Genomic DNA, 50,774 nt, shown 5'->3' on the forward strand with positions numbered 1-50,774 from the left:
CATCATCATGATGATTATGTTCGTCGGGCGGGTCGGGCCCTTGGCAATCGGGTTCTTCCTCGCCACGCGCAGCGTTCCAAAGGTGAAATATCCGGCGGGGCAGATTTATTTGGGGTGAGGAAAGGAATTTGTCGGCCCGCCTCTGCGGCTTTCGGAGCTTCCGTGACAAGGCAGAGGTTCGGTTTCGACCCGTCTTGACCGATGCTCCGATGTGCTAGCGTGAATGTAATTTCTACGTGTCGGCTATGCCTAATGTAGGGCGTTTGGATATGGATCACACCACAATCGTCGAGCTTGTCGAAAATGTCGCGTGGCTCGCCCTCACCAGGGAACCGAGCAAAGCGCGTGCCACCGGTCCCCGTGCCCCAACTCGGCACCGCTACCGAAAAGCCTTTTGCGCGGTCTTTGAGGGCGTCAATATCGATTCCATCGCGGTACAATTTCTCGCCCAAAGCGTCGTAGTCATTTTTCAGGTCTGTGTAGCGCGTCGCGTTCTGGGCCTCGATGATGGTGGTATTGATCATGATTTTCTCCGATAAAAACCGCGCGCCCGGCCCTCTTTTCAAAGCGGGCGCGCAGATTGGACCGTGGGGTGATGTCTTTGCCCTCGCTCAGCGGGTAAAGGCCTGCACGTTGCCAGCGTCGACGTTTACGATGTTGCCGGTCGATTTTGCCGATTGTTCCGAAGCGAAGAAATAAGCCGCTTCCGCGATGTCTTCGGGTAGAACTGAACGTTTGAGCATGGAGCGCTGACGATACATTTCCCCAAGCCTCACGCCGGATATGCTCCGGTTTCGGTAAGGGCGGGATCGCGGAGCATTGCGGCAGGACTGGCTCGGCGAATGTCCGGCTGCAACCTATTGTATTGAAAGTCCTACCGCATGTCGCGTTTCGACACGAAGCTTCGGTCAGCGCTGAAAGTCTATCCTCTCAGCCGATCGACCGCGGCGCAGGGGCCGGCATCTAAAGAACTTCGGCTGCGTCCATTCGCGGGCGCAGCTTCTCCGTCCCCCTCCTGGGACCGGATCAGAGTTGGGTTGGGTTCGGCACGTCGCCGTAGACGGCCATGGGGTCGAATGTCTTGTCATCCTCGACAAAGACCAGCGGCGCGCCGGCATCTGCCCCATGCGGGACGCTGCGGTAAAAGCAGGAGCGGTAGCCGACATGGCAGGATGCGCCTGAGCCAGTGACGGCGACACGCAGCCACAGCGCATCCTGATCGTCGTCGATCCGCGCTTCGACCAACTTCTGAACCAGACCGGAGGTCGCGCCCTTGTGCCACAAGACCTGCCGCGCCCGGCTGAAGTAACGCGCCTCTCCGGTCTCTATGGTCAGGCGGAAAGCCTCGGCGTTCATCCAGCCCAGCATCAGGACCTCCCCCGTGGCGGCATCGGTGGTGATGCAGGGCATCAAGCCATCCGACCCGAACTTGGGTGCAAGATCAGTGCTTTCCTCGACCTGCTCCACGGAGCGGCGGGAGTCAAAGTTCAATGCGGGCATCTTGGTCCTTTCGAGTCCCTTGCGTGAAGGTATGTTATATCATAACAAGCCGTGACGAAAAGCAGATATCTCACGGAAAGGAGACCCCATGACGGCCGAGGATACACGCGTTCCCGTCACCTTGTTGCCGGGGTTTCTGGGCTCGGGAAAGACGACGCAGATTGACAGACAGGACAGAAGGACACCCCATGCAAATCACCCAAGACGAAATCGATCAGGCACTGAAAACCTGGGGCGAAGGCAAGATCGCCATCTCAAAGGCGTTCGAGCAGGGCGGGATCGAAGCCGCGCGCAAGGTCGCCTCGGCCAATATCGACAGCTACTACGGTTTTGACCTCGGCCCGGTTCTGTTCAAACCAACCATGGCCAGCGGCGCGCAGACCTTCCGTCCGACCAAGGCCGGGGCCCTCGCCTATTTCTGCGGCCATTCCGAGGAATACCCGCTCGACAACGGCTTTGCGATCATGGGCTGGGTCGCGTCCGAGAGCATCACCTCGGCCAGCTTCATCCAAGGCGATGTCGCGATGTGGATGGGCTGGGTCTCGCTGACCAACAAGGACGGCACCGTCACCACGGTCGACAAGAGCTTTGGCTACAAGAAGGACGCGACAGGCACCCTGCGCATCGTCCTGCACCATTCCTCATTGCCCTATCAGCCGTCGGAGGCAGGTTCATGATCCTCGACACCATTCCACCGCTGCAACGCTGCACCAGCCCCGCGGGCCTGTCATCTATCCGTGACCCCGGCACCGCCGCGACAGTCTGGGAGCGCACACCGCTGCCGGGTTTCCAGGCCTGGATCGACGCCCTGCCGCCCAGCCAGCTGCCCCGCGCGCGCGTCATCCTGCGGCCCGAGGCGGTCTGCGACGCGCTGATCGAGATCGCGGATTTTCACAAGATGCCGGACTGCCCGGAGCGCAACATATTGATCGAAGACGCCGCGGCGCTGGCGCTGATCTTCGGCGACCTGATGCGCTGCGACCATGTTCAACTCCGTCTCGACGTTGTCGACACCAATGCCTGCAGCAAGTTCCACATCGACGCGGTAACCGCGCGGCTGGTCTGCACCTATCGCGGGACCGGCACGCAATACGGCATCTCCGAAAGGGGCAAGGAGCCCGCCGAGATCCTCACTGTGCCGACAGGCTCTCCGATCTTCCTGCGCGGAACGCGCTGGCCGGAAAGCCCGCCGGTGGGCCTGCTGCACCGCTCGCCTCCGATCGCGGGGACCGGGGAGACGCGTCTGCTGCTAGTGCTGGACCCGGTCACCGACCCCGAGCAGGATGACGACGCGGTCTATATCCACTGATCGTGACGGTCCGTTTGGGACGGTAGTTGTGCAGCGACTTCAGGCCGCCGTCCCTCCCCATCCTCAGCGGACGCCGCAAACCGGGTTGCAGTCAGTCCTTCGCACACCCAATGTGATGATATAACATATCACTTAACTAATGGAGACCCCCATGCCAGCCAGCGATAAACGCCTGCCTGTCACCGTCCTGTCGGGCTTTCTCGGCGCCGGGAAGACCACGCTTCTTAACGACGTTCTCAACAATCGCGAGGGGCGCCGCGTCGCCGTGATCGTCAACGACATGTCGGAGGTGAACATCGATGCCGATCTCGTGCGCGACGGCGGTGCCGACCTGAGCCAGACCGAAGAAAAGCTTGTCGAGATGACCAACGGCTGCATCTGCTGCACCCTGCGCGACGACCTGCTGGACGAAGTGCGTCGCCTCGCCGAAGAGGGGCGCTTCGATTACCTGCTGATCGAAAGCACCGGCATATCCGAGCCGCTGCCCGTGGCCGCGACCTTCGATTTCCGCGACGAAAACGGCGAGAGCCTATCAGACGCCGCGCGCCTCGACACGATGGTCACCGTGGTCGATACGGTGAACCTGCTGAACGATTATTCCAGCCATGACTTCCTGCGGGACCGCGGCGAGAGCCTGGGCGATGCGGACGACCGCACGTTGGTCGATCTACTGGTCGACCAGATCGAATTTGCCGATGTCGTGGTGCTAAACAAGGTCTCCGACGCCGGGCCTGAGAAGCTCGACGCCGCGCGCAAAATCATCACCTCGCTGAACCCCGATGCGCAGATCATCGAAGCGGACCAAAGCAAGGTTCCGGCCGACCGTATCATGGGCACCGGCCTGTTCGACTTTGACAAGGCGCATCTGCACCCGATGTGGGCCAAAGAGCTTTATGGCTTCGCCGACCATGTACCGGAAACCGAGGAATACGGCGTGTCCTCCTTCGTCTACCGCGCGCGGCGTCCGTTCCACCCACAAAAGATCCATGATGTCCTCACCGGCGATCTGCCGGGCGTCATCCGCGCGAAGGGTCATTTCTGGATTGCGACACGTCCGGACTGGCTGGCGGAGTTCTCGCTCGCTGGCGCACTTAGCAACGTCAAACCAATGGGCAACTGGTGGGCGACGGTGTCGCGCGAACGCTGGCCCGATCACCCGCAGGCCCGCGCCTATCTCGCGCAGCACTGGCAAGAGCCTTACGGCGACCGCCGGCAGGAGTTGGTGTTCATCGGCGCAGGCATGGACAAGACGGCGATCACAGCCGCCCTCGATGCCGCCCTTGTCGGCGACGAGAGCAACTTTGTCCCTCACCAATGGGAAGATCTGCCCGACCCCTTCCCCGGCTGGCGCCGCGCCCCTGAGGCTGCTTGACGACATCGGCGGAATAATCAGGGCCGGGAGCGTATCCCAGCTCTAAGGCGAGGTGTTGTTCAGCGACGCCTCGCAAGCGCCGACAGCGCAAAGAGGATCGCCACAAGGCAGACGATTGTGGGCCCGGTGGGCGTATCTAGCCGTCAGGCTGCCATCCATACGCTCGACCATCCGCACGCGATGCGCCGATGCCACGCAACGGGCGAGCTCAGCCTTAAAGAAGGCTGAGACATCTGCCGTGGGCAAGTCGATATGAAGGACGTTGTCGAGCATTCGGTCCACGTGTGCGGTCAGTCGCACGCATAACCTAGTCGCTGCCGAGTGATCCGTCGTCCCCAAGGAGACCATCAGTGGCAAATGGTATGTGGAAAACTTCGGGATCCGCCGGCGGACGTAGAATCGCCCGCGTCTGGTGCAGAGGTAGGGAATAGTGACCATGACGACCGCCTTTCGAGTCGGCCATCGCTCGGGACGGCGTGGCGGACTACCCGCGCGGTCTGTGCGACCTCATGTGTAAACGCCAGTGTAACCTGCTCTTCAGCCCTACGGAGCTGATAAGGCCAAGCTTCTGAAAAACTGAATGTTTTCTGAGGTGTTGGCTGGGATGGTAGGATTCGAACCTACGGTACACTGTACCAAAAACAGTTGCCTTACCACTTGGCTACATCCCAACACAGGGCGCTAACTAAAGTTCTCTGGCCCGGGGTGCAAGACCCGTTTTAAAGAAATTAGCCTATTCTTCGGCTGCATCAACAGAGAGCAGGTCTTTGCTGGGCAATTCGGCACGTTCCTGCGCGACGATGCGGGTCAATTCCCGCTCGGTTTGGGGCTCGACGGGCTGAACAGCGGCGGGATTCGTGGGTGCGGCTGCCGTTTGGGGCGAATCGATGGGTCCGTCCGAAGGCGATTCGCTTTGAGAGATCAGCTGATAGGCTGGTGGCCCCGCGGTGAGGCCCGCCGCATCGAAAGCTGAGAGGGTCAGGCGAATCGCTTCGCTGCGGGCGGCGAGCAGATCGGTGCTTTCTTGATTGATCCAACCGGCGAATTGCATGTTGATCCAGTGATCGGCGACCTCGTCCACCCAAGCGGCGGCTTCGGGGCTGGACAGAACGAAGGGCAAACCGTTCAGCACCTCCAGCGCCAAATCACGGGCGCGGGCCAGATCGGCGTCGCTGGCGACCGAGAGGGTAAAGGTGAACCGCCGCTCGGCGTTGCGTGAATAGTTGATAATCCGGCTTTTAAAAACGGTGGCATTGGGGATGCGCAGGTGGTTGCCGTCAAAGGTCAGCAGGATCGTGGCGCGGCTCGTCAGGCGGATCACCTTGCCGGTGTCGCCGTCGATCTCGACCGTGTCGTTGGGGCGAAAGGGCTGGCGGATCGACAGCATGATGGAGGCGATGAAATTCTCGACCGTGTCGCGCACCGCGAAACCGATGGCGAGGCCGACGATGCCCGCCGCGCCAAGGATGCCCGAGAGCAGCGCCGTGGCGCCGAGGATATCCAGCGCCACCACCAGTGCGGCGATGACAAAGGCCAGCCGGATGATCTGGCGGTAAATGTCAGCGATGAACGCGTTGGGGGCGAGCCGATCCCACGGGTTGCGCAGCCGCGCCAGCGCGAGGCCGGCGACGACGATCAGGCCAAAGACCCCAAGCGCCACCAAGGCCAGCGGCAGGAAGGCCAGGGCCTGCGCCATCCGGTCGCGGAAGCGTTCTACGGCGGGGTTGAGCCGCTCGGTCACATCGGTGCTTTCGCGCACCTCGTTGCGGATCGCCACCACCCCTTCGACACGGCCCGCCAAATCGTTCAGCCGCGCGGCGCTGGCGGTGTCGAGCGTGGTGCCGGTCAGCGTGACGATGCCGGAGGCGACAGAGACGCGGACCTTCTCGAACCCCTCAAGCTCGCGCAGGATGGCGCGGATGCGTTTGGCGATAGCGGCGTCCGCCGTGGCATCGCCTTCGACGGCGATGGTGCCCTCGGGCTGGTCGCTGGTCTGCGCGAAGGCCGGGGCGAGCGGCAGCGCAAAGGTCAGCAGCAGACACAGGAATAGGCGGGGCAGGGCGGCGGTGAGACGCATGGGGGAACTCCGTCAGCGGGAAGGGCCACCGCCCCACGGGTGGGCGGCAGCTTGGCCAATTAGCGCGTTACCCCTGACAATCGAGCAGCACCGCCCCGCTGCGCTGTCCGGCCTCGACCAACTCATGGGCGCGGGCGGCCTCAGAAAGCGGCAAGACCGTGTCGACGGGGCAGCGCAGGGCGCCGTCCTCCAACGCGTGGTGCAACCGGTTGATTGCCTGTTCGCGCGGGCCTGCGGGCAGCAGGTAGATCAAGATGATGTCGATGGTGACCGCTTTGAACAGCAGCGGATAAAAGGGCAGCACCGGCGACATTTCCGCCGCCGAGCCATAGGCGGCGATGCGGCCATTGGGGGCGATGACCTCGGTGTCGGTGGTGATGTTCAGGCCGAACTCCGTCTCGACGATGGTGTCGACCGGCTTGCCGCCATTGGCATCGAGCACGGCGGCGGCGAGATCGGGGTCGGCGTAGTTGAACACGGCATCGGCGCCTGCATCGCGGACCAGATCGCTGTCGCGCGGGCTACAGGTGGCGATCACCTTGGCCCCGCCCCATTTGGCCAGTTGCACGGCAAGATAGCCCACCGTGCCTGCCCCGCCTTGGATCAGCACCGTTTCCCCGGCCACCCCGCCGCCGCCAAAGACGGCGTGGCAGGCGGTCAGCCCCGGAATGCCAAGCTGCGCGCCGACCTCGGACGAGACGCCATCGGGCAGGGGCACGGCTTGATGTGCGGGCAGGGTGATCTGCTGCGCCGCCGTCCCAAAGCCGCGTTGCCACTGGCCGTTCCAGATCCAGACCTTCTGGCCCACGCGGGCAGAATCGACGCCCGCGCCCACGGCGATGATCTCGCCCGCGCCGTCGCTATGAGGGATGACCTGCGGGAAGGGCGGTTTGCTGACGCCGGGGCGGGTGCCTGCGCGGGCCTTCACGTCCGATGGGTTCACGCCCGAATGGCTGAGCGCGACGCAGACCTCTCCGGCTTGCGGGGCGGGGCTGTCGACCTCCGACAGGCGCAGCACGTCGGCGGCGGCTCCGAATTGGTCATAGGTGATGGCTTGCATGGCGCTCTCTCCGGCTTGAATTTTGCGGGCAGAGTGGCGCATGCGTCGGGATCATGCAATTGCGGTGGCGAGGGCGGGCGCTACTCGCGCAGTTCCTTGGGGCCGACGCCCCAGAGCCGCACCTTGGGCGCCCAGCCTGTAAAACCGCCCGAGCGCAGCTCGCACCATTCCAGCGTGCATTCGCCCAGACGGGCCACGACGCCGAGCTCAAGCCGCGCCACAACGGCGGCTTTGGGGTCGGGATTGATGCGCAGTTGCAGCATGTCCTGTTCGACCAGCACCGTGCGGGTGCCCGACAAAAGCGAGTAATGCACCCAGCCGCCCATACCGTCGCGATCTTCGACCCGGCGCCAGTGGCCATGTTCGGCGGTGATCCTGAGCGGCAGGTCGCGGCGTTTGTAAACCCAGTCGATCCGGTGCGACAGGGACGGGCCGCGGCGCACATTGCCTTCGGAGGCTTTCATCGAAACGAAACGGGGCAGGGGCAGGTTCGTGACCTGACCACGCGCCTCTTCTGCAACGCCGGAGGTCGGCTGTGCCAAAAGCAGCGCGCCCACCATCAGGGCGCTGCGAAAGAAAGCGGTTATCATGGAATTGCCTGCTATGCGGTTCACTGCTGTGGGTCGGTGCTGTGCAAATCTGCGGGTTATTGTTGCTCTTTTTCGGGCGCGAGTTCTTGTGCCTCGTCGCTGCATGAGACACCATGCCCGCGAAACGAGGCGACGCCAAGACCGGGAGAGCAGGCATGTCAAAGAAGCGGTTGAGTGTTGTAGTGACGCGACGGTTGCCAGAGGCCGTGGAAACACGGCTGTCAGAGCTGTTTGACGTGACCCTACGCGAAGATGACAAGCCCATGACCCGCGAGGAATTGGGCGCGGCGATGCGTCAGGCCGATGTGCTGGTGCCCACGATCACAGATGAGATCGACGCGCCGCTGATCACGCAGGCGGGCGAGCGGTTGAAGCTGATCGCCAACTACGGGGCCGGGGTCGATCACATCGATGTGGCCACCGCGCGCCAGCGCGGCGTGCTGGTGTCGAACACCCCCGGCGTGCTGACCGACGATACCGCCGATATGACCATGGCGCTGATCCTTGCCGTGACCCGCCGCATGCCCGAGGGCATGGCGGTGATGCAATCGGGCAATTGGGACGGCTGGGCGCCCACGGCACTCTTGGGGGGCCGCGTTGGCGGGCGCCGTCTGGGCATTCTGGGCATGGGCCGCATCGGTCAAGCCGTGGCGCGCCGGGCGCGGGCCTTTGGCATGCAGGTGCATTACCACAACCGCAAACGCCTGCGCGAAGAGATCGAGGGCGAGCTAGAGGCCACCTATTGGGAGAGCCTTGATCAGATGGTCAGCCGGATGGACGTGATCAGCATCAACTGCCCCCATACCCCCAGCACCTTCCATCTGATGAACGCCCGCCGCTTGGGACTGATGAAGCCCGACGCGGTGATCGTGAACACCTCCCGCGGGGAGGTGATCGACGAGAACGCGCTGACGCGGATGCTGCGCTCGGGCGATATCAAGGGCGCGGGGCTGGACGTCTATGAACATGGCCGCGAGATCAATCCGCGCCTGCGCGAGTTGAAGAACGTCGTGCTGCTGCCGCATATGGGCTCCGCCACATTGGAAGGGCGGATCGAGATGGGCGAGAAAGTCCTGATCAATATCAAGACCTTCGATGATGGCCACCGCCCGCCGGATCAGGTTGTGCCCTCCATGCTCTGACCCACGGACGGCTGCGGCAACGCGGACCTTTCGTGTGATTAATTTACAAAGATGCCGCCGCAAGATTTTGCGGCGTGAGGATGCTATTGGGAGATAGAACGTGACGAAAATCGCAGATTTGCCGCGAAATGAGGTGGGGATCGCCGCCGCGCTGGATGTGTTGCAACAAGCCTTCGGGGACAATCTGCTGACCGGCCAAGCCATTCGCGAACAGCACGGCCACACCACCACATGGATCGACACGCAGGCGCCCGACGCGGTGGTCATGGCGCGTTCGACCGAAGAGGTGGCGCAGGCGGTGCATATCTGCGCCGCCCATCGGGTGCCGGTGATCCCCTTCGGGACGGGCACCTCTCTCGAAGGGCATGTGAACGCCCCGGCGGGCGGGATTTGCATCGATGTCATGCAGATGGACCGCGTGCTTGAGGTCAATGCGGGCGATTTGGATTGCCGGGTGCAGCCTGGCGTGACCCGCGAAGCGCTCAACACCCATCTGCGCGATCAGGGGCTGTTCTTTCCGATCGACCCCGGCGCCAATGCGTCGCTCGGGGGGATGACCGCGACGCGGGCCAGCGGCACCAATGCGGTGCGCTATGGAACGATGAAGGACAACGTTCTGAGCCTTGAGGTGGTTCTGGCTGATGGCCGGGTGATCCGCACCGGCGGGCGGGCGCGGAAATCTTCGGCGGGCTACGATCTGACGCGGCTTTTCGTGGGCTCGGAAGGGACGCTTGGGATCATCACCGAGATCACCCTGCGCCTGCAAGGCATCCCCGAGGCGATGTCCTCGGCCCGCTGTTCTTTTCCGGCGGTGCAAGCTGCCTGCGAGACCGTGATGGCGGTCATCCAATACGGCCTGCCGGTGGCGCGGATCGAGCTTTTGGACGCCGATGTGGTTAAGGCCGTGAACGCCTATTCCAAGTTGACCCTGCCCGAAACGCCGCTTTTGCTGCTGGAATTCCACGGCTCCGAAGCCGGGGTGGTGGAACAGGCCGAGACCTTTGGCATGCTCTCGGAAGAGTTCGGCGGCAGCGGCTATGCGGCGACGACGACCCCCGAAGAGCGCAGCAAGCTATGGCAGGCCCGCCATGACGGCTATTGGGCGGTGCTGGCGCTGAGACCGGGCTGCAAGGCGGTGGCCACGGATGTCTGCGTGCCGATCTCGCGCCTCGCCGATGCCGTGGTGGCGGCCCAAGCGCGGGCGGAAGAGTTGCAGTTGATCGCCCCCATCGTGGGCCATGCAGGGGACGGGAATTTTCACGCGTCTTTGTTGATCGACATGGAGGACCCCGAAGAAGTCGCGCGCGGCGAGGCATTCGTCAGCTGGTTGGCGGAACTGGCGATTTCGATGGACGGGACCTGCACCGGCGAACATGGGATCGGGCAGGGCAAGCGGCCCTATCTGCGCAAGGAATTGGGGGCCGCGGTGGATGTGATGGCGACCCTAAAGACGGCGCTGGATCCGCAGAATATTTTGAACCCGGGGAAGATTTTGCCGGGGTGAGTTGGGTGTTTCGCCCTGATGTTGTGCGGCGGGAGGGGGCGTGCAGGGTATTTGGGAAAGGATGAAGGTGGGGGCGGTGTGGTCTGCCTAGATGTTGTGCGGCAGGAGAGGTGGTGCAGGGTATTTGAGAAAGGATGAAGGTGAGGGGGCCCGCTGGGGCTGAGGTGGCGCTTTGGGGGAGCGGGTGAGGTCGGTTTTTGGCGATGTTGGGTCGGCTGCTGCCTGCGGGGCGTGGTGCTGCTGCGTACAACGGGAGTGGGCCTAGCGCAGGGGGATTGGCAGATGAAAACGCAAGTCAAAGCATTGGTTGTCGGGGGCGGCGCGGTTGGCACGTCGATTGCCTATCATCTGGCGAAGGCCGGTTGGGATGATGTGATGCTCTTGGAGCGGGACGAGTTGACCTCTGGCTCGACTTGGCATGCGGCGGGGCTTTTGCCTTTGTTCAACATGTCTTATGCGACGACTCATATTCATCAGTATTCGGTCGAGTTTTATAAGAGGCTGGAGGCGGAGACGGGGTTGAACGCGGGCTTTGCCGTGGTGGGCAATCTGCGTATGGCCCAGACGGATGCGCGGATGGATGAGTATATGCTCTATGCTTCCACCGCCGAGACCTGTGGTGTGCCCTATCAATGGCTTACCCCCGATGAGATCAAGGCGAAGTGGCCGCTGATCGAGACATCGGATTTGAAGGGGGCGCTTTATCATCAGACTGATGGCTATATTAACCCCGCCGATGTGACCATGGCGATGGCCAAGGGCGCGCGGCAGCGTGGTGTGGCGATCGAGCGCAAGTGGCAGGCGGATGGGTTCCATTGGAATGGAACGCATTGGGAAGTGACCTGCACCAAGATGGTCGAGAAGGGCGGCAACCTTGTGCCGTCGGACGAGCAGATCGTCATTACGGCGGAACATGTGGTGACTGCGAGCGGCAACCATGCGCAGCGCACGGCGCGGATGCTGGGCATCAAGATGCCAGCGGTTCCCGTGGAACATCAGTTCATCGTCATGGACCGCGATCCGGCCTTGGTCGATTACCGGGCGGCGGGGCATGGGGAACATCCGGTGATCCGCGATGCCGATGCGCAGAGCTATGTGCGCGAAGAGCGTGGTGGCTGGATCCTTGGGGTTTATGAGAAGGGCGCGCCGGCGCGGTTTGAATATGGGGTGCCAGACAGTTTCCGGGCCGATCTGTTTCAGCTCGATCTTGAGCGGATCGAAGAGCAATATATGGCGATGAACCACCGCATCCCCTCGGCCGAGGATTGCGGGCTGAAGGATGATTTCAACGGGCCGATTTGCTATACGCCCGATGGCAACCCCTTGGTGGGGCCAGCGCCGGGGCTGCGGAATATGTGGCTGGCGGAAGGGTTTTCCTTTGGGATCACGGCGGCGGGCGGCACCGGCTATTATCTGGCGCAGATGATGGTGGAGGGCGAGTCCGAGATCGATATGGCGAGCCTTGATCCCAAACGCTACGGCGATTGGATGACCACGGAATATGCCGCGCGCAAGAATGAGGAAGCCTACGACCACGTTTATATCCTGCACCATCCTGACGAGGAGCGGCCCGCGTGCCGTCCGCTGCGCACCTCGCCCGCCTATGACCAGCAGGCGGCGCGGGGGGCGCAGTTCGGGCAGGTGAATGGCTGGGAGCGGCCGAATTATTTTGCGCCCGAGGGGTTTAGCGATCACGACAGCCGCTCGTTCCGGCGCGGGGGCTGGTGGCAATATGCGGTCGATGAGGCGCGGGCGATCCGTGAGGGGGTCGGGCTGATCGATGCTACGGCCTTTACCAAACATCTGGTCCGCGGGCCGGGGGCGACGGCGTTTCTGAATTGGTTCACCTGCAACAAGCTGCCTTCGGTGGGGCGGATCAACCTGACCTATGCCTTGACCGGGGCGGGGACGACGCGGACGGAATATACCATCGTGCGTTTGGCGCAGGACGAATATTACCTCGTCTCGGCGGGGGCATGGACGGCCTATGACAGCGATTATCTGCGCAAGGCGATTGCCGATAAGATGCCTGAGGTCGGCTACGTGGAATGTCATGACGTGACCACGCAGTGGGGTGTTTTCGCGATTGCCGGGCCGAAGTCGCGTGATGTGCTGGGCGCTTTGGTGCGGGATGCGGAGCCGGAGACGGTGCTCAGCAACAAGCGGTTTCCGTGGCTCACCATGCGCGACATCGAGTTGGGCATGGTGCCGGTGCGCGCGATCCGGGTGGCCTATACCGGGGAGCTTGGCTGGGAGTTGCATCACCCGATCGAGATGCAGAACCATCTGTTCGACCAGTTGGAGAAGGCAGGCACGCCGCATGGGATGAAGCTGGTCGGCGCGCGGGCGCAGAACTGGCTGAGGCAGGAGAAGAGCTATCGCGCCTTTGGGCATGAGTTGGGCCGGGATGCGACGCCTTTGGAAGCGGATTTGCCGCGCTTCGTGGACCTGAACAAAGAGTTTCACGGGAAGCAGGCGATGGTCGATCACGGCATCCGCGCGAAATGCGTGACCGTGCTGATCGACGGGCCAGAGGATGCCGACCCTTGGGGCCGCGAGGTGCTTTACAATGGCGAGAGCCGGACCGGGCGGCTGACCTCGGGGGGCTATTCCGTGGCCTTCGGCAAGAGCATCGGCATGGGCTATGTCAAACCCGAGGATGCGGTGGTAGGCACGAGGCTGAAGGTAAAGATGCTTGATCAACTGTGGGAGGCCGAGGTGGTCGAAGACAGCCCCTATGATCCTAAGAACCAGCGCATCCGGGCGGACGGTTGATCCGGCGCGGGCTGCTGGCACTCTTTTGCGTATTGGCGCTGACGGCGGCGCTGCTGCGCGACAATCCCGTGGTCGGCGCGGCGCAGGGCTATGCCGCGGATGTGGCGACCACGGCGGCGGCCTCTTATGTCACGCTGCGCACGTTGAATGCCTTTCTCTCCACCGCGCAGGAGATCGAGGTGGGGCTGTCCTTCATCGCCTCCGGCTCGGCGCGGCCTTTAAAGGTGTTGGAGCCGATTGACGACACGGTGGAGCGGATCGCGGGGCTGGTTTTCGGTGTCATGGTGGCCACGGGGGTGATCGCCGTGGCGCTTGGTCCGGTGAGTGCGATTGGGCTGGGGCTGTTGTCTGTCGCACTGGCAGTTTGGACCTTGAGCAAGCGCGGTCATGCGGGGCTGCCCCGGCGGTTGGCATGGTATGGCGGGTTTTTGGGGCTGGCGCTTCCGCTTGCCTTGGTTGTGTCTGAGCCGCTGGCGGGGACGCTCACCGAAGGGGTCTATCTGCGGAACATGGAGGTGATCGAGGAGATCACCGCCCATGTTGGCGGCAGCGAGGCTTTGGGTGAGGAAGAACCGGGTTTGACGGAGTATCGGCAGCTTGCCAGCAACCTTTGGAGCCGCGCGGATGAGTTGATCGGCGCGCTTTTGGCGGTGCTGGGGGTGCATGTATTTCGGATATTCTTGTTGCCGCTTTTGTTGGTGGGCGGGCTGTTCGTTGTGGCGCGGTATTATGCGCGGGGGTGAAGGCTGGCGTGGCGTCTGGGGGGCGTTGTGCAGAGGTATTTGGGAAAGGATGAAGCGGGCGGGGTGGCGTTTTCGTTGGAGGCGTTTGGTTTGGGAGTAACCGATCGCGTCGCCTTTGCGGCGGGGTGGCGCAGAGGTATTTGAGAAAGGATGAAGGAGGGGGAGGGGTGCTCCCCCGTTGGTTTTAGCGCAGGGCGCGGGTGGCGACCCAGTTTTGCCAGTCGGCGCGGCTGCCGGAGAAGGCGTTGAGGTCCACGTCGCCGCCGATGCCGGGGACGATGCCCGTGGCGCTGTATTGCCAGAAGCGCCATGTTTGGCCGGGGTAGGTTTCGGCTGGGGTTTTGGCGGTGGTGCGCAGCCAGAAGTCGTATCCCCGGAACCGGCCAAGGTCGTTCTCGCGGTAGAATTTGGGTGTGGTGTAGATGATCGGGCGTTGGCCGTAATGCGCTTCGACCACGCGCAGCCAGCGGCGCATTTGATCGCGGACGTCGGCGGCGGGCGGGCGGACATGGGCGCAGGTGGGGGAGAAGGGGTTCCATTCCATATCAAGCACCGGGGGCAGCATGCCGCCTGTCTTGGGCACGTTGCGGATAAACCAGCGGGCCTGATCCTCGGGCGGGGTGCAGAAATAGTAGAAATGATAGGCGCCGCGTTTCACGGCGGCTTGGGCCGCGCCTTGCCAGTGGCTGTCGAAGTTGATGTCTTTGAGGTCGCCGCCTTCGGTGGCTTTGATGAAGGCGAAGTTCACGCCCGCGCGGCGGGCGGTGTTCCAGTCGATATCATTTTGGAAACGGGCCACGTCGATGCCGTGCACGGGGTAGGCGGCGGGGGTGCGGCCTTTGAAACTCACCGGGTCGCTGTCGCCTAAGGCGGCGGGGAAGAGCACGCCGGGCGGGGCTGGGGGCGGGCTGCCGGGGGAGCCGCAGGCGGCGAGGGCGAGGAGCGACAGGATTAGGGCGCGGCGGAGGATCATGGGCTGGGCTTTCTGGCGATGAAGGCGAGATTGTTGGCGGGCATGTCCACTTCGTCGATCGGGCTGAGGGCTGCATCGCTCAGCCAGCGGGCCATCTCGGTATTGTCTTTATAGCCGATCGCGGGGTCGGTGGCGCGCAGTTGGGCGTCAAAGCGGGTATCGCCGGGGGAGGTGGTTTGGCCGGCGCGCTTGAACGGGCCGTAGAGGACCAGCGTGCCGCCGGGGGCGAGGGCTGCGGCGGCCTCATCGATCAGGCACCGGGTGGCGGAGGTCGAGATCAGATGCAGCAGATTGGCCAGCATGATCAGGTCGAAGGGGCCGTGGTCGCCCGCCCAGCCGGGCGCGGTCGCGTCGAGCGGCAGGGCGGGGGCGATATTGAGCAAGGCGGCCTCGGCTGCATAGGCGTTGATGCTGGCGCGGCGTGCGGTGTCGATGTCGCTGGGTTGCCATCTGAGGCCCGGCAGGCGTTTGGCGAAGCCCACGACATGCTGACCGGTCCCGCTGGCGATTTCCAGCGCACGGCCCCGGGGCGGGGCGTGGGTGGCTAGCAGGTCGCAAAGCGCGTCGAGATTGCGCGCGGCGGCAGGGGCGAAGAGGCGGTCGCCGCCTGCGTCTTCGGCGACGCTGGCGTTGGGGGGCAGGCGGCTCATGCCTGCTCTTCCAGCCGGTCGGTGGCCGGGGGCGGTGTGGGCGACAGGGCAGAGATGGCGGCGTAGGTCTGCGGCGTCATCAGGTAGGTCAGCGCGGCGAGCGACGGCTCTAGTTGGGCCAAGGAGCGGGCCGAGATGATCGGCGTCGGCTTCGTGGAATGGGCCGCCGCCCAGGCCACGGCGAGGGTTGCGGGATGGGTGCCGAGATCACCCGCAAGGGCGGCAAGACCGGCAGCGGCGCCGTGCATCCCCTCTTGCCCGTAGCGGGCGGCATAGCGGTCATCCTCGCTCAGGCGGCCAGTGCCGCCCTCAGCGTATTTTCCGGTCAACAGCCCGCCGACCAGCGGGGAGTAGGGGGCGACCAATATGTCGAGGTCATGGGCCATCGGCAGGATCTCGACCTCGGCCTGACGTTTGACGAGGTTGTACATCGGTTGGATCACCGCGATCTCAAGCCCGAAGTCGGCGGCGATATGGGCGGCTTTTACGACCTGCCATGCGGCGAAGTTCGACAGGCCCACTTGGCGGATATGGCCCTGTTGTTGCAGGTCGGCCAGCGCGGCGAAGCTTTCGATCAGCGGGGTCTCGGGATCGAAGCGGTGGAGGTAGAGCACATCGAGCGTATCAAGCTGCATCCGCTGGCGGGATGTCTCGGCAGAGGCGAGGATATTGGCCCGGCCCGCGCCCCCGGTATAGGCGGCTTTGGTGGCGACGATCAGGCTTTCGCGGCGGTCTTGGACGAACTGGCCCAACAGCCGCTCTGACGCCCCGTCGGTATAGACATGGGCCGTGTCGAAATGGGTGATCCCGGCCTCGATACAGGCGTCGAACATCGCGCGGGAGGCTGCCGCATCGGCGCGCCCGCCGAACTGCATGGTGCCGAAGGCGAGGCGGCTGGCGGGGGTGCCATCAAGGCTGGTGAGCATCTGTGTCATGCCAGATTGGTGGCATGTGCGCTGCCCGCGCGCAATGGGTTTACGCAGGGGCAGGCGGCGGCGCGCTTGGGGACCGCACGCATGGGGCCCCGACCGGGGCGGCGACGAAAAAGGGGCGCGCGGTTGCCCGTGCGCCCCTGTTGTCGGTGAGCCGGTTCGGCTTATTCCGGAATGGTGCCTTCGATGCCTTCGACATAGAAGTTCATGCCCGCGAGCGTGCCGTCATCTGCGGTCTCGCCTTCGGCCAGCCATGCGGAACCGTCCTGTTTGTTGATCGGACCGGTGAAGGGGTGGTACTCGCCCGATGCGATTTTGTCTTTCAGTTCCAGCGCTTCGGCTTTCACATCTGCGGGCACGGCGTCGGTGATCTCGCCAATGCCGACCATGCCCGGCCCGATGCCGTCCCATGTGTCTTGGCTTTCCCATGTGCCGTCCATCACCGCTTTGACGCGGTCGATGTAATAGGGCGCCCAGTTGTCGATGATCGAGGACACGCGCGGCTTGGGTGCATATTGCGCCATGTCGGAGGCTTGGCCAAAGGTGATCACGTTGCCCGCTTCCTGTGCAGCCGCTTGGGGTGCCGTGGAATCGGTGTGTTGCAGCACCACGTCGGCGCCCTGTTCGATCAGAACCTTGGCGGCGTCGGCTTCCTTGGCCGGGTCAAACCACGTGTAGGCCCAGACGATTTTGAACTGAACGTCGGGGTTTACCTTCTTGGCGTGGATATAGGCGGAGTTGATGCCGCGGATCACTTCCGGGATCGGGAAGGAGCCGATGTAGCCGATGATGTTGCTCTCGGTCATGGAGCCCGCGATGTGGCCCTGAATGGCGCGGCCTTCGTAGAAACGCGCGGAATAGGTCGAGACGTTGTCGGCGCGTTTATAGCCGGTGGCGTGCTCGAACTTCACATCGGGGAATTTCTTGGCGACGTTGATCGTGGGGTCCATGTAGCCGAACGACGTGGTGAAGATCAGGTCGGCACCGTCGAGCGCCATCTGCGTCATCACACGTTCGGAATCGGGGCCCTCGGCGACGCTTTCGACGAAGACGGTTTCGACCTTGTCGCCGAACTCTTCTTCGACGGCCAAACGGCCTTCGTTATGCTCATAGGTCCAGCCGCCGTCGCCCACGGGGCCGACAAAGACAAAGCCGACCTTGGTCTTGTCTTGGGCCACAGCGCCCGAAGCAAGGCCGAGCGCAAGGGCCGCGCTGGTCATAAGGGTGGTTAGTTTCATGAGGTTTCCCCTGTTTGCGTGCCCCTTTGCCGGGGCTTGATGTGCGGCGCAGGGCCGCGTGACGTGATGCCCCTAGTTCGAGGCGTGGAAGGTACGGCCCAGCGAGGCCGGCGCGGCGCTTTTGTCCGCCGACAGCACCACCAGAACGATGATGGTGATGATATACGGCGACATTGCCAGATACTCTACCGGAATGGCAACGCCCGCGCCTTGTAAGTTCAACTGCAACTGGGTGATGCCGCCGAAAAGATAGGCACCCAAAAGCGCACGCCACGGCTTCCATGAGGCGAAGACGACAAGGGCAAGGGCGATCCAGCCGATGCCGGCGGTCATGCCTTCGGTCCATTGCGGCACGCGAATGAGGCTGATGTAGGCGCCGCCCAAGCCTGCACAGGCCCCGCCGAAGAGGATCGCGGCGGTGCGGATGCGCTTGACCTTGTAGCCGAGCGCATGGGCCGCGTCGTGGCTTTCGCCAACCGCGCGCAGGATCAGGCCCGCGCGGGTGAATTTCAGCACCGCCCAGACCCCGGCAACCAGCGCGATGCCGAGGTAGAGGATGATGTCATGGGTGAAGAGGATTGGCCCGATCACGGGGATATCGGCCAGCGGGCCGAAGTCGATGTCACCCAGACGTGGCGGTTTGATCCCGACGTAGCTTTGCCCGATCAGCGCCGAGAGGCCGAGGCCGAAGAGCGTGAGCGACAGGCCCGAGGCGACTTGGTTCGCCAGTGCCACTTGGGTCAGGAAGGCGAAGAGCAGGCTGAGAACGGCACCACCGACAGCGGCGGCGGCAAAGCCCAGAAGCGGCGATCCGGTCTCGACCGCCGTGGCAAAGCCGCAGATCGCGCCGGTGATCATCATGCCTTCGACGCCGAGGTTCAGAACGCCGGATTTCTCGACCACCAATTCGCCGATGGCGGCGAAGATCAGCGGCGTCGCGGCCACGAGAAAGCCTGCGACGAACAAAAGCGGGTTGATTGCGGAAAGATCCATCAGGCAGCCTCCGCCGCGCCAAAGCGCAGCCGGTAATGAGTGAAAACGTCCAGCGCGAGCAGGAAGAACAGCAGCATGCCTTGGAACACCTGAATGGCGGCGGCGGGCAGGCCGAGGTTGGACTGCGCGATATCCCCGCCGATGTAGGTCAGTGCCATCAGCGCCCCGGCAAGCAGGATGCCAATCGGGTGCAAACGGCCAAGGAAGGCCACGATGATCGCCGTAAAGCCATAGCCCACGTTAAAGTCGATGGTGACCTGCCCTGAGGGGCCAGCGACCTCGAACATGCCCGCAAGACCGGCGAGCAGGCCAGAGGTGCCGAGGCAAAACAGCACCAGCCGCGCCGGGTTCACGCCCGAGAAACGCGCCGCGCGGGGGGCTTCGCCGGTGACGCGGATGGCAAAGCCGAGACGGTGCCGTGCGAGCAGAACATAGGCAAAGATCACCGCGATCAGTGCTGCGACCACGCCCCAGTGCATGCCAGAGCCTGCGAAGAGTTCGGCGTTATGGGCAGAAGCGTATTGTTGCAGGTTACGCGAGCCGGGAAAGCCGTAGCCCTCGGGATTTTTCAGCAATCCCAGTGACATGGAGGCAAGGAACTGTTCCGCAACATAGACCAGCATCAGTGAGACGAGAATCTCGTTGGTGCCGAAACGGACCTTGAGAAGGGCCGGGATCATCGCCCAGAGCCAACCGCCGAGCGCCCCGGCGAGGACCATCAACGGAAAGATATACCAGGCCTCAAGCGGGTAGAAGGCCAGCCCCACGCCCGCGCCAAAGAGGGCGCCCATGATATACTGCCCCTCGGCCCCGATGTTCCAGATGCCCGCTTTGAACCCAAGGCTGAGGCCGATGGCGATCAGCACCAAGGGCGCGCCTTTGATCAGCAGTTGCGGGCGGTAATAAAAGGCGTAATCGCCAAACAGGGGCTGCCAAAAGATCGTTTGCAGCGCCTCGATCGGGTCTTTGCCCAAGGCCGCGAACAAAAGCCCGCCGAAGATGAAAGTGGCTAGCACCGCCATGATCGGTGTCGACAGCGAGAGGGCCCGACTGGGTTGCGGACGCTTTTCAAGGCGGATCACAGATCACCCCCAATGGTCAGAGTGAAAGATGCGAGGCTCGGCTTAGACATGCGCGACCTCCATACCATGTGCGCCGCCCATCATCAGGCCGATTTCTTCGACCGTGAGCCCCTGCGCGGGGCGAGACGGCGACAGGCGGCCTTCGTTCAGGGCGGCGAAATTGTCGGAAATCTCCATCAACTCATCAAGGTCTTGGCTGATGACGATCACCGCGGTCCCGCCTGAGGCGAGATCCAAAAGCGCCTGCCGGATCGCGGCGGCGGCGGAGGCATCGACCCCCCATGTCGGTTGGTTCACGACCAGCAGTTCGGGCCGTTGCAGTACCTCGCGCCCGATGACGAATTTTTGCAGGTTGCCGCCTGAGAGCGAGCGCGCCGCATTGGCCGGGCCGGGGGTGCGCACGTCGAAGGTCTTGATGATCTTCTCGGCAAAGCTGCGCGCCTTGCCCCAGTCGAGCATGCCGCCGCGCTCCAGCCCCTCACGGGCGGCCCCGGTCAGCATGGCGTTTTCCGTCAGCGACATGTCCGGCACGGCGGCATGGCCCAGCCGCTCCTCGGGGGCGGTCAAGACGCCAAGCGCGCGGCGGGCGGTGGGGCCGAGCAGGCCAATGTCGCGCCCGTCAAAGGTGATCATGCCCGCGCCGACCAGTGTTTCGCCCGAGAGCGCGTTGAGCAATTCGTCCTGCCCGTTGCCCGCGACGCCGCCGATGCCCAGCACCTCGCCGCGCCGCACCTCGACGGAAATATCGCGCAGCGGCATGCCAAAGGCATGGGCCGACCGGGCCGAGAGGTTGTTCAGCGTCAGCGCCACTTCGCCCGGTTCCTTGCTGTCGCGGGTGGGCGTTTTCAGCGCAGAGCCCACCATCATCTCGGCCATGTCGCGGGCCGACGTCTCACGCGGGGTGCAATGGCCGACGACCTTGCCCAAGCGCAGGATCGTGGCGCTGTCGCACAGGCTGCGGATTTCTTCGAGCTTGTGTGAGATATAGAGGATCGCGGTGCCTTCGGCGCTGAGTTTGCGCAGGGTTTTGAAAAGGATTTCAACCTCTTGCGGTGTCAGGACCGAGGTCGGCTCGTCCATGATCAGCAGCTTCGGCTCTTGCAGCAGGCAGCGGATGATCTCAACCCGCTGACGTTCCCCCGCTGAAAGGTCACCGACGGTGCGGTCCGGCGCAAGCGGCAGGCCGTAGGTGTCCGACACATCGCGAATCTGTTGGCTAAGCTCGCGCATCCGCGGCGGGTTTTCCATGCCAAGCGCGATGTTTTCCGCCACGCTGAGCGCATCGAAAAGCGAGAAATGTTGAAACACCATGCCCACGCCCGCCTGCCGTGCGGCGTGCGGGTCGGTGGGGGCAAAGCTCTCGCCCCGCATCAGCATCTGGCCCGCGTCTGGTTTGACCAGCCCGTAGATCATTTTAACCAAAGTGGATTTGCCCGCGCCATTCTCGCCCAGCAGGGCGTGAACCTCGCCCGGAGCGATCCGCAGGGAAACGTCATCGTTCGCGACGACGCCGGGGTAGGCCTTGGTCAACCCGGTGAGGTCGAGAAGTGAAACAGTCATGCGGAAACCTTTGTCTGGGTCCGGGCGATGAGGGCGATCAGCGCGCCATGGGCAATTTGCGCAGGCAGCTTGCCCAGCGATTTATCGCCAATTGGACAGGTGATGCCAGAGGGATCCAACCCCATGTCACGCAAGCGGCGGGAAAACCGTGACTTTTTTGTGTCAGAGCCGATCAGCCCGACGCTCGCTGCGCCGCGATTGAGCAGCGCGGCACAGAGTGCGAGGTCGATGTCATGGGAATAGGTGAAGATCAGGTGATGCGCCTCGCGCGGCGCATGGGCGGCGAGACGCGGCATGTCGGCGGCCGGGGTGACGGTGACATGGGGCGGGATGTCGTCGGGGAACCGGTCGCGGGCGCTGTCGATCCATGTCAGATCGAAGGCCCGGGGCGGGCAGGCGGCCACCACCGCCCGGCCCACATGCCCCGCGCCCCAGAGCCAGAGCGGCACGTCGCTGTGTACATCCGGCAGGGGCAGGGGGGTGGCCGCGTCCAGCGGGCGCGGCGCGGTGGTGTAGCGCAGGCTGACTGCGCCGCCGCAGCATTGGCCCAGTCCGGGGCCGAGCGGCAGGGTCTGGCTGTCTTCGCAGCGGCCCTCGGCCAGCATCTGGCGGGCGTGCGCGATGGCCTGATGCTCCAGCGCGCCGCCGCCGATGGTGCCCGCGATTGCATCAGGCGTGACCTTCATCGCCGTGCCCGCATCCCGCGGGGCCGAGCCGCGCGTGGCGGTGACCTCGACGAAGATCGCGGTCATTTCCGGGTCCGTCCAACGGCGGCGAGCACGGCCTCGGCGGTGGCCGGGGCTTGCAGGTCGCCGTAATGCGGGCCGCAGGCCGCCACCGCATCCGACAGCGCCATGAAGGCCGAGATGCCCAGCATGAAGGGCGGCTCGCCCACGGCCTTGGAGCGGTAGACCGTCTGCGCCGGGTTCGGCTGGTCCCAGAGCGCCACGTTGAAGACCGGCGGCCGGTCGGAACAGGCGGGGATCTTGTAGGTCGAGGGCGCATGGGTGCGCAGGGTGCCGGTCTCGTCCCAGACCAGTTCCTCGGTTGTCAGCCAGCCCGCGCCCTGCACGTAGCCGCCTTCGATCTGGCCGATGTCGAGCGCGGGGTTCAGCGAGGCACCGGCGTCATGCAGGATATCGGTGCGCAGGATGCGGTTTTCGCCGGTCAGCGTGTCGATCACCACCTCGGTGCAGGCCGCGCCATAGGCGAAATAGTAGAACGGCCGCCCGTGTCCGGCGATGCGGTCCCATTCGATGTCGGGCGTTTTGTAGAATCCCGTGGCCGAAAGGCTGACGCGGTTTTCATAGGCCGAAGCGGCGGCGGCGGCAAAGGTGATCTCTTCGCCCCCGATCTGCACCATGCCGTCGGTGAACCGCACCTGATCCGGCGTGGTCTGATAGCGTTCCGCCAGATGCGCGGCCATGCGGTCGCGGATCGTGTCGCAGGCGTTTTGCGCGGCCATGCCGTTGAGGTCCGAGCCCGAGGAGGCCGCTGTGGCCGAGGTATTGGGCACCTTGGCAGTGTCAGTGGCGGTGATCTTGACCACTTGCGGCGAAACGCCAAAGCGCGAGGCCGCGACCTGCGCGACCTTCTGGAACAGCCCTTGGCCCATCTCGGTGCCGCCGTGGTTCAGGTGGATCGAGCCGTCTTGGTAGACATGCACCAGCGCGCCCGCCTGATTGAGGTGGGTGAGCGTGAAGGAGATGCCGAATTTCACCGGCGTGATCGCGATGCCGCGCTTCATCAGCGGGCTTTTCGCGTTCCACTCGGCGATGGCGGCGCGGCGCGCCTCGTAATCGCAGCTCTCGACCAGCCGGTCGGTCAGCGCGTTGACTATGCAGTCGGTGACCGGCTGCTGGTAGGGCGTGGTCTGCACGTCCGAGCGCTTGGCCGGGATCGACGGTTGCGCGCCGAGCGCAGGGGGCGCGCCGCGTGACGACAGATCGGCCTCGGCATCCGGCGGGGTGCGGTTGTCGATCGCGGTGCCGGTGTTCTCCACCTCGGTCGGGCGGTGGGCATTGTCGGCGTAGTAGTTAGCGCGGCGCACCGCGAGCGGGTCGAGGCCCAACTCCTGCGCGATATGATCCATCACCCGCTCGATGCCCACGATCCCCTGCGGGCCGCCGAAGCCGCGAAAGGCGGTGGCGCTGGCGGTATTGGTCCGCAAACGGTGCGAGGTGATGCGCACGTCGCGCAGATGATAGGCGTTGTCGGCATGCAGCATGGCACGATCGGCCACGGGCAGCGACAGGTCCATCGACCAGCCGCAGCGGGTGTAATGGGTCGCGTCCAGCGCGGTGATGCGGCCCGTCTCGTCAAAGCCCACGTCATACGCGACACGAAAATCATGCCGCTTGCCGGTGATGATCATGTCGTCATCGCGGTCATAGCGCATTTTGCACGGCTTGCCGGTGAGCGATGCCGCCACCGAACAGGCAATCGCCAGCGCGTTGCCCTGACTCTCCTTGCCGCCGAAACCGCCGCCCATGCGCCGGGTCTCGACCCGCACGGCGTGCATCGGGCGGCCAATGGCATGGGCGACTTTATGCTGGATCTCGGTCGGGTGCTGGGTCGAGGAATGCACCAGCATGTCGCCGTTGTCTTGCGGCAACGCCATGGCGGCCTGACCTTCGAGGTAGAAATGCTCCTGCCCGCCCATCTCGATCTGGCCCGAGAGGCGGCGGCTTGCTTTCGACAGCGCGGCCTCGGCATCGCCCTTTTGGTAAATGCGCGGCCCGTCCTCGAAACGGCTGTTGGCTTCGAGCGCCTGTTCCACCGTCAGGATCGGATCGCGCGGGGTGATCTGCGGCTTGCCGAGCTGGGCGGCGCGGCGCGCGGCGAGGTGGCTGGTGGCCACCACCAGATAGAGCGGCTGGCCCGCGTAATGCACCTGATCGGTCGCTAGAAGCGGCTCGTCATGGTTCGAGGGTGAGGTGTCGCAATCATGCGCGAGGTCATCGGCGGTCAGCACCGCGACGACGCCGGGAGCCTCGCGCACGGCGGAGAGGTCGAGCCCGGTCAACTCGCCCGCCGCGACGGGGCTGAGGCCAAAGGCCAGATGCAGCGTGCCGCGCGGGGTGGGGATGTCGTCGACATAGCGCGCGGCGCCGGTGACATGCAGCTTCGCGGCGTCATGGGGAAGGGGCTTTGCAACGCTCATGCCGAGACCTCCGCTAGGTTGGTGGGGGTGCCATTGGCGTCGTGGAAATAGCGCAGCAGCATGTTCTGTGCCGCCTGCATTCGGTAGGCGGCCGAGGCGCGCATGTCCGACAGCGGGGTGAAGTCGTCGCGCATCGCCTCCATCGCCTTGCGGATGGTCTCTTCGTTCCACGGCTGGCTGACAAGGGCGGCCTCCGCCGCGGCGGCGCGTTTCGGGGTGGCGGCCATGCCGCCGAAGGCCACGCGGGCGGTGAGGATTTCAGAGCCATTGCCGGTGATCGAGATGCAGCCGCAGACCGCCGAGATGTCCTGATCGAAACGCTTCGACAGCTTGTAGCAGCGCAGCGTGTCGTGCTGGCGCGGCACGGTGATCGCCTCGACAAATTCGCCCGGCGCGCGGTCCTGCTTGCCGTAGTCGAGGAAGAAGTCCTCCAGCGGCAGTTCGCGCCGCGCATCGCCGCGGCGCAGGTGCAGCGTTGCGCCAAGCGCGATCAGCGCGGGCGGGCCGTCGCCGATGGGCGAGCCGTTGGCGATATTGCCGCCCAGCGTCGCCGCGTTGCGCACCTGCGTCGAGCCGTAGCGCCGCAGCATCACGCCCAAGCTGGGGAAGAGGGGGGAAAGCTTCGCCTCCACCTCGGTCAGGGTCGTCATGGCCCCGATGCGCAGGCCGGTCTCGTCCTCGGTGATGCCGCGCAGATCGGCGCAGCGGTTGAGGAAAGCCACGGCGCCCAGATCGCGGAAACCCTTGGTGACCCAAAGGCCCACGTCCGTCGCCCCGGCGATCAGCGTCGCGTCGGGGTGGTCGAGATACCACGCGGCCAGCTCATCGCTGCTCTCGGGCTGCACATGGGGCGCGCCCTCGGCCTTGGCGGGGGCGGGGATGTCCTGCGCGAGCTTCGACTTGAGGCCCAGCAGATGGTCTGGCACGGGCTTGTCCACCGCGGCTTCGGCCGCGCGGATGATCGGCGCGTAGCCGGTGCAACGGCAGAGGTTGCCGGCAAGCTGCACGTCATGGTCGCGGGCGCCGTTAAGATGCGCCGTGGCCATCGAGACCACGAAGCCCGGGGTGCAGAAACCGCACTGGCTGCCGTGATGTTCGACCATGGTCTCCTGCACCGGGTGCAGGGTGCCGTCGGCGCCCGCCATGCCTTCGACCGTGGTGACGGCCTTGCCGTTGATCTGCGGCAGGAACAGGATACAGCCATTGAGCGCGCGGTGCCCGCTCTCATCGCTGATCATGACCGAACAGGCCCCGCAATCGCCCTCGTTACAGCCCTCTTTCGTCCCCGTCAGGCCGCGCTCTTCGCGCAGCCAGTCAAGCAAGGTGGTGGTCGGGGACACGTTGGAGAGTGACACGACTTCTCCGTTGAGAAGAAAAGTGATGTCCATTGGTTCTCATCCGCCGCGGTACAAAGTGGCCCGTAAACATGCGCGGAGTTCGATGCGGCGTAGAACCGGGCGCGGGCGAGGTAGAGGTCAGGCTAGCGGGGCGGGGGGCGTTTTGGCAAGAAAAAACACCATGGGCGAAAAATGCAGCACCGCCGCATCCGGCGCTGGTGCCGGGCAGGCGGCTGGCATAGTTTGCGCCCATGTCAGATGCTCCCCGATTCATTCACCTGCGCAGCCATTCCGAGTATTCTCTGCTGGAAGGCGCGCTGCGGCTGAAAAAGCTGCCCGGCATGTGCCGTGACGCGGAAATGCCCGCGCTGGCGCTGACCGATACCAACAACATGTTCGCCGCCCTGGAATTCTCCGTCGCCATGGCCGGGGCGGGCGTGCAGCCGATCATCGGCTGTCAGGTCGACGTCGCCTATGTCGAGGTCCAACCGGGCGAGAAACCGCGCCCGCCCGCGCCGGTGGTGCTGCTGGCGCAGAGCGAATTGGGCTACGAGAACCTGATGAAGCTGAACTCCTGCCTCTACCTCGACAAGGGCGGGGCAGCGGCGGAGGTGACGCTGGCGGAACTCGAGGCGCTGAGCGCCGATCTCATCTGTCTCACCGGCGGCCCTTCGGGGCCGGTGGGGATGCTTTTGCAGGGTGGTCAGCGCCCGGCGGCGGAGGCGCTGATGGCGCGGCTGCACAAGGCCTTCGGCGACCGGCTCTACGTCGAGTTACAGCGTCACCCGGAAGACGGCGGCCAGCCCGAGGCCGAACGCCTGACGGAGCGCGGCTTTGTCGAGATGGCCTATGCCATGGACATCCCGCTGGTCGCGACCAATGACGTCTATTTCCCCAAACCCGATATGTACGAGGCCCATGACGCGCTGATCTGCATCGCCGAAGGCGCCTATGTCGACCAGAGCCAGCCGCGCCGCCGTTTGACCGCGCAGCATTACTTCAAGTCCCAAGCCGAGATGGCGACCCTCTTTGCCGACCTGCCCGAGGCGCTGAGCAATACCGTCGAAATTGCCAAGCGCTGCGCCTTTATGGCCTACCGCCGCGATCCGATCCTGCCCAAGTTCGCCGACGACGAAGTCGCCGAGCTGCGCCGCATGGCCAATGAAGGCCTGCAGGCGCGTCTGGCGGTGATTCCCCATGCGGTGAGCGTGGAGGAATACCAAAAACGGCTCGATTTCGAGCTGGGCATCATCGAGGGCATGGGGTTCCCAGGCTACTTCCTGATCGTTGCCGACTTCATCCAATGGGCCAAGGACAACGACATCCCGGTTGGCCCGGGGCGGGGCTCCGGTGCGGGCTCGCTGGTGGCCTATGCGCTCACGATCACCGACCTCGACCCGCTGCGCTACTCGCTGCTCTTCGAGCGTTTCCTCAACCCCGAGCGGGTCTCCATGCCCGACTTCGACATCGACTTCTGCATGGACCGCCGCGAGGAGGTGATCCGCTACGTGCAAGAGAAATACGGCCGCGACAAGGTGGGGCAGATCATCACCTTCGGTGCGCTTTTGTCGAAGGCGGCGGTGCGCGACATTGGGCGGGTGTTGCAGATGCCCTATGGGCAGGTGGATCGCCTCTCGAAGATGATCCCGGTGGAGGGGGTGAAACCCGTCTCCATCGAGAAGGCGCTGGCGGACGAGCCACGACTGCGCGAGGAGGCCAAGAACGAGGAGGTCGTCGACCGTTTGCTGACTTACGGCCAGCAGGTCGAGGGGCTTTTGCGCAACGCCTCGACCCACGCGGCGGGCGTGGTGATCGGCGACCGGCCTCTGGATCATCTGGTGCCGCTTTATCAGGACCCGCGCTCGGACATGCCGGCGACGCAGTTCAACATGAAATGGGTCGAACAGGCCGGGCTGGTGAAGTTCGACTTTCTGGGTCTGAAGACCCTGACCGTCATTCAAAACGCGCTCGATCAAATTAAGGCGGGCGGGCGGCATCTGCATATCGCCGCGGACGGACGCCAGATCTACGAGCCGCCCGAGGGCCATGTCGACGACGTGGCCACCATCCCGCTCGACGACAAGGCCACCTACGATCTCTATTCCAGCGCCAAGACCGTCGCCGTCTTCCAGGTGGAATCCAGCGGCATGATGGATGCGCTCAAGCGCATGAAACCGACCTGTATCGAGGACATCGTCGCCCTCGTGGCGCTCTACCGTCCCGGCCCGATGGAGAACATCCCGGTCTATTGCGAGGTCAAGAACGGCAAGCGCGAGCTGGAATCGGTGCATCCGAGCATCGACTACATCCTTGAAGAGACCCAAGGCATCATCGTTTATCAGGAACAGGTGATGCAGATCGCGCAGGTCATGGCGGGCTATTCGCTCGGCGGTGCTGACCTGTTGCGCCGTGCGATGGGTAAAAAGATCGCCGAGGAAATGGCCAAGGAACGCCCTAAGTTCGAAAAGGGCGCGATGGCCAATGGCGTCGACAAGAAGAAGGCGGCGGAGGTCTTCGACCTTCTGGAGAAATTCGCCAACTACGGTTTCAACAAATCTCACGCCGCGGCCTATGCGGTGGTCAGCTACCAGACGGCTTGGCTGAAAGCGAACCACCCTGTGGAGTTCATGGCCGGGGTGATGAACTGCGATATTCACCTTACCGACAAGCTGGCGATCTATTTCGAGGAGGTGCGCAAGCATCTTGAACTGCCCTGGGTGCCGCCCTGTGTGAACCGCTCTGATGCCACTTTCAAAGTGGTCGACGGCGCGCTTGTCTATGCGCTGGGCGCGTTGAAGAACGTCGGGCTGGAGGCGATGCGGCTGGTGACCGAGGGGCGCAAGGTGGATGGTGTCGACAAGCCCTTTGCTACGCTCTTTGACCTCGCGCGGCGCGTGGACCTCAAGCGCGTGGGCAAGCGCCCGCTGGAGATGCTGGTGCGCTCGGGCGCGTTCGATCAGCTCGACAGCAACCGGCGGCGGGTGTTCCAGTCGCTCGACGGGTTGGTGAGCTATTCGGCGGCGATCCACGAGCAGAAGGCCTCCAACCAGGTCTCGCTGTTTGGGGAGGCGGGCGACGACCTGCCCGAGCCGCGGATGCTGCCCTGCGACGACTGGCAGTCGGCGGAGCGGTTGGCCGAAGAGTTCAAGGCGGTGGGCTTCTACCTCTCGGGCCATCCGCTGGACGACTACATGCCGCCCCTGAAACGCAAATGGGCGCGGGAGACCGGTCTGCCCTTCCTCACGCTTGATGAGCTCAATGAAAAGGTCTCGACCCGCGGCGCGATGAACGCGCGGCTCGCGGGCGTCGTGGCGGGCCGTCAGGAGCGCAAGTCGGCGCGGGGCAACCGCTTTGCCTTCGCGCAACTCTCGGACCCCACGGGCGGCTACGAGGTGACGATCTTCTCCGACGTGCTCGAAGCCTCGCGCGATCATCTGGAGGTCGGCTCCAAGGTCGTCGTCACCGTGGAGGCCACGATGGAGAGCGATCAGCTGAAATTGCTGGCCCGTGGCATCGGGCCGATCGACGCGGCGGTGGCGGATGCGGGCAGCATGGGGCTGCGGGTCTTCATCGACGGGCCGGGGGCGATCCAATCGGTGGCCGATGTGCTCGACGGGGCGCGGCAGGCGGTGAAGGCGGCGGGCAAGGGGCCGGTGCAATTCTGCCTGATGGACCCAAGCCTGCCCGGTGAGGTTGAGGTCGATCTGGGGCGCGAATTCCCGGTCACGCCGCAGATCAAGGGCGCGATCCGCTCGCTCGACGGGGTGATGGAGGTCGAGGAAATCTGACCTCCGCCGCCTCGGCGGCCTCCCGCGTTGCCGCATCCAGTGGACGGCGGCGGGTGGCTGCGCTACCTGCCTGCCAAGCAATTGGGAGCAGAGCATGAAACGACGCATCGGCCTTTTGATCATGGGGACGCTGCTCTCCGCCTGCACCATGGCCCCCACCGCGCCGAACCCGCAGGTCTCCGAGGTTTCATTCGGTACCGCCCTGCCGTTTGGCGAGGTGGCCCGTGTCTGCGATCTGGACCTTAGCGAATTGGGGCAACTGGTCAAGGAACCTTCGGCGCGGGGCTACCGGTTGTTCGATTCGCAGCCCGGCAGTGCCGGGGCGCGCAGCTTCTACATCACCGGCTTTGCGGACGATTGCGCGCGTCAGTTGACGGCGGCCAATGTGCTATTCGGCACACCTTCGGTCTATGAGCAACTACACTACGGCCCGGGGGGAGAGAACCTGCCCACCGCCGAGACCGACGCGGCCTATGAGGCGATCAAGGCCCGCGTCTGCGGGGCGGGGCGCGGCAAACCCTGCGGGCGGCAGATCGGCAAACTCGACAAGACGACCTTTTTCGTCAGCGCCTATGAGCGTTTGGGCCAGACCGCGCGCTGGTCCGAAGTGCTGGTGCATGACGGGGCCGTCGCCGCCGTGGCAATGAAATCAGCCAATTGACGGTGCGCGGCGCTGCCGCTCAGTAATGCGGGGGGCGCTCATCGCCCAAAAGCACCGCGCCACCGCCCGAAGCGTCCCGCTCTCCTTCGCGCTGCATCAGCATATGGACGCGGCGGTTCAGGGTGACGATCTCGGCCTCCTGACGGGTGACGATCTCTGACATATCGTCGACCGCGCGGGTCAGATGGGCGATCTGCTCTTCAAGGCGGCTGATATGCTCGGCTGTTTGGTCTGGGGTGTGATCAGGGCTTTGGTCAGTCATGGCGCGCATCCTTTTTGCGCGATCTAGCACGGACCGGCGGCGCGGGACAGGGGCGGGATGCCGCGTTGCTTGCTCTTGCGGGGGGCTTGGGCTAGACGCGAGGCCAATTGATGCACCGAGGATCCTTGCCATGGCAAAGCCCAAGAAAACCCCCCGTCCCAAGGCGCAAACCCCGAAAGGGTTCCGCGATTATTTCGGGACCGAGGTGACCCATCGGGCCGAGATGCTGAACAAGATCGCCGCCGTCTACCACCGCTATGGTTTCGACGCGCTGGAAAGCTCGGGCGTGGAGACTGTCGAGGCGCTTGGCAAGTTCCTTCCCGACGTTGACCGTCCGAACGAGGGCGTCTTTGCTTGGCAGGAGGATGCCGAAGGCGACAAACCCGGTGACTGGCTCGCGCTGCGCTATGACCTGACCGCCCCCCTGGCGCGGGTCTATGCCCAGCACCGCAACGACCTGCCGATGCCCTACCGCCGCTACGCCATGGGCCCGGTCTGGCGCAACGAGAAGCCCGGGCCGGGGCGGTTCCGGCAGTTCTACCAATGCGACGCCGATACCGTGGGCGCGCCCTCGGTGGCCGCGGATGCCGAAATCTGCGCCATGCTGGCCGACTGCCTTGAGGAAGTTGGTATCGCGCGTGGCGATTACGTGGTGCGGGTGAACAACCGCAAGGTGCTGAACGGCGTGCTCGAAGTGGCCGGGCTTGCGGGCGACGACAAGGAAGCCGAACGCGGCATCGTGCTACGCGCCATCGACAAGCTCGACCGGCTGGGGCCCGACAGCGTTCGCGCGCTTCTGGGTGAGGGCCGCAAGGACGACAGCGGCGATTTCACCAAAGGTGCAGGGCTGGGCGAGGCGCAGGCCGAAGTCGTGATGGGCTTCATGCAGGCCAAGCGCGAGACCGGTGCTGAGACGGTGGCGCGGCTGCGCGACTTGGTGGCAGGCTCCGAGGTCGGCGTGCAGGGTGTGGATGAGTTGCAACTCATCTCGGACCTGCTGGCGGCGGGCGGCTATGGCCCCGATCGGGTGGAGATCGACCCCTCGGTCGTGCGCGGCCTTGGCTATTACACCGGCCCGGTTTTCGAGGCCGAACTGACCTTCGAGATCAAAGACGAGAAGGGCCGCGCGCGGAACTTCGGCTCGGTCGCAGGCGGCGGGCGTTACGACGATCTGGTGAAGCGTTTCACCGGACAGGAAGTGCCAGCGACCGGCGTCTCCATCGGTGTGGACCGTCTGCTCGCTGCACTGGCCGCCAAGGGGCGGCTTGAGGCCGAAGCGACAGGCCCCGTCGTCGTCACCGTGATGGACCGCGACCGCATGGCCGATTATCAGGCCATGGTGGCCGAGCTGCGGCAGGCGGGCATCCGGGCGGAGGTCTATCTGGGCAACCCGAAGAACTTCGGCAACCAGATGAAATACGCCGACAAGCGGCAAAGCCCCGTGGTCGTCATCGAAGGCGGTGACGAGAAGGACCGCGGCGTGGTGCAGATCAAGGACATGGTGCTGGGCGCGCAACTGGCGCAAGAGGCCAGCCATGACGAGTGGAAAGAGCGCCCCAACCAATATGAGGTGCCGCGCGGCGATCTGATCAAAGCGGTGCGCGATATTCTGGATCGGACAAGCTGATGCCCACACGTTCCGAAACACTGGCGCGCGCGGCCTCCCTGCGCGCGATTTTCGAGGGGCAGGGCGCCGTTCTGGTCGAGCCGCCGATCTTGCAACCGGCGGACACGCTGCTGGACCTCTATGGCGAGGATATCCGCGCGCGCGCCTATGTCACCTCGGACGCGCTGCGCGGGGAGCAGATGCTGCGCCCCGATTTCACCGTGCCCGTGGTGCAGATGCATATGGCCCATGGGGCCGAGCCCGCGCGCTATACCTATTCAGGCGAGGTTTTCCGCCGTCAGGAGCACGACCCGAACCGCGCCAATGAGTATATTCAGGTGGGTTTCGAGGTCTTCGACCGCGCCGATCCGGCGGCGGCGGATGCCGAAGTTTTCGCCCTGATCGCCGAGGCGATGCAGGGGCTGCCGGTGCGCCCGGTGACCGGCGACATCGGCGTGCTGATGGCGGCGGTGCAGGGCTTGGGCACATCGCCTGCGCGCAAACAGGCGTTGATGCGCCACATCTGGCGCCCGCGCCGCTTTCGTGCGCTGCTTGACCGTTATGCCGGGCGCAGCCCTGTGCCCGCGGGGCGCAAGGCGCTGCTGGCCGAGGCCGAGGTGACATGCGACGCGCCGATGGTGGGGCTGCGCTCCCGCGCCGAGATTGAAGCCCGCGTCGCGGCCCTGCGCGAGGATGCGAAGACGCCGCCGATCTCCGCGCAGCAGGTCGACCTTTTCGAGGCGCTGTTGGAGGTGCGGGAAACCCTGCCCAATGCGCTGAGCCGCCTGCGCGATCTGGCCGTCGACATGCCCGCCATTGGCGATGCCGTGGCCCGTGTCGCGGCCCGCGCCGATGCGATGCGCGCCCGCGGGATCGACACCGACGCGCTGCTCTTCGAGGCCAGCCATGGCCGGTCATCGATGGAATATTACGACGGTTTCGTCTTTGCTTTCCGCGCGGCCTCACGGCCCGATTTGCCCAGCATCGCCACCGGCGGGCGCTACGATGCGCTGACCCGGCGGCTGGGTCAGGGCGATGAAATCCCGGCGGTGGGCGGTGTGATACGCCCCGGCCTGATGCTGGAACTGGAGGCCGGGCAATGACGCTGAAACTGGGTGTGCCGTCCAAGGGGCGGCTGATGGAGAAGACCTTTGAATGGTTCGGCGCGCGTGGCGTCAGCCTGCAACGCACCGGGTCCGACCGCGAATATGCGGGCAAGGTCGAGGGGATCGAGGATGTCTCGCTCGTGCTGCTTTCGGCGGGTGAAATCCCGCGCGAACTCTCGGCAGGGCGGATCCATTTGGGCGTCACCGGCACCGATCTGGTGCAGGAAAAACTGGCGCTTTGGGATCAACTGGTCGAGCCGCTGGAGGAATTGAACTTTGGCCATGCCGACCTGATCATCGCGGTGCCGCAAGCTTGGGTCGATGTCGATACGCTGGATGATCTCGACGCCGCCGCCGCCGCCTTCCGCGCCGAACATGGCTTCCGCCTGCGCATCGCCACCAAGTATCACCGGCTGGTGCGGGAGTTCCTGCGCACCCACGGCGTGGCCGACTACGCGCTGGTCGACAGCCAAGGCGCGACCGAGGGCACGGTGCTGAACGAGACCGCCGAGGCGATTGCCGATATCACCTCCAGCGGAGAGACGCTGCGCGCCAATCACCTGAAGATCCTCAGCGACGGGCTGATCCTGCAATCGCAGGCAACGCTTTGGCGCTCGCGCATGGCACCCCTAGAGGATCACAGCCGCAAAGCGCTGAAAACCCTGATCGCACAACTGACCTGACGTAGCGTCACAGCCCCGGGTTTTTCCCTTCCCTTCCATGGCATTGCACCTTCCGAGCCGCTCCGGCGCGGGGGCGCTTTGCCGCGCGCCTTACCGAAAGACTTGCGAGATGCCGCGCTTCGGATAGGGTGAAAGGGTCAACAGGCCGATACCACAAGCACCGCCAAAAGGGGCAGGGGTCGGGACATAGGGAGGATCCGTCGATGATCGGATGTCACGCGCCCCTTGCGGGGGGCCGCAGCCGTCGCCGCATGGGAGTGGGCGATTGCTGAGGGTTGAGGATTTGCATCTGTCCTTTGGCGGCATCAAGGCGCTGCAGGGGGTGAATTTCGAAGCCAAGGCCGGAGAGATCACCGGGGTGATCGGACCCAACGGCGCGGCCAAACCTCACTTTTCAATGCGATATCAGGGTTTTACAGGCCCGATCGGGGCAGTGTGGCCTTTGACGGAGAAGATATCACCACGCTCAGCCCCGACAAGCGCGCGGGGCTTGGCCTCGCGCGGACCTTTCAGAACATCGCGCTGTTTCGCGGCATGACCGTGCTCGACAATATCAAACTTGGCGGACACACGCGGCTCAAGACCAATGTCTGGCAGGCGCTGCGCTATTTCGGCGCGGCGCAGAAGGCCGAGTTGGAGCTGCGCCGCGAGATCGAGGAGCAGGTGATCGATTTTCTAGAGATTGATCACATCCGCAAATACCCCATTACCATGCTGCCCTACGGTCTGCAAAAACGGGTCGAACTGGGCCGTGCATTGGCGATGCGCCCGCGCGTGCTGCTGCTGGACGAGCCGGTGGCGGGCATGAACCGCGAGGAGACCGCCGACATGGCGCGCTTCATCCTCGACGTGCAGGAGCAATTCGGCACCACGATCCTGCTGGTGGAACACGACATGCACATGGTGATGGACATCTGTAGCCGCATCGTCGTGCTGAACTTTGGCCAGCAGATCGCCAGCGGCACGCCCGAGGAGGTCTCCAACAACCCGGCGGTGATCGAAGCCTATCTGGGGGCCGCGGCATGACGCCGATTTCTTTTAAAGAAATCGGGCCGGAATTTTTGAAAAATTCCGAGGCTAAGGACAGGGAGGGGCTGTGATGGGGCAGTTCGTGCAGTTTGCGATCAACGGGCTGATGGCCGGGGCGATCTACGCGCTGATCGCCGTGGGCATCGTCAGCGTCTACAAGGCCACCAAAGTGGTGAACTTCGCCCATGGCTACTTGATCATGTTCGGGGCCTATTTTTATTTCACCTTTGCGGTGATCATCCCGGCCCAGCCCTGGGCGCCGGCATGGCTGGCCTCGTGGCAGCCCGGCTGGATGGTCGAGATGCGGGGCGAATTGCCGATGTTCTCGCCGGTGGCGGCGGTGCTTGACTGGGTGGCGAACCTGCCGCGCATCCTGTTGGGTCTGGCGGGGGCGCTGGTCTGCAACGCCATCCTTGGACGGATCATTGAGCGGGTGCTGATGCGGCCGCTGATGGGGCAGTCGATCTTTGCCATGATCATGGTGACGGTGGGGTTGATCTCGATCCTGTCGGGCGCGGCACAGCTGATCTGGACGGCGGATGCAGCAAGCGTGCCCTATATCGCGCCCAACATGCCGATCCGGTTCGAACTGGGCGGCGCGATGATCTTCCTCTTCGGCACCGATCTGGTGAATATGGCCGTGGCACTGCTGCTGTTTGGCGGCATCGTCGCCTTCGTGAAATTCACCAAGGGCGGCATCGCGATCCGCGCCACCGCCGAGGACCAGTCGACCGCTTATTCCATGGGCATCTCGGTGCCCAAGGTCTTTTCCCGCGCCTGGGTGCTGGCCAGCACCACCGGGGCCATCGCGGGCGCCATCCTCGCCACCCGCAACGGCATTTCACCGAGCCTTGGGCTCTTCGGCTTCTCGGTGCTGGCGATCGTGCTGATGGGCGGGCTTGATAGCTACGTCGGCGTGCTGATCGCCGCGATGGTCGTTGGCGTGCTGGAGGCCATGACCCAGTGGCAGATGGGCGGCGGCTGGGCCGAGATCGTGCCTTACGTCACCGTGCTGGTGGTGCTGATCTGGCGGCCGCACGGGCTGATGGGGCAAAAGGAGGTCGAGCGGATATGATCAACGCCAACCTGAAGTCCAGTTACGCCGCCGACGAGCGGGTGCTGAACAACCGCTACAAGCAGGCCTTCGTCTACGGCTCGATCCTCGCGCTGGCGCTGTTTACCCTGTTCGGCAACGACTACCTCATCCTGATCGCCAGCCAGATGGGCATCCTGCTGATCGCCGTTGTGGGGATCAACATCCTGACCGGCTACACCGGGCTGGTGTCGCTGGGCCACGGCGCCTTTGTCGCCATCGGCGCCTATGCAGTGACGATCTTCGGCAATCTCGGAGCGGGGGTGATCCCGGCGGGGCTGATGCCCTTCGTCTCGGTGCCCCTGGCCGTCGCGCTGGCGGCGGCGGTCGGCGTGTTGGTCGGTCTGCCGAGCCTGCGGGTAAAGGGGCTATACCTCGCCGTGGCGACGCTGGCGGCGAACTTCATCGTGATCTTCCTGATCGAGGAGGAGATCTTCGCGCCCTGGACCGGCGGCATGGTGGGGATCAACACCAATGTGCCGAACCTGCTGGGCTGGGAACTCGACACCAAGCGCGAGATGTTCGGGCTGATCGCGGTGGTGGGCCTCGTCTCGCTGCTGGCGGCGCAGAACCTCATTCGCACCCGCGTCGGCCGCGCCTTCATCGCGATCCGCGACCGCGACTATTCCGCCGAGATCCTCGGCATCTCGCTTCTGCGCTACAAGCTGATGAGCTTTGCCCTCTCGGCGGCCTACTGCGGCCTTGCCGGGGCGCTGTTCGCCTATTTCTACGCCCGTATCCTGCCCGAGCAGTTCGAACTGGCGCTCTCGCTCAACCTCGTGGCCGCGCTGATCATCGGCGGCATGGGGCGCACGATGGGGCCGGTTTTCGGCGTTATCATCGTCGTCATGGTGCCCGAGCTGATCAAGGTGCTCTTCGGTGCGCTCGCCGGGGACAGCGCCGGGGCGGGGCAGCTGCGCGCACCCCTGCAGCAGATCGCCTTCGGCGTGCTGCTGGTGTTGTTCCTGCTCAAGGAGCCCTTGGGCATCAACCAGATCGTCGACCGCATCCTGCGCGCCGCAAACCGTTGGCCGTTTGCGCGCGGGTAATCAAAAGGCCACATCAGGGAGAAGACAGATGACCATGAACCGCCGATCCTTCCTCGCCACCACGGCTGCCGCGACGGCGGCCATCGGCACGCCGATGATCCTGCGTGCCCAGCCCAAGGAATATGTGCTCGGCGCCTCGCTGCCGCTCACCGGGCCCTTCGCCACAGCGGGGCAGTTGGTCGCGCCTGCCTTCGCCATGGCCGCGAAACTGTTCAACGACGAGGGCGGCGTGGCCGGTGTGCCCATCCGCTTCGTCACCGAGGATTCGGGCTATGTGCCGCAGAACGCGCTTAATAACTACCAGCGCGCGCTGGCCTCGGAGGGCAAGAACATGATCGGCTATTTCGCCGACAGCACCGGCGCGATGAAGCTGATCGCGCCTGAACTCAAGGGCGAGAACGCCCGCATCATGGGCTCGACCTCTTTTGCCTCGGAACTGGCCAACCCCGAGACGCACCCTTACCAGTATCTCTCGGGCCCGACCTACCAGAGCCAGTTCGATATCCTGCTGCAGAACATCAAGAACGAGGGCGGGCAGAAGGTGGCCTTCATCTTCTCCAACACTGAGTTCGGGCGCGATCCGATCGAACACGGCCGCAAGACCGCCGAGGAGCTTGGCCTCGAGGTCGTGTTGGAGGAAAGCACCAAGGCCGAGGGCGCGGACATCCCCACCCATGTCACCAAGCTGGCGCAGTCGGGCGCGGATCACTGCATCCTGCAGGGCTATGTCACCGGCGTCTGGCCGCAGCTCATCGGCGGCGCGCGGCAGTTCGGCCTGCCGGTCAAGTTCAAGGGCACCTTCTGGGGCATGGAAAAGCTTATCGCCGACCGCATCACCGCCGAGGCCGGGCCCTTCCTTGCGGGCTACGAAGGCGTCATGCCCTACCGCTATTTCTACGACCGCGAAGACGCGCCGCGCTACCAGCAGTACGCGGAACTCAGCAAGCAGATGTTCGCGGGCACGCCCTTGGAGAACTACATGTCGACATGGGCGATCCAGACCATGTGCGGGCTAGAGATCGCCATGAAGGCCTTCCGCGACACCGCCGAGGCCGGGCTGGAACTGACCCCGGACAATATCGCCGAGAAGCTTTCGGGCATCTCAAACTGGGATTCGGGCGGCTTCTTCGGCGGGCCGGTGAGCATGGAGAACAACGCCATCGGGACCGGCCGCGTCTATGGCTACAACCCCGAGGACGGGCTGTTCACGCCGAAATCGGATTGGTTCACGGTGTAAACGAAGGAGGTTCGGGGGCGCTGCCCCCGGACCCCCGAAGTATTTTTGGCCAAAAAGAGAGAGGGCCCGCGGTGCTGACCATCGAGAACATCGAAGTGACCTACCACCACACGGTGCAGGCGCTGCGCGGGCTGTCGCTTGAGGTGCCGGACGGCAAGATCGTCACGCTGCTGGGCACCAATGGCGCGGGCAAGACCACGACGCTGAAGGCGGCGAGCAACCTGCTTGGCCTCGAGAACGGCGAGGTCGGCGAGGGGCGGATTTCCTTCAAGGGCCAGTCGATCATGTCGATCCAGCCCGACCGTCTGGTGCAGCAGGGGCTGTTTCACGTGCGAGAGGGGCGGCGGATCTTCAGCGAGATGACGGTGGAGGATAATCTGATCGCGGCCTCATACGCGTTGGACCGGCGGCAGGCGAAGGCGGATTACGACAAGGTCTATGCCTTCTTCCCGCGGCTGAAGGAGCGGCGGCGGCAGATCGCGGGCTATCTGTCGGGCGGGGAGCAGCAGATGCTGGCCTTTGGCCGAGCGATGATCGCGCGGCCCGAGCTCGTCCTGATGGATGAGCCGTCGCTGGGGTTGGCGCCCAAGGTGGTGGCGGAGATCTTCGACACGATCAAGCGGCTGAACCAAGAGGACGGCACCGCGATCCTGCTCGTGGAGCAGAACGCGGGCGTGGCGTTTTCGGTCGCCGACTACGGCTATATCATGGAAAGCGGCCAGATCGTCATGGAAGGCGATGTGGAGAAGCTGCGCGGCGACAAGGACATCCAGTCCTTCTACCTCGGGATGGGCGAGGAGGGCGGCGCGCGGCAGTCCTTCCGCGACGTGAAACATTACAAGCGCCGCAAACGCTGGCTCAGCTAGGGAGGCCCGTGATGGCATTCGACGAGTTCAAGGGCGACTTCGCGCCGCTGGTGCGCATGGTGCACAACCATGCCAAGAACCGCCCCACCGGCGTGGCGATGCGGCAAAAGGAATTCGGGATCTGGAACGAGATCACCTGGGCCGGGCTGCAGGAGATCATGCAGGCCGCCGCCGCAGGCCTTGTCGATCTGGGTCTGAAGGCAGGCGATCACGTCGGCATCCTGAGCGAGAACCGCAGCGAATGGGTGCAGGCGCAATTCGGCATCAACGCGGCGGCGGGCGTGGTCGTGGGCATGTATCCCACCAGCCCGGCGGCGGAGCTGGAGCATCTGATCAACGCCTCGGACAGCACGGTGCTCTTCATTGAGGATCAGGAACAGCTCGACAAGATCAAGGAATTGGGCGACCGGGTGCCGCAGCTGCGCCAGTTGGTGATCTTCAACCCCAAGGGCACGCGGGGCGAGGACGTGCTGGGGCTAATCAGCTTCGATGAGCTTCTGGAACGGGGCCGGGCGCGGCTGGCGGATCTTGCCGATGATCTGCGTGCGCGGCAGGCGGGGATTGAGCCTGACGACACCGCCATGATGGTCTTCACCTCGGGCTCCACCGGGCTGCCCAAGGCGGCAGAGATTTCCTATGGCAACATCCACGCCGGCGTGGGCGTGGCGCGCGATGTTTTCGGGGCCTATCCGCCGGGGACGGACGTGCTGAGCTACCTGCCTCTGTGCCATATCGCGGAACAGGCGGTGACGGTGATTAACGGGCTGGCGCAGCAGTTTGTGATGAACTTCGGCGAGAGCCTTCGGACCATCACGCTCGACCTGCGGGAGGTCGCGCCGCAGGTGTTCTTCGGCGTGCCGCGGATCTGGGAAAAGATGCAGGCGGGCGTGCTGGTGCAGGCGCAGACCGCCGGGCGCATCAAGGGGCCGATGACGCTGATGGCGCTGAAGGGCGCGCAGCGGCGCGGCATGATCCGGCGCGACAAGTGGAGCGCCGGGGACCGGCTGGCCCATGCCTTCTGGGACGCGCTGATCTACCGCCATATCCGCAGCTATCTTGGTCTCGGGCGAACCACATTCGCGATCTCCGCCGCCGCGCCGATCAGCGCCGAGCTTCTGGGCTTCATTCGCGGCATCGGGGTCAATATCCGCGAGGCATGGGGCATGTCCGAGACCTCGGGCGTGGGCACGATCCAGCGCTCTTGGGGGCAATGCGACGGGCGCATCGGCTTTCCGGTCAGCGGGGTGCGCACCCGGATCGCCGAGGATGGCGAGGTGCTGTTCTCGGGCGGGACCATCTTCAAGGGCTATTACAAGAACTCCAAGGCCACCGCCGAGACGCTCCGCGACGGCTGGCTGCACACCGGCGACGTGGGCCGCGAGGAGGCCGACGGCTCGATCACGCTGATCGACCGCAAGAAGGACATCATGATCAACGCGGCGGGCAAGAACCTCGCGCCTGCGCATATCGAGAATGTCATCAAGGCCAGCCCCTTCATCAAGGAGGTCGTCGCCGTGGCCGACAAGCGGCCCTATGTGACGGCGCTGGTGCAGATCGACATGGACACCGTGCGGCTCTGGGCCGAGGGGCAGGGGATCGCCTATACCACTTTCCGCTCGCTTGCCGAGCACCCTAAGGTGCAGGAATTGATCGACGCGGAGGTGGCCAAGCAGAACCGCGATCTGGCGCGGGTCGAACAGGTCAAGAAGGTCTGGCTGATGCGCAAGGAGCTTGATCACGACGACGGCGAGGTGACCGCGACGATGAAGGTGCGCCGGGCCAAGGTCTACGAGCTTTACGGGGATCAGATCGAGGCGCTCTACGCCGACTGAGGCTCAGAGCACGCCGATCTCGGCCAGCGCGCGGTTCAATTCCACGGGCAGTTCCGCCTCGGCCTCGCGGCCCTCGGGCAGGTCGGGCGGCGCGTCCTCGGGCTTGAGGTAGCGCCAGCCTTGGAAGGCCCGGCGTAGGCTGTTCTGGGTGCGGATGATCTCGGGGTCCAGCACGATGGCGCAGCGGCGGATGCCGTCGGCGCGGGTGATCTCCTCCAGCCGGACGATGCGCTGGCGGGCCTGGATCACGCCCTTGATGACCCAGTAAATCGAGCCGCCGTTGAGAATCTCGGCCTCGCGCTTGGGCCACATGCGGGTCACATGGCGCGGCAGCCCGTCATGCGTGCGCACGTCCTTGCGCGCCTGCCATTTGGCAAGGCTTTCGACGCCTTCGGTGCCGACCGAAAGTTTTATCAGGTTCATTTTACCGGTCACATCGCCCCCCAGCGATTCCTTTGATCCACGCCATATAAGGTAGTTGGATTTCAATCACATGCAAATTCTTGTATGATGGAGGGTAATTTTCCGGTTTTCTCTCAGGCGGAGCCTAGCTAATAAGAGCCCCTGCCACTGACCTCAGGAGTTACCCCATGTCCCGCTTTACCGCCCCGATCGCCGAACAAATCTGGGATATGAAATACCGTTTTAAAGGGGCCGATGGCACCCCGAAGGACGTCACGGTGGAGGACACATGGCGCCGCATCGCCCGCGACCTCGCGCAGGTCGAATCGAAGGCGGACGTCTGGGAAGACAAGTTTTTCAACGCGCTGGAGGATTTTAAATACCTCCCCGCGGGCCGCATCACCGCAGGCGCCGGCACCGCGCGCCGCGTGACGCTGTTCAACTGCTTCGTCATGGGCACCGTGCCCGACAGCATGTCCGGCATCTTCGACATGTTGAAAGAGGCCGCGCTGACCATGCAGCAGGGCGGGGGAATCGGCTATGACTTCTCCACCATCCGCCCGCGCGGCGCGGATGTGTTGGGCGTCTCGGCGGATGCCTCCGGCCCGCTGTCCTTTATGGATGTCTGGGACGCCATGTGCCGCACCATCATGTCCGCAGGCTCCCGCCGCGGCGCGATGATGGCGACCATGCGTTGCGACCATCCGGATGTGGAGGATTTCATCGCCGCCAAGTCCGACCCCGCGCGTTTGCGCATGTTCAACATGTCCGTGCTGGTCACCGACCCCTTCATGGAGGCCGTGAAGGCCGACGGGTCTTGGGACCTCGTCTTTGGCGACAAGGTCTATAAAACCGTGCAGGCGCGCGATCTGTGGAACAAGATCATGCAGGCGACCTATGATTACGCCGAGCCGGGCGTGATCTTCATCGACCGCATCAACGCCGCCAACAACCTGAACTATTGCGAGACCATCGCCGCCACCAACCCCTGCGGTGAGCAGCCCCTGCCGCCCTATGGCGCCTGCCTTCTGGGCTCGATCAACCTTGCCCGTCTGGTTGCCCAGCCTTTCGAGGACGACGCCCATCTCGACCAAAACGCGATGAGCGAGTTGGTCGCCACCGCCGTTCGCATGATGGACAATGTGGTCGACGTGTCGAACTTCCCGCTGCCCGAACAGGCCGCCGAAGCGCAGAACAAGCGCCGCATCGGTCTGGGCGTCACCGGCCTTGCCGATGCGCTGTTGATGGTCGGCCTGCGCTACGGCTCTGACGAGGCGGCGGCGCAGACCGAGGCATGGCTCAAAGCCATCGCCCGCGCCTCCTATCTGGCGAGCGTGGACCTGGCGAAAGAGAAGGGGGCCTTCCCGCTCTTCGATGCCGAAAAGTTCCTCGCCTCCGGCACCATGCAGCAGATGGACGACGACGTGCGCGAGGCGATCCGCGAACATGGTATCCGCAACGCGCTTTTGACCTCCATCGCGCCCACCGGCACGATCAGCCTCTACGCGGGCAACGTGTCCTCGGGGATCGAGCCGGTCTTTGCCTATGCCTACACCCGCAAGGTGCTGCAAAAAGACGGCAGCCGGACCGAGGAAGAGGTCGTCGACTACGCCGTGCAGATGTGGCGCGAGCTGAAGGGTGACGCGCCACTGCCCGACTATTTCGTCAACGCCCAGACCCTGCCGCCCGCCGATCACGTCAAGATGCAGGCTGCGGCGCAGAAATGGATCGACAGTTCGATCTCCAAGACCATCAACTGCCCCGAGGACATCTCCTTCGATGCCTTTAAGGACGTCTACATGCAGGCGTGGGACACAGGCTGCAAAGGCTGCACCACCTATCGCCCCAACGATGTGACCGGTTCGGTTCTGAGCGTCTCTTCCGAGAAGAGCGACAAGGCCCCCGCCGACAGCCCCGATCAGGTCAGCGAAGGCGGCGAGATCGTCTATATGTCCGACCCGCTGGACCGCCCCGCCGAGTTGGAGGGCAACACCTATAAGGTCAAATGGCCCGACAGCGAGCACGCGCTCTACATCACCATCAACGACATCGTGCTGAACGGCCACCGCCGTCCCTTCGAGGTCTTCATCAACTCCAAGAACATGGAGCATTTTGCTTGGACCGTGGCGCTGACGCGCATGGTCTCGGCCGTGTTCCGCCGCGGCGGCGACGTGTCCTTCGTGGTGGAAGAGCTGAAAGCCGTCTTCGACCCGCGCGGCGGGGCTTGGATGCAGGGCAAATACATCCCCTCGATCCTCGCGGCCATCGGCGGCGTGATCGAGCGCCACATGATCGCCACCGGCTTCATCGCGGGAGAGGGCATGGGTCTGAAGACCGACCCGCAGGCGAAGGTCGTCGGCCTCGACGCCCCGCGCGGCAAGTCCTGCCCGTCTTGCGGTCAGTTCGACATGCGGATGGTCGAGGGCTGCATGACCTGCGGGAGCTGCGGGCATAGTAAGTGTGGCTGATTAAATGCGCCTTATGAAGTTGTGAAACCCAGCATAAAGTGTCCACTATCGGGTTTTTTTGACCACTCCGGCACGGATCAAATGACCATCGACAACCCGGGTTGTCGGTGGTTTCTTTTTTACTTCAATGACTTAATGCTGATTTGGCGATTTGCGCCTACTGACTTTGGCCTGGGCCCGCGGAGTGCCCTGATGCCATTGACCTAGGCGGTGCAATGTTCTCATAACGTTCTCAAGGATCCGGATCCTCTGACTGAAACCCTTGGCAGCCCCGCGCTGCCAAATGCTGGTCGCCAATCGAATGGCGGACCGGCTCAGAGAGGACTTCCAATGCCCCGAATACCGTTTGCCGATGTCAGGTTCCCTCCCGAAGACCTGCCAACTGAATTCGAGCTCAACACGCGCCTGAAACGTTTCCTGTGGCGGTACAGGGAGAACATGGAGAATCCTCCCGATGAATTGAGCGTGTCGGAAGAGGACCGGGCAAAGATAGAGCGCCGGACGCAAAAATATCTCCGCAAGGTCGTGAACCAATCCGGGTTGGCGCACCTCGACAGAAATGACCGTGCGCGGGTCGAGGTCTTCCGGAAGGGTACAATGCTTATGCCGGTCGAGACCGAACATCGCGCCGACGAGATCGCCAGCGCCATTCATACCGCCATGCCGTGGATGGCACCTGCCACCGATCTTCTTTGGCGGGACATGCGCGCTTCGGTCCGCAACGGCGATCCTGCGCCCCTTGTCCGACCGATGCTTCTCGTTGGTCCGCCAGGGATCGGGAAGAGCCACTGGGCGCGCCTGCTGGGGGGCCTACTCTCCGTTCCAACGACAATCATCGAAGCCACAGGGGAGCCCGCCTCGTTTGCTGTGACGGGGTCTCAGCGAGGCTGGGGATCGGCGAGCCCGGGTAAGGTTCTGGAAGGGATCATGGCGTCTCAAATAGCCAATCCTGTAATCGTGATTGACGAGATAGAGAAGGCTGGGGATGTGCAGTCATTGGGCGGTCAGCGGTTTTCTTTGACCGAGGGTCTTTTGCCGCTCCTTGAGAGGACTACCGCGCGCCACTGGTCATGTCCGTACTTCCGCATCGGCTTCGATATGTCTTGGATTACCTGGATCCTGACAGCCAATAGCCTGCGTGGTCTGTCAGCACCTTTCTTGAGTCGCTGTCCACCCACGGAACTGGCTGCCCTGACGCAAGAACACCTGATCGGATTTGCCGAACGGGAAGGAGCGCGTCGCGAACTTCCTCAGGATGCCGTTGATGCGGTCAAGGAGGTCATCGAGGCCATCCGGACCCCGCACCACGTCAGCCTGAGATCGGTCATTCGAATGCTGGATGCTGTCGAGCAGGCAATGAACCGCCCCGTGTTGCACTGAGAAGAATTATCGCGAGGGGATGGCAATGCCCCCCGACCTCCGTCGTTCATCAAACATGCCTTTTTCAATTTGGGAGTTCCTCGTGGACAAGAAACCTGCGCAGCCCCACTGGGCCAAAAAAATACGTTCCGCCATCAAAGCCGCCGATGGTGGCCCTTCCGAAACTAACCTCGCCGAGGCACCTGTGCTGAACTACTGGCGACCCCACGTATCTCGCCACGGCGCACCAATCCTTTGGGGCATGGTGTCGGGGCACCCGAGACTTGCGGGCGGTTGGATCATGACCTCACAGCTCGTCGCGGTTGACGCCTGCCGGGGTTGGGCACGCACGGCATCCCGGTGGTATGCGCTGGGTCGCCAATTCTCCGACTATGAGAGGTCCATAGCCAAGGGCCTCGGGATGAACGAGGCACCGTCCGGATTCGTGCAGATCGAAGTTCCTGGGTATCGGCCGCTCGATGACTTGTCGCTGCTTGATGAACTGTTGGGGGCCTGGCGAGAACGTATGGCGTTCCACGACAATGGGGAGGGATGACATGCGTGACGAGGATGGTCCCAAGTACTTCGATTTCGAAGAGCGGCAACGGCAGAAAGCGCGAGCTCGGCAACGAGACGAGGAGCGGCTGGAACGTGGGGAGATTTCCCGCGCCGAATTGCAGCGTGAGAACATGCCATTTCGGAAGCTCAGGCGCGACAAGGTTGCCATCTACAGGAACAAGAAGACTGGCGAGTTCGTATGGACGTCTTTCGAGCGGAAACGCGAGGCCGAAGATGGCAGTGAGGATTGACGTTGCACAACAGGGGCCGGCCGCAATTCGGCGTGTGACAGGCTTACGTTCTGGTGGTGTGACAGCGGGGACTTTGTGCCGGCAATCTCTCGCGCGGGGCGGCACCTTGGACATAGGATCGCGGGAGTAAGGTTTTATGTCTGGTCCCGACCGTGCAGGGAGCTTAAAAACTTACATTCGCCCTGTCGGTACGACGCGACCGGCCCAGAGCCGACATCCAGCCACGATTTACAATGCTGCAATGCGACCCAGCATTGCCGACATTCGCGTTGCGCGTAAATCTGGGCTGGTCTCAACCCCGGACGGGGCTGCGGTTCAGGTCAACTGGCAGATTTCCTGAGGAAATCGAGATATTCGGGGCTCTTCCGGACAAAAGCCCGTATCGCGGAAGCTGTCTTCTTCATGCAGTTCCCAATACCCATCCACTATCATTCGCGGTAGGCGCCCTATGACCCCAGCCCCAACCGGTCGTTTGTCGATCTTGTTTACCGGCATGTCCCCCCGGCTGTTGAAGTGACAAATAACTCAGCCGTTGATGGCTTCGAGCGCTCGCCGCTACGCCACCAGTATCGCCCGAAAGTCGTTCACGTTGGTTAAGGTCGGTCCAGTAACAACGAGTGCATCAAGCCGCTCGAATACCGTGAAGCTGTCATGGGCAGAGAGATGATCTCGGGGGCAAATTTTGCGTTGCGCGGCCCGGCGCAGGAAATCCGGGCCAATAATGGCGCCGGCCGCAGGCTCAGTGCCATCGATTCCGTCAGTATCGGCCGCGAGCGCGGTGATACGAGGATTGCCCTCCAGCGCTATAGCAAGAGAGAGTAGGAATTCCGTGTTCCGCCCGCCACGCCCTGGGGTATCCCCCCCAATCGTGACCGTAGTCTCACCGCCGGAGATTAGCACCGCAGGCGCTGCGGCCGGTGTCCCATTCTTGGCAACCGAAGCCGCAATACCGGACATCATGGTGCCGAGCTCGCGCGCCTCACCTTCCAATGCGTCGCCCAGAAGCACCGTGGTGACACCATAGGCTTCCGCGATGCGGGCGGCCGCTTGCAAGGAGGCTTGCGGCGTCGCGATGAAGCGAAAATCCGACTGCGTTTGCGGCAAAGAAAAAGGGGTCGCCAGTAGCTTTCGGGCACATTCTGGTAAGCCAGGGCCCAGCCGTTCAGCCAAATGCGATAGGTCGTTCTCGGCTGTAGGGTCCCCGACGGTGGGGCCGGAAGCGATGGCTGCGGGGTGGTCGCCAGGCACGTCCGAGATCGCGAGTGTTACGAGCCGCGCATCTTTCACTGCACGTGCAAGGCCGCCGCCGTTGATACGGGAAAGCCGCCGGCGCACGCAGTTCATTGCATTGATAGAAAGGCCGGAGGCAAGCAAAAGCCGGTTCACCTCGATAAGATCGTCCAGGGTGAGAGGCGGTTCAGGCATGGGCAAGAGTGCGGAGCCTCCGCCCGAGATCAAAGCGAGCACAAGATCGTTGGGACCGGCCTTGGCGGCAATCTTCATGATCTCATGTGCCGCGGCGGCTCCTGCGGCATCAGGCACCGGATGCGCGGCTTCGCGCACTTCTATGTGCTCGGTCGTAACAGTGTGGCCATAGCGGGTGACCACGAGACCCGACAGATCGACGTCAGGCCATGCCCGTTCCACCGCGCGCGCCATGGAGGCCGCAGATTTCCCGGCTCCGACAACAATGCAGCGGCCCTTAGGTTTCTCGGGAAGGTATTCGGCCAACACCTCGCGCGGATCGGCCGCCTTGATAGCTGCGTCCAGCATTTCGCGAAGCACACGTTCTGGGGCGCTCAGGCTCATTTCAACGGCTCAGATATTGTCGCCACGGATCGCTTCGCAGACAGCGTCGGTGACCTGTTGGGTCGTTGCGCTGCCGCCAACGTCAGGGGTCAGAACTCCATCGGCGCAAACCTTTTCTACCGCGCGCATCATGCGGGCAGCCGCCTCAGCTTCCCCAAGGTGCTCAAGCATCTGACTTGCGGTCCAGAAGGTCGCTACCGGGTTGGCGATGCCCTTGCCCGTGATGTCGAATGCCGAACCGTGGATCGGCTCAAACATCGAAGGGAAACGTCTCTGTGGGTCGATATTGCCCGTAGGAGCAACGCCGAGAGAGCCTGCCAGCGCCCCTGCCAGATCCGACAGGATATCGGCGTGAAGGTTTGTCGCCACGATAGTGTCGAGGCTCTTGGGATTCTTGACCATCCGCACGGTCATGGCGTCGACCAGCATCTTGTCCCAGCTTACGTCCGGGTAGTCTTCTGAGACCTCGGCTGCAATCTCGTCCCACATCACCATGCCGTGGCGTTGTGCGTTTGACTTGGTGACCACTGTGAGAAACTTGCGCGGGCGAGACTGGGCCAATTCGAAGGCATAGCGCATGATTCGTTCGACGCCGGTGCGGGTGAAAATTGAAACTTCCGTCGCCACCTCTTCGGGCATCCCGCGATGCGCGCGTCCGCCAACGCCAGAATATTCACCCTCAGAATTTTCGCGCACGATCACCCAATCGAGGTCGTCGGGTCCGACACCAGCCAGGGGTGAGGAGATACCGGGCAGAATCTTGGTGGGGCGCACGTTGGCGTATTGGTCAAAACCTTGGCAGATTGGCAGGCGTAGACCCCAGAGGGTAACGTGGTCAGGCACTTCCGGCGCTCCTACCGCGCCAAAGAAGATCGCGTCGAAATCCTTCAGTTGATCGCGCCCGTTTTCGGGCATCAGCGCTCCGGTCTTCTTGTAGCGGTCCGAGCCCCAGTCGAACTCGGTCACATCAAGCTTGAAACCGCCATCGCGGCGCGCGAGCGTTTCCAGCGCCTGTAGACCCGCGGCAATCACCTCGGGGCCGATTCCGTCAGCGGGGATCGAAGCAATCCGATAGATTTTCTGCTGTGGGCTTGTTTCGCGGGCTTGGTCTTTCGTGCCTTCCTCATGAACGGCCGTCATCGTCTTCCTCCTCGCGCGGAATGCTGTTTGTGGAGACGCTACTGGAATTGTGTTGGACAGCTCAATTCGAGGAAAATTATATACACATATGATATATAATATTGGAACCGATAATGAATGAGATGCAACTAAGATGCTTTCTGGCCGCGGCCGAAAAGCTCCATTTTGGGCATGCTGCGCAGGACTTGGGTATTCTCCCGGCGACTTTCGGCCGTCAGGTCAAGCACCTGGAAGACCGCTTAGGAGTAGAGCTCTTCCGGCGGACCACAAGAGATGTTGCTCTCACGGAAGCAGGCGAAGCGGTCGTCGAAGATGCCCGAACCGTGCTGGCTCAGATGGTCGCCTTTGAGGAAAAGGTGCGGGCCGTGCGCGCTTCCCGGACGCATGTCTTGCGCGTCGGAGCGATCGACAGCGCAGCCGCGGGACTACTCCCACAAATCCTGCCGCCGATGCGAGCGGCACACCCTGATCTCGAAATCCAGATAGTGGAGCAGAAGACGATTCATCTTCTGCCGAAGCTACTAAGCGGGAGCTTGGACATTGCCTTCTGCCGGCCCCCGGACGTTCGAGACAGTAGGCTTGTCTTTCGGACCCTGTTTCACGAAACTGCGGTCGTGGCCCTTCCGGCCAATCACCGTCTGGCCGGGAGAGCACAGATCGAGATTACCGATCTGGCGGATGAACCGCTGATCGTGCCAGACCGGCGCTCGCGTCCACATTCGCATGATCTCACGATTACGCTGTTCCTGAGGGCTGGACTAACGGCGCGCATCTCGCAGATCGCCGAGGAAAAGCAAACCATCGTAAACCTTGTCGCCTCAGGGAGCGGACTGGCGATCGTGCCGCGGTGGACGTCTCGACTGCGGGTGCAGGGCGTGCGTTTCCTTCCGCTTTGCGCACAGGATACCGCTCCGCAACCGAAGCTCATCCTCGCAGCGGCTTGGACGCGGAATACGCGTGATCCGGAACGCGACGCCCTGATGGATCAGCTTGAAACTCAACTGAATGAAATCGAAGCCTCAGCCTAAATTATATCAAAAATGAATATACTCCGTAGAGAATTGTCTCGTGAGGGTCATTTGCGTCACTTTTTCCGGGGAGGATGCGCCTTTGATAGGCCCGTCCGGGAGGATATCGTAGAGGAGGATCTCTCATGAAATTTACGGCATTTATCGCCGCAGCGGCCTGTGCCCTGGCTGTGCCAGCGGCTGCGCAAGATAAGGAAGGCTGGCCGAGCAGCATCACGATTGGAACCGGCAGCCAAGGCGGCACCTATTTTGGGTATGGTTCGGGTTTTGGCGCAATGATCAGTCAAGAGTTGGGCATAAACGCTGGCGCCGAAATCACTGGCGGTCCCGTGCAGAACGTGACCTTGGTCGAGACAGGCGAACACCAGCTTGGCTTCGTCACCCTCGGGCCAGCCGATGAGGCTCGGCGCGGTGAGAGCCAGCTGATGCCGGGCGTGCCGCACGAAAATGTCCGCGCGCTGTTCCCGATGTGTTGATTGTCACTGAGAACTGACCCGGTATTTTCACCGAGATTTGACCCACCCTCAGTTATGCGTCGTGGTTTATG

The 50,774-nt window shown here is 63.7% G+C and carries 42 protein-coding genes, 1 tRNA gene and 2 pseudogenes; 25 read left to right on the forward strand and 20 right to left on the reverse strand.

All coding sequences use genetic code 11. The features are described from left to right. The first annotated feature begins 269 nt into the window (after window positions 1–269). Window positions 270–539: a hypothetical protein gene (locus ACGYKA_RS18255; protein WP_394414512.1), complete on the forward strand. Its 270-nt coding sequence runs from the start codon at window positions 270–272 to the stop codon at window positions 537–539. Between the two features lie 72 nt (window positions 540–611). On the opposite strand, the pseudogene ACGYKA_RS18260 reads toward ACGYKA_RS18255, so the two are convergent. Continuing rightward, window positions 612–770: pseudogene (locus tag ACGYKA_RS18260) on the reverse strand (SDR family oxidoreductase); the annotation flags it as partial. A gap of 256 nt (window positions 771–1,026) precedes the next feature. Next, entirely contained in the window at window positions 1,027–1,500 is a 474-nt protein-coding gene (hisI, locus tag ACGYKA_RS18265; RefSeq protein ID WP_394414510.1) for a phosphoribosyl-AMP cyclohydrolase, read from the reverse strand. A gap of 188 nt (window positions 1,501–1,688) precedes the next feature. On the opposite strand from hisI, the gene ACGYKA_RS18270 reads away from it, so the two are divergent. From ACGYKA_RS18270 to zigA, 3 genes are all read left to right on the forward strand, one after another. Continuing rightward, window positions 1,689–2,177 carry a phosphoribosyl-AMP cyclohydrolase gene (locus ACGYKA_RS18270; RefSeq protein ID WP_394414507.1) on the forward strand — a complete coding sequence of 163 codons (489 nt, stop codon included), beginning with the start codon at window positions 1,689–1,691 and terminating at the stop codon, window positions 2,175–2,177. Beyond that, window positions 2,174–2,809 carry a DUF1826 domain-containing protein gene (locus ACGYKA_RS18275; protein WP_394414504.1) on the forward strand — a complete coding sequence of 212 codons (636 nt, stop codon included), beginning with the start codon at window positions 2,174–2,176 and terminating at the stop codon, window positions 2,807–2,809. The genes ACGYKA_RS18270 and ACGYKA_RS18275 overlap by 4 nt, the downstream gene beginning before the upstream one ends. Before the next feature lie 151 nt (window positions 2,810–2,960). Continuing rightward, the gene (gene zigA / locus ACGYKA_RS18280) at window positions 2,961–4,181 is read left to right on the forward strand and encodes a zinc metallochaperone GTPase ZigA (protein ID WP_394414501.1); all 1,221 of its coding nucleotides are present in this window, start codon (window positions 2,961–2,963) and stop codon (window positions 4,179–4,181) included. Between the two features lie 596 nt (window positions 4,182–4,777). On the opposite strand, the gene ACGYKA_RS18285 is transcribed toward zigA, so the two are convergent. The 4 genes from ACGYKA_RS18285 to ACGYKA_RS18300 all read right to left on the reverse strand — a co-directional run bounded on the left by ACGYKA_RS18285 (window position 4,778) and on the right by ACGYKA_RS18300 (window position 7,878). Next, window positions 4,778–4,852: transfer RNA gene (locus ACGYKA_RS18285), tRNA-Gln, on the reverse strand. A gap of 62 nt (window positions 4,853–4,914) precedes the next feature. Beyond that, entirely contained in the window at window positions 4,915–6,258 is a 1,344-nt protein-coding gene (locus ACGYKA_RS18290; protein WP_394414498.1) for a mechanosensitive ion channel domain-containing protein, read from the reverse strand. A 67-nt stretch (window positions 6,259–6,325) separates the two neighbouring features. Further along, window positions 6,326–7,318 (reverse strand): NADPH:quinone reductase, encoded by a 993-nt coding sequence (locus ACGYKA_RS18295; RefSeq protein WP_394414545.1) that lies wholly within the window; start codon window positions 7,316–7,318, stop codon window positions 6,326–6,328. An 80-nt stretch (window positions 7,319–7,398) separates the two neighbouring features. Next, a complete protein-coding gene (locus ACGYKA_RS18300; RefSeq protein WP_271689927.1) occupies window positions 7,399–7,878 on the reverse strand; it encodes an SH3 domain-containing protein in 480 nt (159 codons plus the stop codon). Between the two features lie 185 nt (window positions 7,879–8,063). Here ACGYKA_RS18300 and ACGYKA_RS18305 point away from each other — a divergent pair, with 185 nt between their 5' ends. From ACGYKA_RS18305 to ACGYKA_RS18320, 4 genes are all read left to right on the forward strand, one after another. Beyond that, on the forward strand, window positions 8,064–9,050 hold the full coding sequence (locus tag ACGYKA_RS18305; protein ID WP_394414542.1) for a 2-hydroxyacid dehydrogenase: 987 nt from the start codon (window positions 8,064–8,066) through the stop codon (window positions 9,048–9,050). Window positions 9,051–9,150: 100 nt separating this feature from the next. Next, window positions 9,151–10,554 (forward strand): FAD-binding oxidoreductase, encoded by a 1,404-nt coding sequence (locus ACGYKA_RS18310; RefSeq protein ID WP_394414495.1) that lies wholly within the window; start codon window positions 9,151–9,153, stop codon window positions 10,552–10,554. Between the two features lie 282 nt (window positions 10,555–10,836). Next, window positions 10,837–13,329, forward strand: coding sequence for an FAD-dependent oxidoreductase (locus ACGYKA_RS18315; protein WP_394414492.1), 2,493 nt, complete (start codon window positions 10,837–10,839; stop codon window positions 13,327–13,329). Further along, complete coding sequence (locus ACGYKA_RS18320; protein WP_394414489.1) at window positions 13,326–14,072, forward strand: hypothetical protein; 747 nt, start codon at window positions 13,326–13,328, stop codon at window positions 14,070–14,072. The genes ACGYKA_RS18315 and ACGYKA_RS18320 overlap by 4 nt, the downstream gene beginning before the upstream one ends. Window positions 14,073–14,256: 184 nt before the next feature. Here ACGYKA_RS18320 and ACGYKA_RS18325 read toward each other — a convergent pair whose 3' ends face one another. From ACGYKA_RS18325 to xdhA, 10 genes are all read right to left on the reverse strand, one after another. Next, on the reverse strand, window positions 14,257–15,045 hold the full coding sequence (locus tag ACGYKA_RS18325) for a GH25 family lysozyme (protein WP_394414487.1): 789 nt from the start codon (window positions 15,043–15,045) through the stop codon (window positions 14,257–14,259). After that, window positions 15,042–15,695: a DUF938 domain-containing protein gene (locus ACGYKA_RS18330; RefSeq protein WP_394414484.1), complete on the reverse strand. Its 654-nt coding sequence runs from the start codon at window positions 15,693–15,695 to the stop codon at window positions 15,042–15,044. The genes ACGYKA_RS18325 and ACGYKA_RS18330 overlap by 4 nt, the downstream gene beginning before the upstream one ends. Further along, window positions 15,692–16,630, reverse strand: coding sequence for an aldo/keto reductase (locus ACGYKA_RS18335; protein WP_394414481.1), 939 nt, complete (start codon window positions 16,628–16,630; stop codon window positions 15,692–15,694). Before ACGYKA_RS18335 ends, ACGYKA_RS18330 begins: the two co-directional genes overlap by 4 nt. Before the next feature lie 161 nt (window positions 16,631–16,791). Beyond that, window positions 16,792–17,865 carry a BMP family ABC transporter substrate-binding protein gene (locus tag ACGYKA_RS18340; RefSeq protein ID WP_394414478.1) on the reverse strand — a complete coding sequence of 358 codons (1,074 nt, stop codon included), beginning with the start codon at window positions 17,863–17,865 and terminating at the stop codon, window positions 16,792–16,794. A gap of 72 nt (window positions 17,866–17,937) precedes the next feature. Beyond that, a complete protein-coding gene (locus ACGYKA_RS18345; RefSeq protein ID WP_067263609.1) occupies window positions 17,938–18,858 on the reverse strand; it encodes an ABC transporter permease in 921 nt (306 codons plus the stop codon). Then, complete coding sequence (locus tag ACGYKA_RS18350; RefSeq protein WP_209217190.1) at window positions 18,858–19,940, reverse strand: ABC transporter permease; 1,083 nt, start codon at window positions 19,938–19,940, stop codon at window positions 18,858–18,860. Before ACGYKA_RS18350 ends, ACGYKA_RS18345 begins: the two co-directional genes overlap by 1 nt. A 42-nt stretch (window positions 19,941–19,982) precedes the next feature. Next, window positions 19,983–21,500, reverse strand: coding sequence for an ABC transporter ATP-binding protein (locus ACGYKA_RS18355; RefSeq protein WP_394414475.1), 1,518 nt, complete (start codon window positions 21,498–21,500; stop codon window positions 19,983–19,985). Continuing rightward, window positions 21,497–22,252, reverse strand: a complete 756-nt coding sequence (gene xdhC / locus ACGYKA_RS18360; protein WP_394414472.1) for a xanthine dehydrogenase accessory protein XdhC — start codon at window positions 22,250–22,252, stop codon at window positions 21,497–21,499. Before xdhC ends, ACGYKA_RS18355 begins: the two co-directional genes overlap by 4 nt. Further along, a complete protein-coding gene (gene xdhB, locus ACGYKA_RS18365) occupies window positions 22,249–24,663 on the reverse strand; it encodes a xanthine dehydrogenase molybdopterin binding subunit (protein ID WP_394414470.1) in 2,415 nt (804 codons plus the stop codon). The genes xdhC and xdhB overlap by 4 nt, the downstream gene beginning before the upstream one ends. After that, entirely contained in the window at window positions 24,660–26,051 is a 1,392-nt protein-coding gene (gene xdhA / locus ACGYKA_RS18370) for a xanthine dehydrogenase small subunit (RefSeq protein ID WP_394414467.1), read from the reverse strand. Before xdhA ends, xdhB begins: the two co-directional genes overlap by 4 nt. A gap of 200 nt (window positions 26,052–26,251) precedes the next feature. Between xdhA and dnaE the strand changes: the two genes are divergently transcribed. Continuing rightward, window positions 26,252–29,788, forward strand: a complete 3,537-nt coding sequence (dnaE, locus tag ACGYKA_RS18375) for a DNA polymerase III subunit alpha (protein ID WP_394414464.1) — start codon at window positions 26,252–26,254, stop codon at window positions 29,786–29,788. Window positions 29,789–29,882: 94 nt separating this feature from the next. Continuing rightward, on the forward strand, window positions 29,883–30,449 hold the full coding sequence (locus ACGYKA_RS18380; protein WP_394414461.1) for a hypothetical protein: 567 nt from the start codon (window positions 29,883–29,885) through the stop codon (window positions 30,447–30,449). A 19-nt stretch (window positions 30,450–30,468) separates the two neighbouring features. On the opposite strand, the gene ACGYKA_RS18385 is transcribed toward ACGYKA_RS18380, so the two are convergent. After that, window positions 30,469–30,663: a SlyX family protein gene (locus ACGYKA_RS18385; RefSeq protein WP_082851915.1), complete on the reverse strand. Its 195-nt coding sequence runs from the start codon at window positions 30,661–30,663 to the stop codon at window positions 30,469–30,471. A gap of 178 nt (window positions 30,664–30,841) precedes the next feature. Here ACGYKA_RS18385 and hisS point away from each other — a divergent pair, with 178 nt between their 5' ends. From hisS to ACGYKA_RS18430, 9 genes and pseudogenes are all read left to right on the forward strand, one after another. Beyond that, window positions 30,842–32,338: a histidine--tRNA ligase gene (gene hisS / locus ACGYKA_RS18390; RefSeq protein WP_394414458.1), complete on the forward strand. Its 1,497-nt coding sequence runs from the start codon at window positions 30,842–30,844 to the stop codon at window positions 32,336–32,338. After that, window positions 32,338–33,420 (forward strand): ATP phosphoribosyltransferase regulatory subunit, encoded by a 1,083-nt coding sequence (locus tag ACGYKA_RS18395; RefSeq protein WP_394439548.1) that lies wholly within the window; start codon window positions 32,338–32,340, stop codon window positions 33,418–33,420. Before hisS ends, ACGYKA_RS18395 begins: the two co-directional genes overlap by 1 nt. Then, window positions 33,417–34,106: an ATP phosphoribosyltransferase gene (gene hisG, locus ACGYKA_RS18400; RefSeq protein WP_067624598.1), complete on the forward strand. Its 690-nt coding sequence runs from the start codon at window positions 33,417–33,419 to the stop codon at window positions 34,104–34,106. Before ACGYKA_RS18395 ends, hisG begins: the two co-directional genes overlap by 4 nt. Window positions 34,107–34,317: 211 nt before the next feature. Continuing rightward, window positions 34,318–35,132: pseudogene (locus ACGYKA_RS18405) on the forward strand (ABC transporter ATP-binding protein). A 73-nt stretch (window positions 35,133–35,205) separates the two neighbouring features. Then, on the forward strand, window positions 35,206–36,210 hold the full coding sequence (locus ACGYKA_RS18410) for a branched-chain amino acid ABC transporter permease (protein WP_394414452.1): 1,005 nt from the start codon (window positions 35,206–35,208) through the stop codon (window positions 36,208–36,210). Beyond that, a complete protein-coding gene (locus tag ACGYKA_RS18415; RefSeq protein WP_394414449.1) occupies window positions 36,207–37,277 on the forward strand; it encodes a branched-chain amino acid ABC transporter permease in 1,071 nt (356 codons plus the stop codon). Before ACGYKA_RS18410 ends, ACGYKA_RS18415 begins: the two co-directional genes overlap by 4 nt. A gap of 28 nt (window positions 37,278–37,305) precedes the next feature. Beyond that, entirely contained in the window at window positions 37,306–38,514 is a 1,209-nt protein-coding gene (locus ACGYKA_RS18420) for an ABC transporter substrate-binding protein (RefSeq protein ID WP_394414446.1), read from the forward strand. 71 nt (window positions 38,515–38,585) lie between these two features. Continuing rightward, a complete protein-coding gene (locus ACGYKA_RS18425) occupies window positions 38,586–39,380 on the forward strand; it encodes an ABC transporter ATP-binding protein (protein WP_394414443.1) in 795 nt (264 codons plus the stop codon). Between the two features lie 11 nt (window positions 39,381–39,391). Continuing rightward, complete coding sequence (locus tag ACGYKA_RS18430; RefSeq protein ID WP_394414441.1) at window positions 39,392–41,212, forward strand: AMP-dependent synthetase/ligase; 1,821 nt, start codon at window positions 39,392–39,394, stop codon at window positions 41,210–41,212. 3 nt (window positions 41,213–41,215) lie between these two features. On the opposite strand, the gene ACGYKA_RS18435 is transcribed toward ACGYKA_RS18430, so the two are convergent. Beyond that, window positions 41,216–41,635: a DUF1489 family protein gene (locus ACGYKA_RS18435; RefSeq protein ID WP_394414438.1), complete on the reverse strand. Its 420-nt coding sequence runs from the start codon at window positions 41,633–41,635 to the stop codon at window positions 41,216–41,218. A 167-nt stretch (window positions 41,636–41,802) separates the two neighbouring features. On the opposite strand from ACGYKA_RS18435, the gene ACGYKA_RS18440 reads away from it, so the two are divergent. The 4 genes from ACGYKA_RS18440 to ACGYKA_RS18455 all read left to right on the forward strand — a co-directional run bounded on the left by ACGYKA_RS18440 (window position 41,803) and on the right by ACGYKA_RS18455 (window position 46,250). Then, window positions 41,803–44,082 carry an adenosylcobalamin-dependent ribonucleoside-diphosphate reductase gene (locus tag ACGYKA_RS18440; protein WP_394414435.1) on the forward strand — a complete coding sequence of 760 codons (2,280 nt, stop codon included), beginning with the start codon at window positions 41,803–41,805 and terminating at the stop codon, window positions 44,080–44,082. A 330-nt stretch (window positions 44,083–44,412) separates the two neighbouring features. Beyond that, entirely contained in the window at window positions 44,413–45,462 is a 1,050-nt protein-coding gene (locus ACGYKA_RS18445; RefSeq protein ID WP_394414432.1) for an AAA family ATPase, read from the forward strand. A gap of 25 nt (window positions 45,463–45,487) precedes the next feature. Further along, on the forward strand, window positions 45,488–45,997 hold the full coding sequence (locus ACGYKA_RS18450) for a DUF6634 family protein (protein ID WP_394414429.1): 510 nt from the start codon (window positions 45,488–45,490) through the stop codon (window positions 45,995–45,997). A 1-nt stretch (window position 45,998) separates the two neighbouring features. Continuing rightward, window positions 45,999–46,250: a hypothetical protein gene (locus tag ACGYKA_RS18455; RefSeq protein WP_394414427.1), complete on the forward strand. Its 252-nt coding sequence runs from the start codon at window positions 45,999–46,001 to the stop codon at window positions 46,248–46,250. Window positions 46,251–46,805: 555 nt separating this feature from the next. Here the strand turns inward: ACGYKA_RS18455 and ACGYKA_RS18460 are convergent. Both ACGYKA_RS18460 and ACGYKA_RS18465 read right to left on the reverse strand, forming a co-directional pair. Continuing rightward, window positions 46,806–48,059 carry a glycerate kinase gene (locus ACGYKA_RS18460; protein ID WP_394439556.1) on the reverse strand — a complete coding sequence of 418 codons (1,254 nt, stop codon included), beginning with the start codon at window positions 48,057–48,059 and terminating at the stop codon, window positions 46,806–46,808. 9 nt (window positions 48,060–48,068) lie between these two features. Beyond that, the gene (locus ACGYKA_RS18465; protein WP_394415562.1) at window positions 48,069–49,199 is read right to left on the reverse strand and encodes a tartrate dehydrogenase; all 1,131 of its coding nucleotides are present in this window, start codon (window positions 49,197–49,199) and stop codon (window positions 48,069–48,071) included. A gap of 113 nt (window positions 49,200–49,312) precedes the next feature. Between ACGYKA_RS18465 and ACGYKA_RS18470 the strand changes: the two genes are divergently transcribed. Next, entirely contained in the window at window positions 49,313–50,227 is a 915-nt protein-coding gene (locus tag ACGYKA_RS18470; RefSeq protein WP_394415560.1) for a LysR substrate-binding domain-containing protein, read from the forward strand. 125 nt (window positions 50,228–50,352) lie between these two features. Next, complete coding sequence (locus tag ACGYKA_RS18475; protein WP_394439560.1) at window positions 50,353–50,703, forward strand: TAXI family TRAP transporter solute-binding subunit; 351 nt, start codon at window positions 50,353–50,355, stop codon at window positions 50,701–50,703. Window positions 50,704–50,774 lie beyond the last annotated feature (71 nt).

This window comes from Sulfitobacter sp. 1A15106 (assembly GCF_043556995.1).
Classification (GTDB): domain Bacteria; phylum Pseudomonadota; class Alphaproteobacteria; order Rhodobacterales; family Rhodobacteraceae; genus Sulfitobacter; species Sulfitobacter faviae.

What these genes read in the sequence shown, in the direction of transcription:
- ACGYKA_RS18430 (WP_394414441.1), top strand. Translation starts at nt 39,392, where the DNA reads ATGGCATTCGACGAGTTCAAGGGCGACTTCGCGCCGCTGGTGCGCATG.
- dnaE (WP_394414464.1), top strand. Translation starts at nt 26,252, where the DNA reads ATGTCAGATGCTCCCCGATTCATTCACCTGCGCAGCCATTCCGAGTAT.
- zigA (WP_394414501.1), top strand. Translation starts at nt 2,961, where the DNA reads ATGCCAGCCAGCGATAAACGCCTGCCTGTCACCGTCCTGTCGGGCTTT.
- hisS (WP_394414458.1), top strand. Translation starts at nt 30,842, where the DNA reads ATGGCAAAGCCCAAGAAAACCCCCCGTCCCAAGGCGCAAACCCCGAAA.
- ACGYKA_RS18315 (WP_394414492.1), top strand. Translation starts at nt 10,837, where the DNA reads ATGAAAACGCAAGTCAAAGCATTGGTTGTCGGGGGCGGCGCGGTTGGC.
- ACGYKA_RS18275 (WP_394414504.1), top strand. Translation starts at nt 2,174, where the DNA reads ATGATCCTCGACACCATTCCACCGCTGCAACGCTGCACCAGCCCCGCG.
- hisG (WP_067624598.1), top strand. Translation starts at nt 33,417, where the DNA reads ATGACGCTGAAACTGGGTGTGCCGTCCAAGGGGCGGCTGATGGAGAAG.
- ACGYKA_RS18345 (WP_067263609.1), bottom strand. Translation starts at nt 18,858, where the DNA reads ATGGATCTTTCCGCAATCAACCCGCTTTTGTTCGTCGCAGGCTTTCTC.
- ACGYKA_RS18415 (WP_394414449.1), top strand. Translation starts at nt 36,207, where the DNA reads ATGATCAACGCCAACCTGAAGTCCAGTTACGCCGCCGACGAGCGGGTG.
- hisI (WP_394414510.1), bottom strand. Translation starts at nt 1,500, where the DNA reads ATGCCCGCATTGAACTTTGACTCCCGCCGCTCCGTGGAGCAGGTCGAG.
- ACGYKA_RS18355 (WP_394414475.1), bottom strand. Translation starts at nt 21,500, where the DNA reads ATGACTGTTTCACTTCTCGACCTCACCGGGTTGACCAAGGCCTACCCC.
- xdhC (WP_394414472.1), bottom strand. Translation starts at nt 22,252, where the DNA reads ATGACCGCGATCTTCGTCGAGGTCACCGCCACGCGCGGCTCGGCCCCG.
- ACGYKA_RS18440 (WP_394414435.1), top strand. Translation starts at nt 41,803, where the DNA reads ATGTCCCGCTTTACCGCCCCGATCGCCGAACAAATCTGGGATATGAAA.
- ACGYKA_RS18465 (WP_394415562.1), bottom strand. Translation starts at nt 49,199, where the DNA reads ATGACGGCCGTTCATGAGGAAGGCACGAAAGACCAAGCCCGCGAAACA.
- ACGYKA_RS18295 (WP_394414545.1), bottom strand. Translation starts at nt 7,318, where the DNA reads ATGCAAGCCATCACCTATGACCAATTCGGAGCCGCCGCCGACGTGCTG.
- ACGYKA_RS18340 (WP_394414478.1), bottom strand. Translation starts at nt 17,865, where the DNA reads ATGAAACTAACCACCCTTATGACCAGCGCGGCCCTTGCGCTCGGCCTT.
- ACGYKA_RS18255 (WP_394414512.1), top strand. Translation starts at nt 270, where the DNA reads ATGGATCACACCACAATCGTCGAGCTTGTCGAAAATGTCGCGTGGCTC.
- ACGYKA_RS18380 (WP_394414461.1), top strand. Translation starts at nt 29,883, where the DNA reads ATGAAACGACGCATCGGCCTTTTGATCATGGGGACGCTGCTCTCCGCC.
- ACGYKA_RS18460 (WP_394439556.1), bottom strand. Translation starts at nt 48,059, where the DNA reads ATGAGCCTGAGCGCCCCAGAACGTGTGCTTCGCGAAATGCTGGACGCA.
- ACGYKA_RS18435 (WP_394414438.1), bottom strand. Translation starts at nt 41,635, where the DNA reads ATGAACCTGATAAAACTTTCGGTCGGCACCGAAGGCGTCGAAAGCCTT.
- ACGYKA_RS18325 (WP_394414487.1), bottom strand. Translation starts at nt 15,045, where the DNA reads ATGATCCTCCGCCGCGCCCTAATCCTGTCGCTCCTCGCCCTCGCCGCC.
- ACGYKA_RS18300 (WP_271689927.1), bottom strand. Translation starts at nt 7,878, where the DNA reads ATGGTGGGCGCGCTGCTTTTGGCACAGCCGACCTCCGGCGTTGCAGAA.
- ACGYKA_RS18395 (WP_394439548.1), top strand. Translation starts at nt 32,338, where the DNA reads ATGCCCACACGTTCCGAAACACTGGCGCGCGCGGCCTCCCTGCGCGCG.
- ACGYKA_RS18290 (WP_394414498.1), bottom strand. Translation starts at nt 6,258, where the DNA reads ATGCGTCTCACCGCCGCCCTGCCCCGCCTATTCCTGTGTCTGCTGCTG.
- ACGYKA_RS18470 (WP_394415560.1), top strand. Translation starts at nt 49,313, where the DNA reads ATGAATGAGATGCAACTAAGATGCTTTCTGGCCGCGGCCGAAAAGCTC.
- ACGYKA_RS18420 (WP_394414446.1), top strand. Translation starts at nt 37,306, where the DNA reads ATGACCATGAACCGCCGATCCTTCCTCGCCACCACGGCTGCCGCGACG.
- ACGYKA_RS18330 (WP_394414484.1), bottom strand. Translation starts at nt 15,695, where the DNA reads ATGAGCCGCCTGCCCCCCAACGCCAGCGTCGCCGAAGACGCAGGCGGC.
- ACGYKA_RS18450 (WP_394414429.1), top strand. Translation starts at nt 45,488, where the DNA reads ATGCCCCCCGACCTCCGTCGTTCATCAAACATGCCTTTTTCAATTTGG.
- ACGYKA_RS18445 (WP_394414432.1), top strand. Translation starts at nt 44,413, where the DNA reads ATGCCCCGAATACCGTTTGCCGATGTCAGGTTCCCTCCCGAAGACCTG.
- ACGYKA_RS18305 (WP_394414542.1), top strand. Translation starts at nt 8,064, where the DNA reads ATGTCAAAGAAGCGGTTGAGTGTTGTAGTGACGCGACGGTTGCCAGAG.
- ACGYKA_RS18335 (WP_394414481.1), bottom strand. Translation starts at nt 16,630, where the DNA reads ATGACACAGATGCTCACCAGCCTTGATGGCACCCCCGCCAGCCGCCTC.
- xdhB (WP_394414470.1), bottom strand. Translation starts at nt 24,663, where the DNA reads ATGAGCGTTGCAAAGCCCCTTCCCCATGACGCCGCGAAGCTGCATGTC.
- ACGYKA_RS18475 (WP_394439560.1), top strand. Translation starts at nt 50,353, where the DNA reads ATGAAATTTACGGCATTTATCGCCGCAGCGGCCTGTGCCCTGGCTGTG.
- ACGYKA_RS18455 (WP_394414427.1), top strand. Translation starts at nt 45,999, where the DNA reads ATGCGTGACGAGGATGGTCCCAAGTACTTCGATTTCGAAGAGCGGCAA.
- xdhA (WP_394414467.1), bottom strand. Translation starts at nt 26,051, where the DNA reads ATGGACATCACTTTTCTTCTCAACGGAGAAGTCGTGTCACTCTCCAAC.
- ACGYKA_RS18410 (WP_394414452.1), top strand. Translation starts at nt 35,206, where the DNA reads ATGGGGCAGTTCGTGCAGTTTGCGATCAACGGGCTGATGGCCGGGGCG.
- ACGYKA_RS18270 (WP_394414507.1), top strand. Translation starts at nt 1,689, where the DNA reads ATGCAAATCACCCAAGACGAAATCGATCAGGCACTGAAAACCTGGGGC.